A 57277-nucleotide genomic window follows, 5' to 3' on the forward strand; every position below is an offset into this window, starting at 1 on the left:
GGGTGCCTATCTGCTGATGCCCAAGGAGATGATCGATGTCTTCCGCGATCCGCCGCCCCTGATCACCTATCCGGTGGCCGACACGCCGCCCCCTCCGGAACAGGCGCAGCCGGAGACCGACTCCAAACCCTTGCCCCAGCCCAAATCGCATCCGACGATAGTGGAAAAGCCGATCATACCGCCGCCGCCCACGGGCTTCACCATGAAGGGCGAAGATCGCACCGTTACAGGTGGAACTGGCACGGGTACGGGCACGGGCACGCCGCCCGACATACTGCCGCCCCAGCCCGTGCTGACGGAGGCCAGCATCGATCCCCGCGCGCTGGCCATGTTCCAGCCCGATTATCCCGGTGCGATGATCCGGCAGGGGATGGAGGGCAAGGTGGTGGTCCGCGTCACCATCGGCACCGACGGACGCGTCATCGACATAGAGCGGCTGTCGGCGGCGGACGAGGCGTTCTGGATCGCCACCCAGCGTCAGGCGCTGCGCAAATGGCGCTTCCGCCCGGCGACTCGGGATGGGGTGCCGGTCAGTTCGACCAAGGTGCTGACAGTCCATTTCCGGCTGGCAGACGCCTGAAATCCAACAATAAGGGGCCGGAAATCATGGCAGCCGACAACAGCGCTTTTGCATCCGGCCCCGCCTTACCCTATATCGGCGCCATGGCGATCTTCCCCCGTCCGGTGTCTCCCAAGAGCGCGATGAGCGACATGTGGAGCTATTTTCGCGAGAACCGGCCTCATAAATGGCCGCTGCTCGGCGTGTCCGTCGCAATAACCTGGGTCATCATCTGGGCCTTCATCGTCGACGCGAACACCAACACCATGCCGACGCGCAACCAGATCTTCTATGTGCAGAGCTGGGACGCCAATCGGTCGGACGCCGCCATCATCCTCCAGCAGAAGATCGATCTCGCCAAGCGGGAGGCGGCGATCGAGAAGAAGCAGAAGGAGATGCAGGGCGTCGCGGATATTTTCGGCATCGACTGGAAGGCGGACGAAGCCCGCAACACGGCGCGTCGCAAGGAGGCGTTGAAGCAGATCAACGCCCAGCTCGACCAGCGTCTGGCCAAGGCCGAGGGAGCCGAGAAATCCGCACCCGCGCAGGGCGGGGCGGCCCGGCCCTGAGCGCCCGATCCAAAACCGGCCTGCCGCCGGCCGATCCCGCGCAGGACCGGCGCTTCATGGCCGCCGCCATTGCGCTTTCCGAACGCGGGCGCGGCCTGTCCACCCCCAATCCCAATGTCGGTTGCCTGATCGTGCGCGACGGCCATGTCGTGGGCCGGGGCTGGACGCAGAAAGGCGGCCGTCCCCATGCCGAGGCGCAGGCGCTGGAGGAGGCGATGGACCGCGCGCGCGGCGCCACCGCCTATGTGACGCTGGAGCCCTGCTTTCACCTTTCGCCGCGCGGTCCGCGCTGCGCCGACCTGATGGCGCGTGCCGAGGTGCGGCGCGTCGTCATCGCCCTGCGGGATCCCGATCCGCGCACCGACGGGCAGGGTGCCGCCTGGCTGCGCAAGCGCGGCATTGCCGTTGAAATGGGCCTGATGGCGCGGGAAGCCGCCGCCGCGATGCGCGGTTTCGTGCTGCGCCAGACGCTGGGCCGGCCTGCGGTGACGCTGAAGCTGGGCCTCTCTCTCGACGGTCGGATCGCGCTGCCCGACGGGTCCAGCCGCTGGATCACCGGGCCGGAAGCCCGCGCCCATGCCCATATGGAACGGGCGCGGCATGACGCGATATTGGTGGGGGGCGGCACGCTGCGCGCCGATGCGCCGCGGCTGGACGTGCGTCTGCCGGGGCTGGAGGATCGCTCGCCCCGGCGCATATTGCTGAGCCATGGGCGCGCGCCCGATGGCTGGGAAAGCATCACCGAGCCGGAGGAGATCGCCGCCCTGCCGCAGGTCGACCATCTGCTGGTCGAGGGCGGGGCGCAGGCTGCCGCTGCCTTCCTGCGTGCCGATCTGGTCGACCGGCTGCTGCTCTATCGCGCGCCGATCCTGATCGGTGCGGGGCTGGCGGGAATAGGCGATCTGGGGCTTGCCGAGCTGGCGGATGCGCATGGCCGCTGGCGGATCGACGACGAACGGCGGCTGGGCGATGACCGGCTGGAGGTTTACGTGCGGACGCGGAACGCCTAGATCACCGCAAACGCCCTCCCCCGGTCCGGGCGCGGGCGAATGGACAACAAGGCAACGGACTTTTCTCATGTTCACCGGCATCATCACCGACATCGGCACCATCCGCACTCATGAGCAACGCGGCGACCTGCGGTTGGTGATCGGTTGCGCCTATGACATGGACTCGGTCGCCATCGGTGCGTCCATTGCTTGTTCGGGCGCCTGCCTGACCGTCGTGGAAAAGGGCGCCGACTGGTTCGCGGTCGACCTGTCGGCCGAAACCGTCGCTCGCACCGCGCCCGGCCTGTGGGTGCAGGGCGGCCGCCTCAACCTGGAACGCGCGCTCAAGGTCGGGGACGAGCTGGGCGGCCATATCGTCACCGGCCATGTCGACGGCATCGGCACGCTGCTGTCGGCGACGCATGAGGGCGATTCGACCCGACTGGTCATCGCCGCGCCCGCCGCGCTGGCGCCTGCACTGGCGGCGAAGGGTTCGATCACGGTGGACGGCATCTCCCTGACCGTCAACACGGTCGAGGATCAGGCCGATGGATCGGTTCATTTCGGCCTGAACATCATTCCGCATACCGCCGCCGCGACGACGCTCGACAGCCTGCTGCCCGGCCGCGCCTTCAACCTGGAGATCGACGTGCTGGCGCGCTATCTGGACCGGATGCAGAGTCTTCATTCTCGCCCAGTGTGATTATCGCTTGCCATCATCACATCTTGGTGTGATATGACGCCTCATCCCACGGGGAAGGAGTCGTCTGCATGTCATCAGCCCTTATCGATACCGTCCGTTCGCTGGTCACTGATGGCGGCATGTCGCGCTCCGGCCTTGCCCGGGCCGCGGGCCTTCACGCCAATTCCCTGCGCAGGCTGGGCGAGGCCGACTGGAACCCGACGGCCGAGACCCTGGGCAAGCTGGAAAGCTATCTTGCCAAGCGCGAGGGCGGCACCGCGCTCGCTTCGCCCGAAGAGATCATCAATGAGGCCCGCAATGGCCGCATGTTCATCCTGGTCGATGACGAGGATCGGGAAAATGAGGGCGACCTGGTCATCCCCGCGCAGATGGCGACGCCCGACGCGATCAATTTCATGGCGACCCATGGCCGTGGCCTCGTCTGCCTGGCGCTGAGCAAGGACCGGGTCGATCATCTGGGCCTGGGCCTGATGAGCCGCAACAACGGCACCCGCCACGAAACTGCCTTCACCGTTTCGATCGAAGCGCGTGAGGGCGTCACCACCGGCATCAGCGCCGCCGACCGCGCCCGCACCATCTCCGTCGCGATCGACGGGTCGAAGGGGCCTGACGACATCGTGACGCCCGGCCACGTCTTCCCGCTGGTGGCCAAGGATGGCGGCGTGCTGGTGCGCACCGGCCATACCGAGGCGGCAGTGGATGTCGCCCGCCTGGCCGGGCTCAATCCATCCGGCGTCATCTGCGAGGTGATGAAGGATGACGGCACCATGGCGCGCCTGGACGACCTGATCCCCTTTGCCCAGAAGCACAAGATGAAGATCGGCACGATCCGCGACCTCATCGCCTATCGCCGCCGGCACGATCATATGGTGGAACGCCGCGCCGAAACCGTCTTCACCAGCCAGTGGGGCGGCGACTGGAAGGCGATCAGCTTCTACAACAAGGCGACGCAGACCGAGCAGCTCGTGCTGCAAAAGGGCCATGTCGTGCCCGACGAGCCGACGCTCGTCCGCATGCATCAGCTTTCCCTGCTGGACGACGTCTATGGTTCGGCCGGGCCGCGCAACGGTCTGCTCGCCAGGTCGATGGAGATCATCGCCCGACAAGGGGCGGGGATCATCGTCGTGCTCACCGCGACGGTGGCGGGCGATTTCCTGAGCCGCAGCCTGCGCCATCATGCCGGGCAGCCGGGATCGGGCATGGACGAATTGCGCGACTATGGCGTTGGCGCGCAGATCCTGGCCGAACTGGGCGTGCATGACATGATCCTGCTCAGCAACACGCATCATAGCCTGATCGCGCTTGACGGTTATGACCTGGCCGTGGTTGGGCAACATCCGATCGAGCTTTGAGGACCACTGTCATGGCAAAATTCCTGATCGTCGAAGCGCGCTTCTACGAACATCTCAATGACCTGCTGATCGAGGGCGCGGTCGCCGCGCTGGAGGATGAGGGCCATAAATATGAGGTGGTGACGGTGCCCGGCGCGCTGGAAATTCCCGGTGCCGTGGCGCTGGCGGCGGAAACCGGCCGATATGACGGCTTCATCGCCATCGGCGTGGTGATCCGGGGTGAAACCTATCATTTCGAAGTCGTGTCGAACGAAAGCGCGCGCGGCCTGATGGCGCTCAGCATGGATGGCATTCCGATCGGCAACGGCATTTTGACGGTCGAGAATGAAGCGCAGGCGCTGACCCGCGCCAAACGGGACGAGAAGGACAAGGGTGGCGAGGCGGCGAAGGCGGCCATGGCCATGCTCTCCCTTCGGGAAAGATTCGGCGCCTGACGGCTGCGAACAGGGGCGGATGGGAAAGGGGCGGCCCTTGACGAGCGGCCGCTTTTTCCCGGAGGCCTCCGGTTTGCGACCCCTGTGCCCGGGCGCGCTTGTACGCATGGCCGGTCGGGCGTAGTAACGGGCCATGACCCCGACGCATCAAGACATGACGCTCGATGAAGTGCGCGCCGCGCTGGCGCCGATCCTGCCGCGCCATGCCGCCTTTGACGGCTGGCGCAGGGAAGCGGTGACGATGGCGGCGGCGCAGTGCGGCATCGATGCCGGCATAGCGGCCCTGGCCTTTCCGGGCGGTGCGATGGAGATGATCGACGCCTGGTTCGAGAGCATCGATTCGCGGATGCGGGAAGCGTTGCCGCAGGAGAATCTGGCGACCCTTTCCATCCGGATGCGCATAACGACCCTGGTCGAAACGCGCCTGACGCTGCTGGCGCGGGATCGCGAAGCGCTGCGCCGGGCGCAGGCGGTCATGGCCATGCCGCGCAATGCGGCGGCGGCCGCCAGACTGGGTTGGCGGGCAGCGGACGTCATGTGGCGCGCGGCCGGGGACGAATCGACGGACCTCAATCATTATACGAAGCGGCTGACCCTGGCCGGGGTCTATGCCGCGACCCTGCTCGTGTTCGTCGATGATGAAAGCGAAGACTGGGCGGAGACTCGCGCCTTCCTGGCCCGGCGGATCGAGGGCGTGATGCGGTTCGAACGCGCCAAGGCCCAGTGGAAGGGCATAGGTGCCGGTGAAAGGTTGAGCTTTGCCCGCTTCATCGGGCGGTTGCGATACCCTGCCATATAACCCTCGCGTCGCGGCGCGGATTCACGCTGGTCTTTTCCAATCGGTATTGATAGTCACTCGCAGGAATATATGACGAGTGCCTTACCCTTGCGCCTGACCGACCTGCCGCTGCGCCAGCCTGCCTATGTGGACCTGATCGACTGGGACGCCCTTTCCGCGTCCGACGGGCAAAGGCTTCGCGAATTCGGCCTGTGCGAAGGCGCCAGCGTGGAGGCGCTGCATCATGGCGGCCTGATGGGCCGTGGCCCCATTGCCTGCAAGGTCGGCCGCATGACGATCGCCATGCGCCGCAACCATGCCGCGGCGATCACCGTCCGCACCGGGCCGCAGGACGCCGCCGCGGACGAAGAAGCGTGACCGGCCTGCCGCTGGTCGCGCTGGTCGGCAATCCCAATGCCGGCAAGAGCGCGCTGTTCAACGCCCTGACCGGAGCGCGGCAGAAGCTGGGCAATTATCCCGGCGTGACGGTGGAGCGCAAGGCGGGCCGCCTGTCGCTGTCCGACGGCCGGCCGGTCGAACTGGTCGACCTGCCCGGCACCTACAGCCTCAATCCGACCAGCCCCGACGAACAGGTGACGCGCGACGTCATATTGGGCAGGCAGGCGGGCGAACGCCTTCCCGACGCGCTGGTGGTGGTGGTCGATGCCTCCAACCTGGACAATCACCTGCGCTTCGCGCTGGAACTGATCGCGCTCGGTCGTCCGACCATCGTCGCGCTCAACATGGTCGACCTTGCGACCCGCGACGGGCTGGAACTGGACGCGCAGATTCTTTCGCGCGAACTGGGCGTGCCGGTGATCTCCACCGTGGCGGTGCGCAAACGTGGTCTGGATCATCTGCGCGGCGAACTGGAATCCATGCTCGACGGCGGGGTCGGTGACGTTGCTCCTGCGGGCGAACGGCGCGATTTCGAGGTGTTGCGCAGGGAAGCGCGCCGGATCGCCCGCACCGCTATCGTGCGCGAAACCCCCTCCCGCCGCCTGACCGCCGCGGTCGACCGGGTGGCGCTGCATCCCGTGGCGGGGCTGTTCCTGCTGCTCGCCTTGCTCTTCATCATGTTCCAGGCGGTCTATGCCTGGTCAGAGGCGCCGATCGCGATGATCGAGGGCTTTGTCGCCAGTGCTGGGAATGCCGTGACGGCGGCGCTGCCCGATGGGCTGCTGCGGTCCTTCCTGGTCGATGGCGTGCTGAACGGCGTGGGTTCCGTCATCGTGTTCCTGCCGCAGATCCTCATCCTCTTCTTCTTCATCCTGATGCTGGAGGCGACCGGCTACATGGTTCGCGCCGCCTTTCTGATGGACGGGCTGATGGCGCGGGTGGGCCTGTCGGGGCGCGCCTTCATCCCGCTGCTTTCCTCCTTCGCCTGCGCGGTGCCGGGGATCATGGCGACCCGCACCATCGCTGATCCGAAAGACAGGCTGACCACCATATTGATCGCGCCGCTGATGACCTGTTCGGCGCGACTGCCGGTCTATGCCGTGATCATCGGCGCCTTCATTCCGGCCCGGACCGTGGCGCTGGGCATCGGTCTTCAAGGGCTGGTGCTGTTCTGCCTCTACATTTCGGGCATTGTCGGCGCGATGCTGGCCGCTCTGGTCCTGCGCCGCACCGTCACCAAGGGGGCAAGCGGCGGTTTCCTGATGGAGATGCCCAAATATCAATGGCCGCGCCCGCAGGACATCGTGCTTGGCCTGTGGCAGCGCGCGGTGATCTTCCTCAAGCGGGCGGGCACGATCATCTTCACCTCGACCGTGATCCTCTGGATATTGCTGAGCTTTCCCAAGGCGCCGGAGAATGGCGGGGTCAGCCAGGTCAACTATTCCATCGCAGGACGGGTCGCCAACGGGCTTAACGTCGTGCTGCAGCCGATCGGCTTCAACCGCGACATATCGCTGGCGCTGATCCCGGCCATGGCCGCGCGCGAAGTGGCGGTATCCGCGCTCGCCACCGTCTATTCGCTCGACGCCGACGAGGATGAGGCAAAGCTGGAACGCAGCCTGGGCGACCGGCTGAAGGACAGTTGGCCGCTGCCGACCGCGCTCGCCTTCCTTGCCTGGTTCGTCTTCGCGCCCCAGTGCATCTCTACCATCGCGGTGACCAGGCGGGAGACCAATGGCTGGAAATGGCCGCTGTTCATGATCGGCTATCTGTTCGCGCTCGCCTATGTCGCGGCCGGACTTACTTACTGGACCGCCACCGCAGCAGGGCTATAAGGACCAGCTAAACTATCGGAGGAAACATGGCGGGTTCGGTCAACAAGGTCATTCTGGTGGGCAATCTGGGCGCCGACCCGGAGGTGAAGAGCTTTCAGAATGGCGGGAAGGTGTGCAACCTGCGGATCGCGACCTCCGAAAGCTGGAAGGATCGCATGTCGGGCGAGCGCAAGGAGCGCACCGAATGGCACAGCGTCTCCATCTTCTCCGAAGGGCTGGCGGGCGTAGCGGAACGCTTTCTGCGCAAGGGGTCGAAGGTCTATCTGGAGGGCCAGCTGCGCACCCGCAAATGGCAGGACCAGTCCGGCAATGACCGCTACACCACCGAAGTGGTGCTGCAGGGGCCGGGCGCGGTGTTGACCATGCTGGATGGCGCGCCCGGAGGCGGTGGTCAGGGCGGCGGCGGACGCTCGCAGGGCGGCGGTGACTGGGGCGCCAGTTCGGGCAGCTTTGGCGGCGGCAATGATTATGATGATTTCGGCGGCGGCGGCGGCGGCGGCGGCGGCGGTGGCTTTGCTGGCGGTTCGGGCCGATCTTCAGGCGGCGGACGCGGCAGTGCGGGCGGGCCGAATTTCGACAATGACCTGGACGATGAAGTGCCGTTCTGAGGGATATTCAGCGGTAAATGACAGGAAGCGTTTTGCGATCCCTCACTCAACGGGATCGCAGACGCCTTACATCAGGATGCAGTGAAGCGGACGCATCGGCATCCTGCCAATGCTCAGGCTGCCAGGCGCAGGCAGTTCCTTCCACTATGCTTGGCGTTGTACAGCGCCTTGTCGGCGGCTTCGAGCACGGCCTGACTGTCGCTCTGTCCACTCAGGGCGACCAGCCCCGCGCTGAACGTCACCGGGATCAGGTCGCCCGAATCGATCTGAACGGGATGGGCCGTGACCATTTCACGCAGCCGTTCGCAGATCATGCTCGCCCGGACGACATCCGTGCCGCCGAGCAGGATGGCGAATTCCTCGCCGCCAAGGCGACCGATACTGTCGCCGCCGCGCAACCCCGGGCGCAGCCGATCGACAAAGCCCGCCAGCACGCGGTCGCCCGCGCCATGACCGTGGCAGTCGTTGACCGCCTTGAAATGGTCGATGTCGATCAGCAGCAGGCAGGCCCGTCCGCCATGACGGGCACGCAGCATTTCCTCTTCCAGCTTTTCCAGGAAAGCCCGCCGGCTGTCCGCGCCGGTCAGCGAATCCAACGCCGCCACCTGCTGCAGCGCGCGTTGCCGCGCCTTGTGCCGGGACATGTCGCGAATCGTGCAGACAAGGCCGGTGGGCATGCCGCGCTCGTCAACGACGGCGCGCGCCACCATCTCGCACCATTCGCTGCCCTGCGCCGATATGAAGGGGCGGAATTCGACCGTCTGCACTTCGCCGGGCTGGTGGAGCGCCCGGTCCAGCGTCGCGGTCACCTGTTCGCGGTCCACCGGGTCGACCAGATTGGCGGCGTCCTGCCCGATCAGCAGTTCGGGCGCGCAGCCGATCTGTTCTGCCGCCGAGGGGGAGGCATATTCGATCACGCCATCAACGCGGATGTTGAGCACGACATCGCCGCTGTTTTCCGCGATCGCGCGATAGCGCGCCTCGCTCTCCTGCAACATCTGGAACAGGCGCCGGCGGCTGTTGAGTTCCGCCGCGATCGGCATGGAAAGCAGGAAGCTGAAGGCCAGGAAGAGCTGGAAATACTGCATCCTTTCGCCCAGCGTGCCGGGGATCATGTGCAGCGGTCCATGGCCCGTCATGGTCGCCATGCCGCCGATCATCGCCAGGATGATGACCGACGCCGCAGCGCCCAGATTGCCCAGGCGGAAGACGATGGCGACCATCGGCAGCAGCAGCGCGAACAGCATGGGAAAGCGGGCCACGTAGAAGACGAAGCCGGTCGCCAGGGCGAAGAGCAGGAGCAATCCGAGCGCTTCACACTTCGCCCAGCGCCTGGTCTGGCCGAACCAGCGCCGCAATTCGCCCTTCATCAGCATGATCAGGATCGGCGTGCAGGTCAGCCCGCCCAGCACATGCCCGGTATACCATTGCAGCAGCGACGCACCGAACGGCACTGTCGTCAGTGCCGATGCCACGGAGGCGGCGGCCAGGCCCGCGACCAGATTGGCCGGGCCGCAGAGCGCGAGAATGAAGACGAACAGCGGCTGCATCGATCCCGCGAATTTCCCGCCTGGCGCAAAGCGGCGGCAGATCAGCGCGACGATAAGCGCTTCCAGCAGGTTGATGCCGGCCATCGGTATGGCGGCGGCGGTCCCCATGCCCCACAGGGCGGTCGACAGCGCACTTGCCATGCCGCAGGCGATCAGGGCCCGCGGCCAGACGCTGGCCCGCGATGTCAGCAGATAGGCCATCAGCAGCGCGTTGGCGCCCCAGATGAAGGCGAGGCCCCCTTCAAAGCGCGAACTGGCAAGCGCGATCGACGCCATGAAGAAATAAGCGCCTGCCAGGACGACAGGCTCAATGCGGGACGAAGTATGGCGAAGTGACGTCTGCATGTTCGGTCCCGCATTAGACGCTTATCGTTAAAATATACTCACGATCATGATTTTACAGTGGAGAAAAATCATGTGGACGCCAGCAAGGCGTGCCAGCGGCGTAGCCTTTCGTCCCTGGTATCGTCCGGCAGGGCAGGGGTGAACCGTCGCCGCGCCGCCCCCATCCCGCCGGCCGCGGCGGCAAGGGAAGGAAACAGGCCCGCGCCTACCGCCGCGAGCATCGCCGCGCCCCGGGCCGTCGTCTCCACATCGGCCGGGCGATCCACGGGCACGCCCAGAATGTCGGCCAGGTCCTGCGCGATCCAGTCATTGGCGCTCATTCCCCCGTCGATGCACAGGCCTTGCCAGGGCATGCCGTCGGAGCCGAACGCTCCGGCCAGGTCGTGAAGCTGGTGCGAGAGGGATTCGAGCGCCGCGCGCACGATATGCCCCCGCCGGGTCCCCAGCGTCAGCCCGCGGATCATGCCCGTGGCGTCCGGGCGCCAATGGGGGGCGCCCAGCCCCGCCAGCGCGGGCAGCATCGCGATGCCGCCGCTGTCCGGCACGGAACGGGCCAGGGTTTCGCTTTCCTCCGCCGTCGCGATCAGGCGCAGTTCGTCGCGCAGCCACTGGATCAGGCTGCCGGCGACGAACACCGACCCTTCCAGCGCATAATTCGTCTCTCCCGGCAGACGGCAGAGCAGGGTGCCGAGCAGACGATGCCGCGATACGGGCACGGTGCTGCCCATGGGAGCGAGGACGAAGGCGCCCGTGCCCAATGTCGCCTTGGCGCTGCCCGGCGTCAGGCAGCCCTGGCCAATGGTCGCCGCCTGCTGATCCCCCATCAATCCCCGGATCGCGATCGGCTGGCCGAACCATTCGGCCCGGGTTTCGGCAAAGGCGCCCACATTGTCGACGATCTGTGGCAGGGCGTGCGGCGGCACGCCGAACAGGTCGCATAGCCCCTGGTCCCAATCCGTACCGTCCAGCGCCATCAACTGGGTGCGGCTGGCATTGCTGGCGTCGCTGACATGCAGCCCGCCGGTCAGCTTCCACATCAGCCAGCTTTCTATGGTGCCGAAGGCGAGGGCGCTTCCCGCTTCCGCGACGGCGGGGGCATGGTCCAGCAGCCAGCGCATCTTCGTTGCGGAGAAATAGGGATCGAGCACCAGCCCTGTCCGCCGCTGGATCGCTTCCTCCTCGCCCGCGTCGCGCAGGACGGCGCAATGCCCGGCCGTGCGCCGGTCCTGCCAGACGATTGCGGGAGCCAGAGGCTGGCCGGTCCGCCGGTCCCACGCGACGACGGTTTCGCGCTGGTTGGTGATGCCGATGGCGGCGATGCGATCCGCGCCGCCCGCCCGCATCACCATGTCGCGCGCGCAGGCGAGCGTCTTGTCCCAGATTTCCGCCGCATCATGTTCGACCCAGCCGGGTTGCGGATAATATTGGCTGAGGTCCGCCTGCGCCATGCCCAGCCGTCGTCCGTCCGGCGCGAAGAGCATCGCGCGCGTCGATGTCGTGCCCTCGTCCAGCACCAGTATCAGACGCTCGTTCATCCCCTCTCCCCCAGCCAGTCCCGCACATGCGCCTTCTGTCCCGCATCGAGGCGCAGTCCCAACTTCGTGCGGCGCCACAATATGTCGTCGGCCGTGACCGCCCATTCCCGCGCGACCAGATAGCGCAGCTCCGCCTCGGTCAGGCCATGGCCGAAATGCGTGCCCAGAGCCTCCATGTCCCGCGCACCGTCCAGCCACTCCCATGCACGGGTGCCATAGGCGCAGGCGATCCGCTGCGTCGACGCATAGTCGAGAAAGGGATAGTCGCAGCCCAGATCGGCGATCAGCCGGTCGCGCTCCTGCATCGGGAAGTCGCCGCCCGGCAGCGCCGCCTTCGCCGTCCAGTCGCCCGCGGGCAGGCTGGGGAAAAAGGGTCTGAGCATCGCCACCGCCTCGGCCGCGAGGTGGCGATAGGTGGTGATCTTGCCGCCGAACAGGCTGAGCAGCGGCGCTTCCCCCCGTGGCGCGTCAAGCTCCAGCCGATAGCCGCGCGTCGCGGCTTCCGGTTTTCCCGAACCATCGTCGACCAGCGGCCGGACGCCGGCATAGGACCACAGCACGTCCTGCGGCGTGATGATCCTTCGGAAATAGCGGTTCGCGCCGTCGCAGAGATAGGCGATCTCGTCGGGCGCAGGTTGGACATCGTCGATCGGCCCCTGATGATCGCGGTCGGTCGTGCCGATCAGGGTGAAGTCGCGCTCATAGGGCAAGGCAAAGAAGATGCGTCCATCGGGCAGCTGGAAGAAATAGGCAAAGCCATGGTCGAACAGGCGCGGCACGACGATATGCGATCCGCGCACCAGCCGCATGTGGCGCGCCGTTTCGCCATGGGCGCGATGGAGAAGGTCGAGCACGAGCGGCCCGGCGGCATTGACCACGGCGCGGGCGCGGAATCGCGGCATCGATCCGTCGTTCGCCTGCGCATGGATCGTCCAGCCGCCTTTGTCCCGTTCCAGCCGCTGCACGTCCGTCCGGGTGCGCACCTCCGCACCCCTTTCAGCCGCATCGCGGGCGTTGAGGATGACGAGGCGGGCATCGTCGACCCAGCCGTCGGAATAGAGGAAGGCCTTGCCGAAGCCGGGTTGCAGCGGCCGTCCGGCCGGATGGCGGCGCAGGTCGATGCCCTGCGTCGGCGGCAGGGCGTGCCGGCCGCCGATATGGTCGTACAGGAAGAGGCCCAGTCGCAGCATCCAGCGCGGCCGCAGCCCCGGCACCCAGGGCAGCACGAAGCGCAGCGGATGGATGATGTGCGGGGCGATCGCCCAGAGCCTCTCGCGTTCCGCCAGCGATTCGCGCACCAGGCCGAATTCCCGATGCTCCAGATAACGCAGCCCGCCATGGATCAGCTTGGTGGAGGCGGACGATGTGCCCTGCGCCAGGTCGCCGCGCTCCAGCAGCAGCACCCGCGCACCGCGCCCGGCCGCGTCACGAGCCACGCCGCAGCCATTGATGCCGCCCCCGATCACGGCAATGTCATAGGGGGTCGGGTCTGTCTCCCTCGTCACCCCGTCATCCTAGAGCATCGGGCGGAAAAGTGGGAACCGGTTTTCCGCTGGCGATGATGCGACGAGAAAACCGTGTTGGCGGCTGGCATCAGATTTGACGCAGCGCGCTCCAGCGCTTGCGGAACGGAACTGCTAGTCGGCATCGGGGTCGCGGAAGTTGAGGCGGCGGGTCACAGTGTAGTCGAGCACGCCGACCAGGAAATAGCTGATCCACTGTTTGACCAGCGTGGGCAGGCTGCGCTGGGAGCGGTAGGTTTCGAGAGTGACCTGGCGGCTTTCTCCCGCCCTACGGTCGATCAGCGCCCGCATCGCCTTGGCAAAGCCGGCATGCTCGATCCGCAGCATGATTTCCAGGTTGAGGAACAGGCTGCGCATGTCGAAATTGGCCGAGCCGATATAGACCGCATCGTCCACCACGATCAGCTTCATGTGCAGCTTGCACGGTTGATATTCCCAGATCTCCACGCCGCGCCGGAGGAGGGGGCCATAGAGCAGCCGCGCCGCCGCGACGGTCGCGCCATTGTCGGACCTGGAGGGCAGGATGAGGCGAGATCCCTTGCGCCGCGCGGCCCTGGCAATGCGCTTGAGCATGCCGCGGCCCGGCGAGAAATAGGCCTCCACCATGTCGAGCCGCCCTGCCTGCTCCAGATCATGCTTCACAAGCTGCGCCCAGGGACTGAGCCGCCGGGTGGGGCCGCCGATCACCCAGCGCATCGGCTCGTCCGCTACGGGATGGATGGGGCTGTGCCAGTTGCGCACCATGCGGCGCAGCGTGCGGAACCGCTGCCTTCGCGTCGAGACCCAGCGCCAGAGCTGGCCGTACCAGCTGGTCATCGCCTGCACCTGCGGCCCTTCCACCAACAGGCCCAGATCGTGCCAGCAATCCTCCGCCGGAATCCCGAAATAGCCGTCCTCGACGTTGAAGCCGCCCATCAGCAGCCGTCGGTCGTCGGCAATCGCCAGCTTCTGGTGATTGCGGATCAGGTAGCGCATCGATCGGCGCACGCCGAAGCGGCCGAAATGCGCTCCCGCAGCCACCAGCGGATCGAAGAAGGCGAGCGGCGTCGATCCCGATCCGAAAGCGTCGATCATCAGCGTGACCGCCACCCCGCGCCGCTGTGCCGCGATCAGCCGGTCCAGGATCAGCCGTCCGCTGTCGTCGGCCGCGAAGATGTAATAATAGAGCTTCACGCTTTCCCGCGCGCCGTCGATCAGGTCGACCAGCGCCTGCCGCAGCGCCGGCCCCGTCTCGATCACGCGCAGGTGGTTGGCGTGCAGCGACAGGTCGATCTGTTCCCTGCCCTGTTCCCCGCCATGACCCGGCTCTGCCTGCCCGATGCTCGCCATGCTCCGTTCATGCCCGCATTCGGGGCGGCTGGCCATGACTTTATGGGCTTTTCATTGACTCTTGGAACAGGCGCTGTTAGGCGCGCATTTCACTATTTTACCTTTGGTTCAGGAGCGCCCGTTTGGCCCGCGTTACCGTCGAAGATTGCGTCGACAAGGTTACCAACCGTTTTGACCTCGTCCTGCTTGCCGCGCAGCGCGCCCGCGAGATTTCCGGCGGCGCGGAGCTGACGCTGGACCGTGATCGCGATAAAAATCCCGTCGTGGCACTGCGTGAAATCGCGGAAGAGACGGTCCTTCCGGTCGATCTGCACGATTCGCTCGTCGCGTCGCTGCAGAAGGTGCAGATTGACGATGACGACACGCCCGATGAAATCGGCTCGATCGCCCAGTCGGCGGAGGCGCTGCGCCTGACCGCCGCGGCCCCGCCGCGCAACCAGAATATCGGCGGCGATTACGACGGCTGATCCGGTCACCAGCTTGGAGAGGGAATGAGGCCCGGCCTGCGCAAGCAGGACCGGGCCTCACCGTTTCAGGGAGCGGGTCGGCCTGGCTCAGGTCGCAGGAACGGCATCACGCCTTCCCGGCGCGCTGCATGCGGGCGAATGCCTGTCTTCTTCCCATTCTCGTCCAGATTGAATCTCCGCACTCGCAAGCGTCTTGGGAAAGCCGCGAAAAATCTTGGCCGTTACGGCATGGCGCGGTTATAGCCTGCCAGGCAGGCGGAAGAGCGCGCCGAAGATGCGCCGCGAGTGAGGAGATGCCGTTTTGAGCGCGAAGGAGCGTTTTCCCAATCTGGTGACCCTGTTCTTCGCCCGCGCGAAGGCGATGGGTGACGCGCCTTTCCTCTGGCGCAAGACAGCCGGGCAATGGCAGTCGCTGAGCTGGACCGAGGTCGCCCTTGAAGTCGCCTCGTTGGCCAGCGCCTTGCAGGCGCAGGGGCTGAAGCCCGGCGATCCGGTGATGCTGGTCAGCGAGAACCGGCCGGAATTCTGCATCGCCGACCTTGCCATCATGGCGGCCGGATGCGTCACCGTGCCGACCTACACCACGAACACCACGCGCGATCACCAGCATATCCTGACCGACAGCGGCGCTCGCGCGGTCATCGTCTCCACTGCGAAGCTGGCGCAGACCCTGATGCCCGCCGTGCTTCGATCGCAGGCGAACATCGTCATCGGCATGGAGCCGTTGCGCGGCATGCAGGGGCAGGTCACCTGCCATTTGTGGAGCGACCTGATCGCCCATTATCCCACCGACATCGAAGCCTGCGCCGCCAGCCAGGCGGCGAAGCGCGAGGATCTGGCCTGCATCATCTATACCAGCGGCACCGGCGGCGCGCCGCGCGGGGTGATGCAGCATCATGGTGCGATCCTCTGCAACATCGAGGGCGCGGACAGCTTGCTGGAGGAGGATTTCGGGCGGGGCGAAGAGGTGTTCCTGTCCTTCCTCCCCCTTTCCCACGCCTATGAGCATAGCGGGGGCCAGTTCCTGCCGATCATGGCGGCCGGGCAGATCTATTATGCGGAAGGGCTGGAAAAGCTGGCCAGCAATATCGAGGAGGCAAGGCCGACGATCATGGTCGTCGTCCCCCGCCTGTTCGAGGTGCTGCGCACCCGCATCATCAAGTCGATCGAGAAGCAGGGCAAATTTCCCACCTATCTGCTGGGACAGGCGCTGCGCATCGCGGCGAAGGAACAGCAGGGGAGGACATCCCTGATCGACCTGCCGATGAAGGCGCTGCTGGCGCGGACGCTGAAGCCCAAGGTGGCGGCGCGCTTCGGCGGGCGGATGAAGGCGCTGGTGTCAGGCGGCGCTCCTCTCAATCCCGATGTCGGCCTGTTCTTCGATGCCATGGGACTGACGCTGCTCCAGGGCTATGGCCAGACCGAGGCCGGGCCGGTGATCAGTTGCAACCGGCCGCGCGCGGGGATCGCCATGGATACGGTGGGGCCGCCGCTCGACGGCGTGGAGGTGCGGATTGCGGAGGATGGCGAAATCCTCGTCCGCGGCGAGCTGGTGATGCACGGCTATTGGCGCAATCCGGCGGAAACGGAAAAGGCGTTGCAGGATGGGTGGCTGCACACCGGCGATATCGGGGAGATCGATGCCAGGGGGCGCATACGCATCACCGACCGCAAGAAGGACCTGATCGTCAACGACAAGGGCGACAATGTCTCGCCCCAGAAAGTCGAAGGCATGCTGACGCTCCAGCCGGAGATCGGGCAGGCGATGGTCCATGGCGACCGTCGTCCGCATCTGGTGGGGCTGCTGGTGCCAGACGCCGAATGGACGCGCGAATGGGTGCAGGCGCGGGGGCGCAAGGTCGAGGGGATCGAGGCGGATGGCGATTATCTGGCTGCGCTGCGCGCCGCCGTCGATCGGGTGAACGACGATCTGTCCGTGATCGAGCGGGTGCGGCGCTTCATCCTGGCCGACGAGCCCTTCACCATCGACAATAGCGAGATGACCCCGTCGATGAAGATCCGTCGGCATGTCATCCGCGCCCGCTATCAGGATCGGCTGGACGCGCTGTACAAGGGGTAGGTTGTTCCTGCCCGTGCGGGAAGGCCGCGCCGGGAGGCGATCCTATTTGCTCGGCGAGCGATAGGGCGTGAAGTCGCCAAGCGCGCAGCTTCCCGTCACCATTCCCGTGGTCAGGTCGGCGCTGGTGACCATGTCGCCCCGGCAATATTGCGATCCCCAGGTCTTGATGATCATCGTATCGCCACGCGTCAGCCCGGTACAACTGCCGATCAGGTCGTTGCGATAGACCAGTCGCCCGCTGACCCGATAGAGCAGCACATTGCCGCTGATGGCGGTCAGGTTGGTCTGGGGTTCGTGATTGACGCAACTCGTCTTTTCGCCGGCCACCTTGCCGGCGAGGGCTTGTTCCAGCTCACTCGTCTGTTTTTCGGTCAGCTTGGGCGGCTGATAGCTGCCCGAGCATCCCGCCAGCAACAGCGGGACAAGCCACGGGACGGACCGCGATATCCATGGACGCACGACACCTCTCCTCATTCGTCCCCGCTTCCAAGACGCTCAACCGGCGTGGAAACCGTCACGCCGCATCCTTCGCCGCCCGTCGCTCCGCCAGTTGCGCGACATCGCGGGCGCGCATGAAGATGTTGGTCGCGCGCTCCTGCCCGATGCTGGTCGGCACGGTAGCCTCCCCCCGCAAACGCGCTGCGTCGACCTGCGCCATGCGGGTGTGCAAGGCGGCGTTGTCAGGCTCGACCGTCAACGCGAAGCGGCCGTTCGACTGCGTATATTCATGCGCGCAATAGACGATGGTATCGTCGGGCAACTCGGCCAGGCGCTGCATATTGGCGAACATCTGCGCCGCCGTCCCCTCGAACAGTCGGCCACACCCCATGGCGAACAGCGTGTCGCCCACGAAGATCATATGGTCGTCCGCCAGATGATAGGCGACATGGCCCGCGGTATGGGCGGGCACGGCCAGCACGGCCGCCCGGTGGGCGCCGATGCACACGCTGTCGCCCTCCCTGACCATGCGGTCCAGCGTGCCGATCTTCTCGGCCTCCGCCGCGGGGCCGGTGATGGTGCAGCCGGTCGCCGCCCTGATCGCCGCATTGCCGCCGACATGGTCGCCATGCCAGTGGGTGTTCCAGATCTGGCTGATCGTCCAGCCCCTTTGCTGCGCTGCCTCCAGCACTGGCCCGGCGACGGCAGGATCGACGACGACGGTTTCCTTGCTGGCATCATCGTGCAGCAGCCAGACATAATTGTCGTTCAGGACGGGGATGCGGACGACTTCCAGCATGGTTTTACCAGACTCCGACATTGGGCATGGAAACCCAGGGCTCGGCCGGTTCCAGACGCCCGTCCTGCAGCAGTTCGACGGAAATATCGTCCGGCGTCCGCACAAAGGCCATATATCCGTCACGGGGCGGGCGGTTGATCGTCACGCCCGCATCCAACAGCCGCTGGCAGGTCTCATAGATATTCTCGACCCGATAGGCGAGGTGCCCGAAATTGCGGCCGCCGCCATAGACCTCCGGCGGGGTGCCGTCCTCGGCAGGCCAGTTGTAGGTAAGCTCGACCTGCGCCTCCTCATCCCCCGGCGCGGCGAGGAAGACCAGGGTGAACCGACCCTCCGCGCTGTCGAAGCGTTTCTGTTCTTCCAGGCCGAGCAGGCGGAAGAAGTCCACGGTGCGGTCAATGTCGGTCACGCGGATCATCGTGTGCAGATATTTGGGCAAGTCTTCACTCCATTAGTCGCCATAAAGCAACGGTTCATCTCTGACGCCTTAGATGACCAGAAGATAAGCCCTGGCGGGCCTGGACGGAAGAGGGGAGGCGGCATGGCTTTAACCTATCATGACAAGCTTTTCGTGGTATGCGCGGGGGTGCTGGCCCTTGGCATGGTCGGCGGCGGTTACCTCCTGGGCGACGGGCTCAAGCGGGCCAAGGCGGCGGATCGTTCCGTGACGGTCCGCGGGCTGGCGGAAAAGGATGTGACGGCCGATCTTGCCACCTGGTCGATCAGCTACTCGGCCACCGGTTTCGACTTGCCCTCCGTCCGGGCGGAGATCGACAATAATACGCGGGAACTGCGCGCCTATTTCGCCAGCCTCGGCTTCAGGTCGGATGCGCTGACGGCGACCGGCGCGGGCGTCAATCAATATATCAATAATGGCGTGAACACGATCACCATCACCCAGCGGATGTTGCTGCGCACGACCGACATCAGCCGTGCCCAGCGCGCCGTGGCGCAGCAATTCGACCTGGTCCGGCGCGGCGTCACGCTGCAGGAGGGATCGGGCATGCGCTACAGCTTCACCAAACTCAACGACGTGAAGCCGCAGATGGTCGCCGCCGCCACCCGGGATGCCCGCGCCGCCGCCGAACAGTTCGCCCGGGACAGCGGCGCCAATGTGGGTGGCATCAAGAGCGCGACCCAGGGCTATTTTTCGATCGAGGCGCGCGATGGCGAGGCCGACGGGTCCAGCGATACGCCGTACAAGAAGGTCCGGGTCGTCACGACGGTCGACTTCTACCTCGATTAGGACCGGTCGGCATCCAGAAGAGGATGCGCCCGGAGCACCTTCAGTTGGCGGGCTTCGGCGTCAGGCGGGAAAGATTGTCGGCGGCGGCCTTTCCTGCGGGAGCATCCGCGGCCAGCTTCACGGCGCGTTGCCAGGCGGAGCGGGCAACATCCTCATGATCGGTGAGGATGGCGATATTGCCCTCCTCCAGCGCGACAGAGGCATCATCCGGGGAAAGCTGCACCGCGCGCGCAATCTGCGCCTGGGCCAGTTTCATCTCTCCCGATCGTCGCGCCAGGGTGGCCGAAAGCAGCCAGGCCAGCGGATCCTGCGGCACCTGCTCCAGCGCGATGTCCAGGGAGTCTCGCGCGGCCTGGGCATCGTTCAGCGCCACCAGTGCGCGGGCGCGGTCGAGATGCACCTCTCCCTTCTCCACCCCATCGGGCAGGCCGCGCGCCAATGCCGCGTCGAAATCGTCGCGCGCCTTGGCAGCATCGCCGGCCGCCAGCGCGGCATTGCCCGCCTGCGCCCATAAACGGCCGCTCTGCACCATTTCGCCGTTGCGTTCGGCTTCATCCGCCCCCTGTTCGAAGGCGACGATCGCCGGCGCCCAGCGTTCGGCGCGGGCATAGGCAAAGCCCATGCAGTTGCGCGCATAGAAGCTGCCGCCTTCGATACGCCATTGTTGCGCGAAGTCGACGCCCTTGTCGGGCGCCTCCACCGCCTGATCCAGACAGGCCTGGAATTTCGCGGCATATTTGTCCGGCACGGGAATGCGGCCGTCGCTTGCCGTCGTCGCTGCCCGTGCAGGCGCAGCGGGGACGGAAGCCGCGGCCTCCGCCTTTTCCTTCCTCTTGCGGTTCATCACCGCCTCGATCTCCGGATCATAGGCCTGCGGCGCGAGCAGAAGCAGCGGGAGGAGAAAGGGCATCAGAGGCTGTCCAACAGGCTGGCGACGGTCCGGATCAGCAGGGCGATGTCGGCGTCGCGGGAAAGGCGATGGTCGCCATCCTTAATCAGCAGCATCTGCACATCGGATGAACGCAGCCGCTCCGCGATGCGCAGCGCCGTCTGCCACGGTACATCTGGATCGGCCTGGCCCTGCAACAGGCGAACCGGGCAATCGATCGCGATTTCCTCCTCCAGCAGGCGGAGCGACTGGCCGGATTCCCAGAAGGCCAGGGTGGTGACATAGGGATCATCGCCATAGGGGGTCGGTTCCAGGAGTCGGCCCTCCGTTGCCAGCAAGGCCTTGTCCGCCTGGGTAAAGCCCCATTCGGTGAAATCCGGCGCCGCCGCGATGCCGACCAGCCCCGCCACTCGCCCCGGTCGCGCCAGCGCGATCAACAGCGCCAGCCAGCCGCCCATGGACGACCCGACCAGCACCAGCGGCCCGTCTGTCAGCGAATCGATCAGCAGCAGCGCATCGTCGCGCCAACTCGCCAGCGTCCCATCCTCGAACCGCCCGTCGCTCACCCCATTGCCGGCATAGTCGAGACGGAGCATCGCCCGGCCCTGATCCCGCGCCCAATGGTCCAGCGCGACCGCTTTGCCGCCTTCCATGTCGGACATGTAGCCGGGCAGGAAGATGATCGTCGGCCCCGCGCCCGGCCGATGGCGATAGGCGAGCCGCAATCCGTCCCCGCGCGCGAAAAAGGCGGGTGGAGCGGTTTCGGGGCGTTCCATGCTATTTCTCCAGTTCAGCGGCAGGGGCCTGAAAAAGGCTCGTAAAAGGTCTTGGCGGGGAAACCAGAAAAAATAAGAATAATCCACCCGGCGTGATTGACAGCCCTCCGACCAGAGGCTAGTTGCGCGCTCCTACCCCGTGCCCAGATGGCGGAATTGGTAGACGCACCAGCTTCAGGTGCTGGCGATCGCAAGGTCGTGGAGGTTCGAGTCCTCTTCTGGGCACCATTTGTTCTCCTGGCGACGTCCGGGAACGTCCGAAAAACGGCTGATTTCAGCCGTTTTTTGTGCTAAGACCGTCCGGTCAAATCCGGGCTGATCCGGCACCAATCGGGAACAAATATGGTATCCTGCATGGTATCGAAGGCCCCTTATGGACGGGCCGATACCATGGGAAAACTCTTCGCTACCACCGTCACGAGCGCCAGGCCGAGGGAGCGCGAATACAAGCTCACCGACGGTGCCGGCCTCTATCTCCTCGTCAAGCCGAACGGCCGCAAGCTCTGGCGGCTGAACTATGCCTATCTCGGCAAGCAGCGCACGCTTTCCTTTGGCGCGTGGCCCGACGTCGGCCTCGCCGACGCGCGCGAGCGGCGCGACGAGGCGCGCAAGCTGATCGCCGCCGGCCTCGATCCCTCGCACGAAGCGAAGCTCGCCGAGGCGCGCGCGATGCTGTCCGAGGAAAACAGCTTCAAGCTGGTCGCCGAAGAATGGGTCGCCAAGCAGGAACGCGAGGGCATGTCGGAGGTCACGCTCAGCAAGATCCGCTGGCTGCTCGGCAAGGCCTATCCCAGGATCGGCAGCCGTCCGGTAGCCAAGATCACGCCGCAGGAAGCGCTGGCCGTGCTCCGCTCGATCGAGGCCACCGGTCGCTACGAAAGCGCGCGCCGGATGCGCAGCGTCCTCGGTCGCGTGTTCCGCTACGCCATCGCCACCACGCGCGCCGAAATGGATCCATCCCGCGATTTGCGCGGCGCGCTGACGGTTCCCAAGGCCAAGCATCTCGCCGCCATCACCACGCCCAAGGGCGCGGGCGAACTGATGCGCGCCATCGAGGGGTACACCGGCCACGCCATCACCCTGTTCGGGCTCCGGCTCTCGGCCCATCTGTTCGTGCGACCGGGCGAACTGCGCCAGGCCGAGTGGAGCGAATTCGACTTCGACCGCTCGGTCTGGAACATCCCCGAGCAGAAGATGAAGATGCGTCGACCGCACCGCGTGCCGCTGTCCACGCAGGTCATCGCGCTCTTCGAACAGCTCTGGGAGTTGACGGGCACGGGACGATACTGTTTCCCCTCCTTCCGCTCGCCGCTTCGCCCGATGTCCGAGAACACGGTCAACGCGGCCCTTCGAGCGCTCGGTTTCAGCCAGGCGGAAATGACGGCGCATGGCTTTCGGGCGATGGCGGCGACACTGCTCAACGAAACGGGCAAGTTCAATCCTGACGCCATCGAGCGCCAGCTCGCCCATATGGAAACCAACGCCATAAGGCGTGCCTATACCCGCGGCGAATATTGGGACGAGCGCGTGCGGATGATGCAGTACTGGTCGGATCAGCTCGACGAGATGCGCGACGGCGCAAGGGTTCTGAAGCCCAACTTCCGGCGCGCCTGAGGCTCCCAACCTAGCGCTCACGATAGGTCGTCTCCGTCACGTCGGAGATCGACCGTAAGACAGCGGACGAACCCTGTGCGAGCGGATCATGGGCCTGCACATGCGCTTGCGCCCATTCCAGCCATTCGGCGGCAGGCGTGCCGCCGATTTCCAATGAAGAATCCGGGATCGCGGCGCGCAGCGCCATGAGGAAATCCCGCGCCAGTTCAGCTTCGCGCCATCTGCCGGCCTGTTCGAGAAAGCACCGGAAGCGGTCGCGGTCGAGCTTGAGCTCCTGCGCCAGGACTTGGCGGCACCGTTCCTCGGTCTCCCTTAGTCGCTGCCGCTCCTCGGCCTCTTGGCGCGCTGCCGCCATCATCGGGAATGCCGCAAGCAGGGTAGCGAGTATGTCGCCCACCCTGTCCTCGATCATGCCCTTGCGGCCGTCCTGCCAGACGCGGGGCAAATCGCCGGGCAACCAGCGCTTGATCTCGAAGACCAGCACATCCGTCTCGACCAGTTCTCGCCGGTATTGCTTGCCGGAGCCATGCCACGGTCTCTCTTCGGCAGTGAGGCGCTGGCGCACTTCCTTGAGCCGGGGCCTCAGTTGAAATGCGATCTCGTCCTGTCCGCACCGCGCAACGGGACCATGCCGGTCTGTCTCGGCGACGACGATCTTCTCTGCTTCCAAGGCTTTGAACAGGGTGTCCAATATCCTGAGGCGACGCCGTTCGAGCGGCGTGAAAGGCGCGGCCCGGACCGGCCGGTTGGGCCAGATATCATAGACCAGCCTTCCCCGGGCGATCGCCTCCCTTCGATTTGCAAGCCAGCCGGCAACGATGGAGTGCGGATCCGAAAGCCGATCGGCCACGCGCACCGCTTTGCGAATGTGGCGGGCCGCCGCAAGAGGGTCGTGCGCAGTTGACGACGCACTACCATCCGGGTGCGGGGTAATTTCTATCTTCTCGTCCATGCCGGCTTTTGCGGGCGGCAAGGCCGGCACGGCGATCTCCTTTCCGGCCGCGACCTTGTTCCAGTGCCCAGGCCGAGGACGCGGGATATCGAGACGGTCGCACAGTTTGGCGAGACTTTGATCCGATATGCTGAAGCGTCCTGCGAGGTGGCGGAGAGGTTCGGCCCAGACCAGGGCGTGAAGTTCGGTACGGGACAGCAATGCACGGTCCAACAGCGTGGTGGGCATATCCATCGGACAGTCTTTCACTCCAAAGCCACATGCATGAGGACGCCGGAAGCTGCCGATCCGCCGCCCAAAACCGGTTTGCGATCATTCCATGACGCTCGGATTGAGAAATACCCGACAAGAAAAATGCATCGGCAATGACGCCGCTCGATTGGAAGGATATTATGTCTGTTCAGAGCCTTAAATCGCCTTGTTCCGCAGAGCCGGGCTTGCGTCTTGGACGACCTGCGATAAGCTGAAGGCGCGCCATCGATGCATGGCGCCGAGGCGTGAGAACCTCGTGCGAGATGAAATGGATCCGCCATCGTGCGGCCGGGTGGCCGACGCGCATGTCCAAGCCGTTCGCGGCCAAAGGCGTTGGCGCATGTGCTCGTGCATGTTCTCAACACCCGGCTTTCGCCGGCATCGCCTCGCCAGACGCGAGGAGATGCGATCGATGCGATCCACAGCCGGGATCGGCGCACTGCGCCACAAGCCATGCGGCCTGCACTAGGAGCGGCCCGTTTGCCGATCGACGAAGGCGAGCCGCTGCCGCCGACGCATGATCGCGTGACATCGATGGCGCCGACCATCGACGAATTGTACCGAACTGAGAGGCCACGGCTCCTGCGCTTCCTCGATCGTCGCGCTCCTGACGATCGCGCCGAGGAGATCGTCCAGCAGGTCTTCACCCGGCTCGTTGCCCGCGCGCAAACCGATGCCGTCGCGATCCATTCGCCCGGAGCCTATCTGCGCGAGGCCGCGCACAATCTCCTGCGCGATCACGCCCGCACCGTTGCCCGTAATCACCAGTCCCAGCATGTGCCGATAGACGATGTCGAAATTGGAAGCGGGGATCCTGTCGCTGCGTTGGAGGCGCGCGACCGTCTTGCCCGTATCGAACAGGCCGTCCTGCGCCTCAAGCCGCTGACCCGGCAAATATTTCTCGCTTGCCGCCTTGATGGCTATAGTTACGCCGAAATCGCGGAACAGACGGGATTGAGCGTGCGAGGCGTGGAAAAGCAGATGAGCCGGGCGATCAAGCAACTTGGGCGACACCTCAGCGACCATGGCTGACGAAGTTCGTTCCATTCCGCGCGCTATCCAGGATGCCGCCGGGGATTGGCTGGCACGTCGGCAGGAACCTGCGAGTCCGGACGTCGAGCGAGCCTTTGCCGTCTGGCTGGATGCCGATCCGCGCCATCGGATCGCCTATGCGCAGGCGGAGCGTCACTGGCAGGATAGCTCGTTGCTGGCCGACAGCGACATCGGCCGCACGCGAAAGCTGGTTCGCGCACCCTTCCTGATGCGGCACAGCACCCATGTTGCGGCTGCCAGCCTTGGCGTCGTCGTCCTGCTCGGGATCGGCGGTATCGGCTTGCTGCGCAATGGATCCCCTCTCGAACTGGTTTCTCCGGCGCAAGCCGCGACCTACGAAACCGCGCTGGGCGAAATCAGGACCATATCGCTGGCGGACGGATCGCAGCTCACGCTCGACACCGCCACGCGCGTGCGTGTCACCCTTTCCGCGAGCGAGCGGAAGGTCTCGCTGGAACGAGGCCGCGCGCGCTTTCGCGTTGCGCCGGACGGCAAGCGACCGTTCACCGTTACGATTCCCGGCGGCACTGTCGTTGCACGCAGCACGCTGTTCGACGTCAGCGTGGAAAGCGGAAGTCCCGTGGTGGCGGTGATTGAGGGGCGGGTCGATCTCACCAGCACAAGTGACGCAGCCTCCCATCCAGCCCGAACGCTTGCCGCTGGACAGACCGCAGACCTGGGCAATGCCGACATGCCCCGTCCTACGTTGCCGGCCGAGACCCAATGGGTGTCCGGCATGCTGGCGCTGGACAGCGGCCCGCTTGGCGAGGCCGTCGCAGCCATCAACCGCTACAACCGCATCCAGATACGCCTTGCCGAGCCTGAGCTGGCCCGCCTGTCGGTTACCGGCGCCTTCCAGGTGCGCAATCCGGACGCCTTCGCCCGGGCCGTGGCAGCGACATTCGGGCTCGGTATCGACCGAACCGATCCGGGCGTGATCCTTCTTCGCAGCGCTCCGTAGGATGTTTTGACCCTTCACTGAAAAAAACCTGTCGTGGGTTTTCAGAACCCGGCGTCTCCCCGCCAACCAGCCACGACGTGGCCAGGGGGAGACACAGGATAATGGTTCGATTTGACGCAAGATATCTGTTCAACAGCATCGCTGCCGTGGCGCTGGTGGCGGGCCCTTCGGTCGCGCGAGGCCAGGACGTAAAGCGCCATGCCTTTGAAGTGCCGGCGCAAGATCTGGGCGCGTCGCTCCAGGCGCTGGCACTTCAATCCGGCATCACCGTGCTGGTCGACAGCAAGATCTTGGCGGGCAAGCAGGCCCCGCCGCTTCACGGTTCCTACACCGTCGAGGAAGCGCTGCGCATCCTGCTCGACCGATCCGGGCTGGCATACACGCCTGTCGATGGCGGCTTTGCCGTACGGCAGGTCCGCACAAGCCGTGACGACAGTTCGACAAATGACCGGCAGGATATCGTCGTCACGGGAAGCCGGCTGCGCGGTGCCGCGATTGCTTCGCCGGTGGTCCGGATCGGTCAGGAAGAGATTCGCGATTCCGGCCAGGCTGGGTTGGGCGACGTTGTCCGCCGTATCCCGCAAAGCTTCGGAGGCGGGCAGAACCCCGGCATCGGCATGAATGTCCCCGACGCCAGCGGCGTCGACGTTGGCGGCGGATCATCCATCAATCTGCGCGGCCTTGGGAGCGATGCGACGCTCACGCTGCTCAATGGTCGCCGTCTCGCCTATACGGCAGTTCGGCAGAGCGTCGATGTATCGGGGATCCCGGTGTCGGCGGTCGATCGCATCGAGGTCGTACCGGACGGCGCCTCGGCGATCTACGGCTCGGACGCGGTGGCCGGCGTCGCCAACGTCATCCTGCGCCGTGACTATGATGGCCTCGAAACCAGCGCGCGTCTGGCCGGAACCACGGACGGAGGTGACTTCCAGCAGCAATATGGCGCGCTGGCCGGGCGCAAATGGGCATCGGGCGGGCTGTTCGCCGCCTATGAATATGGCAGCAACAGCGCGATCCGCGCGAGCCAGCGGTCCTATGCCGCGACACGCTCGCCGGGGCTCGATCTGTACCCGGCGCTGCGCCATCACAGCGTCCTTGCCAGCGGACATCAGGACCTGGGCGGCGGCCTGACCTTCTCGATCGACGGACTCTACAATATCCGTTGGAGCGACCTGACATTTCCGACGGTTGCAGGTGGCGATCTCGACGAAGGCAAGGCGACCTTCTCCTCGGTCGACAAGTCCTTCGGCGTCGCGCCGACCCTTACGCTCGATCTGTCCGGCGGCTGGCAGATTGCGCTTGGCGGCACCTACGGCAAGGAACGGGTCGACTATCATCAGGTCGAATGCGCTCTCGCGGCCTGCAACGACTCCGGCCCCAGCTTCTATCGCAACACGGCCAAATCAGTCGAGATCAATGCCAATGGCGATCTCTTCCGCCTGCCCGGTGGCATCGCCAAGATCGCCGTTGGCGGCGGCTATCGTGACATCGGCTTCCAGCGGTTCGTCGGGGCCGGAAGTGCGGTCAACACCGTCGCCTCCCAGGACAATCTGTTCGCTTTCGGGGAACTGAGCCTTCCCCTGATCGGCCCGGATCAGAATCTGCCGCTCGTGACCAAGGTCGATGCCAGTGCCGCCTTGCGCTATGAGCGTTACCCCGGCATCGGCGAAGTCGCCACGCCCAAGCTCGGTCTGTCATGGGCGATGACGCCCGATATCAGCGTCAAGGGAAGCTGGGGCAAATCCTTCCGCGCGCCAACGCTCTATCAGCAGTACCAGCCGCGCGCGGCCTACCTGTTTCCTCCCGCAGCGCTGGGTGCCACGGGGACGTCGGCAAGCGCGGGGGCCATTCTCATCCTCGGTGGCAATCCCGATCTCAAGCCGGAAAAGGCGACGACCTGGTCGACCACGCTTGCGCTGCATCCGCGCGCACTGCCGGGCGCGAGCCTCGAGGTCAGCTATTTCAGCGTACGCTATCGCGACAGGATCGTATCGCCGATCACCTTGCTGGCCCAAGCCTTGAGCAATCCCATCTACCGCGACCAGATCATCTTCAACCCGAGCGAGACCGCGCAGGCCGCAGCCATCGCCAGTGCGGGCACCTTCCTCAACATTACCGGCGTGCCCTATGATCCGGCGAACGTCGTCGCGATTGTCGACAATGCCAATCTCAATGCCGGCCGCCAGCGCGCGCGGGGCGTCGATATGCTGGCGAGCTACAATGCCGCGATTGCGCCGGACCAGCGACTGCGCCTGTCGCTCGACATCGCCTATCTCGAAAGCGACCAGCAACTCAGCGCTGGTCAGCCCACCTATGACCTTGCCGGCACCATCTTCAATCCGCCCCATTGGCGCGGACAGGCTGCGGTCGCTTGGACTGGCGGCAATCTTACTCTGGCGGCCAACGGCAATTACACCGGCGGTGTCAGCGATACGCGCTCGACGCCAGCCGTGCATATCAAGGCGATGACCACGCTCGATCTCACCGCACGCTACCGGGTCGATCCCGAGGCACCGCTCGGCGGCCTCGAGTTCAGCCTGTCGGTCCAGAACCTGTTCAACGACAAGCCCGATCCGATCGCCACCTCGATACCCTACGACACGCCTTACGATTCGACCAATTATTCACCTGTCGGCCGGATGATCGCCTTCGGGATCACCCGGCAATGGTGAGCGTAGACGTCCGGGGCCGCCTCGGCATAGCGGCCTTGTGCCTGCTGTTTCCCGCCGCGGCGTGGGCGAACTGCGAAGATGTGCTGCCGGCGCATGAAGCATCGAGTACCGCGAACCGCAACCTGACGGCAGCGGACCTCATCCAGCTGCGCGAGATCGGCGATCCCGATTCCGCGGTCTTCAATGGCCCGAGCCCGTTCGCGGTGTCGCCGGACGGCAGTCGTATCGCTTATATCATCAACCGCGCCGATCTCGCGACGAACAGCTATTGCCGCGCACTGGTCGTCAGTGGACTGACGGGCGTCGGCCCACCCGATATTGTCGATCGGGGCGGCGAACTCATCAAGATCATGGACGTGCAGCGCGGCTTCTACCTGCCGAGCGGCGCCACGCGTACCATCGTTCCGTCCTGGTCCCCTGATGGGGGAAGGCTAGCCTATCTGCGGCGCGACAATGGCGTGACGCAGGCGTGGGTGGCACAGGCGGACGGCGGCGGGGCGCGCGCGGTCACGCGCTCGGACGTCGATGTCGAAGCCGTGGCTTGGAGCAAGGACGGATCACGGTTGCTCTACGGCGCGCGAAAAGGCGCGGCGGCCGTGCAGAAGGAGCTTGATCGCGAGGGCCAGTCAGGGTGGCTGTACGACCGCAGGGTCTCGCCAGAGATTTCCGCGCGGCCACTCACCCCAGCTACCGAAGCGCTGGACGTCAGCACCGTCGATTTGCGTACCGGCGCGGTCGTGCCAGCAGATGCTGCGGAGCAAGCGGCAGTCGAACGCGCCGCACCTGCCGACATGCCGGTGGATCCGCAAGCCATCCGTGCTGACGGTCGCAAAGCGCACCTCAAGCGTCCGGACACTTCGCCGCTGACGCCCGCGAGGCTTTTTGTCACGAACGGCGACAGCAGTCGGCACTGCGATGCCGAGGCCTGTGCCGGCGGTATCGTCTCCCTTTGGTGGCAAGGCGCATCAGTGCTTATTCTGCGCCGGGAAGGCTGGGCCAAGGAAGCGATGGCGCTCTATCGCTGGCGACCCGGCGCTGCCCGTCCGACCGCCCTATTGCGCACAACCGACGTGCTGCACGGCTGCGTAATGGCTGCTACCGAACTGGTCTGTACCCGCGAAGACAGCAGGGCCCCGCGCAGGATCATCGCCATCGACATCGCGAACGGCAGGATGCGCACCATTTTCGATCCCAATCCCGAATTTTCCGGCATTCGCCTGGGTTCCGTCACTCGGCTCAGATGGCGCAACGATCTTGGTCTGGAAGCATGGGGCGACCTGGTTCTGCCGCCGGGGCACAAGCCCGGACAGAAACTGCCGATGGTCGTCGTGCAATATCATAGCGACGGCTTCCTGCGCGGTGGCACCGGCGACGATTATCCGATCTTCCTGCTCGCCCAGCGCGGGATCGCCGTGCTCAGTACCGAGCGGCCCAATTTCTTCGCCGCGGCCTTTCCCCAGCTCAAGACCTGGTACGAGATCAATGCCGCCAACCAGAAGGATTGGGGTGAACGCCGCAGCCTGCTGTCATCGGTCCTTACCGGCGTGCACGTGGCCGTGGATCAGGGCGACATCGATCCCGCGCGCGTGGGCATCACGGGCCTGAGTGACGGCGCGTCGACCGTTGCCTTCGCCTTGATCAATTCGAAGGCATTTGCAGCCGCGGCGCTCAGTACCTGCTGCATGGAGCCCAATACCACGGCCACCTATGGTGGCATCGCCTGGGCAGAGTGGCTGCGCGGCATGGGCTATCCGCCCGCAACCCGGGACAATCCTGGCTTCTGGCGCGACATGTCGCTGGCGCGAAACGCTACCTGGATCGATACGCCGCTGCTCATGCAACTCGCCGACAATGAGTTCCGGCTGGCGCTCGAAGCCTTTGGCGCCCTGCACGAGCAGAACAAGCCAGTGGAGATGTATGTCTATCCCGACGAATTCCACGTGAAATGGCAGCCGATCCACCGGCGCGCCGTCTACGACCGCAATCTGGACTGGTTCTCCTTCTGGCTACAGGGCCGGGAGGATTCGGATGCCGCCAAGATTGAGCAATATCGTCGTTGGAACGGGATGCGACAGGGAACTCCCCCTGCCTCATTGACGGTTCCAGTCCGCTGATGTGCTGCTCCCGACTAGCAGATTTCGGTTGCAAAAGTCGAATAGCGACGGCCTCTCGGGGGGATGAGAATGCCAACTGTCGATCCCAACCGGTCAATCCGCGAACGATCGCGAGCGACCTTGGGGCAAAAAGGCGCTGCTTGGTCGAGTTGAAGCTCCCGATTACACGATCAAGAGGTAGGCAGAACCCAAGACAGCAGAAGCGAGGAGAACCGGGATCATACCAATTTTTAACCTGAAAACAGCCAGCGCGGCGGCCATTGCCAGGAGAAGCGCGGGCACATTCAGCGATGACAGTACAGGCACGTCGAAGCCGCCGCCAACGCCGCCCACAGTCCGGACCCGCGTGAAGAGCGTGTGGATGGCAAACCAGATGGCGAGGTTCATGATCACGCCGACCACTGCCGCCGTTATCGCCGTCAACGCCGATGAGAGGGCCCGGTTGCCGCGCAGGCGCTCGACAAAAGGTGCGCCGGCAAAAATCCACAGGAAGCAGGGCACGAACGTTACCCAGGTGGTGAGGATCGCGCCCAGCGTTGCAGCGAGCAGCGGAGGGAGTCCTGATGCTTCGCGAAAGGCAGCCAGAAAACCAACAAATTGCGTGACCATGATGAGTGGCCCCGGCGTTGTTTCGGCAAGACCCAGGCCATTGAGCATTTCACCAGGCTTCAGCCAGCCATAGGTGCCGACCGCTTCCTGTGCGACATAAGCGAGCACCGCATAAGCGCCGCCGAAGGTCACGACCGCCATTTGGCTGAAGAATGTGGCAATTTGAGTGAAAACATTGTCTGGCCCGGCAAGGACGAGCAACGCTATCACCGGAGCGAGCCAAAGAACGAGAAAAGCGCCCGAGATTTTGAGTGACCAGGAGAGATTGGGACGGGCATGGTCCGGAAGACCTTCGCCCAGCGCAGTTTCGGCGTCGTGAACGATCTTGCCGCCAGCAGGGCCATGACCGCCGCCGCCCTTGAACGCAGAAAGGCCGGCGCGCCCGCCAACATACCCACCGATGCCCGCAAGAAGGACGATCAGCGGAAACGGCGCGTCGAGGAAAAAGATGGCGACGAACGCCGCTGCCGCTATTCCTCGCATCACGTTGTTCCGGAGCGCTCGCGATCCCACGCGCACGACAGCCTGGATGACGACGGCGAGAACAGCAGCCTTGAGGCCGAAGAACAAACCCTCTATCAGCGGGGTCTGCCCGAGCAGCACATAGATGCAGCTGAGGCCAAGAATGGCGAGAAAGCCGGGCAGGACGAACAGGCATCCGGCTACCAGCCCGCCCTTGGTCTTGTGCAGCAGCCACCCGAGATAGGCGGCAAGCTGCTGCGCTTCGGGCCCAGGCAGCAACATGCAGTAGTTCAGTGCATGCAGAAATCGTTCCTCCCCGATCCACTTCTTCTCTTCGACCAGGATGCGGTGCATGACCGCGATCTGGCCGGCAGGCCCGCCAAAGCTCAGGGCGGCAATGCGCGCCCACACGCCTGCCGCTTCGGCGAACGGAATGCCGTGATCGCCTGTGCCCTGGACCGGCGCGTCAGCAGGAGCAAAGGGAGCAGCAGTCATTGTTCGGTTCCCCTCGCGCTGAAGAATGCATGGAACTGGTTGAGCGTTTCGCCCGCCTGGGCGATGCGCTGAAGGTCGTCGTCGGTGGAAGCGCACACCCCGGAAAGGATCGCTCCCAGTCCCGCTGTTTCCGGTCGGTTGAACTTGCCGTCCGCGATATCGAGGTCATGGATGATTTCGCCGATGGCTGCGAGGGCAGGATCATCGGAAAGACCCGCTCGCAGCATGATCGTCTCGAAGCTGCATCGATCTTCCTCATGGGTGAACTCCGCTTCAGCCATGTCGAAGCGCAGTTCGTCCGGGCCGGGCAGATAGGTGCGGGCATCAACGAATTTGAAGGTGGCCACCGGGTCGACGAACCGGCGAATAAGCCAGGCACAAGCAATCCGATCGACATGAACCCCGCTGCGCGTCACCCAGACCTTCGATTTCAGGTCCGGCGGGTGTTCGGCCGGAGGCTCGGTGCGGCTGATATCAGGATGCTCGTAGCGTTGGCGGACAAGCTCAGCGAGCGCAACCTCGGCATCCTGGCGGCGTTGGGCCCTGAAATAGTCGAGTGCCAAGACCTCGTTCATTCGTTTCTGAAGCCGCGCAATTTCGCTTCCGCTGGCGGGGCCGGTTTCCAGAAGGCGTCGGGCGCTTTGCGTAATTTCGTCATAATCCGCGTCCCGTGCGCCATCGAAAAGCGCCTGAATGTCCGCATCGTTCATGCCGGCGAGCAGTCTGGCTTCGATCAGGATCGCTTCGCCCCCACCGGCGACGATCTCATTCAGCAGTTCCTGAAGAGTTGCTTCGTGCTCCAGTGTCTTCGGCAGCACGTGGACGGCGTTCTTGATTGCCACCGCGCCGATTGCTTGCAGACGACGCCAGATTTTCACGCGCAGATAGGGCGGTTTCGTCGGAAGCTGGTGGAGTAGAGCAATCCACTCGACAGGGGCTGTTGCGCGTTTCATGATATTACTATATCTCATTTTCTATATATATAGAATAGGTATATCATATGTGGCGTGAAAAGCTTGTCATGCGGACGCGATGGGTTTTGGCCGCAGGCGGGGCGTTTGCAGCCAACGCCAGCCCTGCCCAGGCTCAAGAGGCGATAGAGGGGTTTTCGATTTCGGGAGCGATGCGCCTGCGTTATGAGGCGATCGACGGCCAAGCCCGTGCAGGCTTCAACAAGAGCGACGATATGGTGAACCTCCGCACCAATGTGCTGGCTCGGTTTCGCAAGTCCGACATCGAGGTGGCTGTCGAGCTTTATGACAGCCGGGTTTGGGGTGATCGCGTCGGGACGCCTGTATCGACGAATGAGGTCAATGCGTTCGAACCGGTACAGGCCTATATTGCAGGCACGTTGACAGACCCGCTTGGCGACCGGTCGAAGATCTCGATCACGGCGGGACGGATAATGCTCAATCTGGGTTCTCGCCGACTTGTGGCAGCCGACGATTATCGTAACACCACCAACGGCTATACGGGATTGAAAGTTGATCTTTCCGCGAAGGGTGGATGGAAAGGGACTTTCATCTACACATTGCCGCAAATTCGCTTGCCCGACGCTCTCCACGATGTGCGTTCGGCGAAGGTGAAGCTCGATAAAGAGAGCTTCGATCTTGTGCTATGGGGCGGTCAGCTAAGCCGCGCGAAAATGATCGGTCCGGCGACGATCGAACTTACCTACTTCCATCTAGGTGAGCGTGATGCTCCAGGCCGCCCCACTCGCGATCGTTCATTAAATACATTCGGTGGCCGAGTGATGCTCGATCCCAAGCCAGGACAGTTCGATTACGAGATAGAAGGTTTCTACCAGACAGGCTCGGCAAGTATCTCGGCGTCGCCTACGGCCGCGCATCAAAGCGTCGCTGCCAATTTCATTCACGTCGATGCGGGCTATACCTTCGCGGGTGCCTGGACGCCTCGTTTTTCAATTGAATATGACCGGGCAAGTGGTGACAAACCGGGTGGGAAGTTCGGCCGTTTCGACACGCTCTTTGGCATGCGGCGTGCCGATCTTGCTCCGGCGGGCCTCTATAACGCGCTTGCGCGCACCAACATCGAAACTGTCGGGGTAAGGTTCGAAGCCAAACCCAGTCGACGCCTCGACTGGTTCGCGGTCTACAGGCCCATGTGGCTTGCATCGCGCCAGGATAGTTTCTCATCCACCGGCGTTCGCGATGCTACAGGGAGGGCCGGTGATTTTTCTGGCCACCAGTTGGAGGGCCGCATCCGTTACTGGCTCGTACCGCAGCGCCTGCAGTTCGAATTTGATGGCCTGGTGCTGTCCAAGGGGCGGTTCTTGCGGGATGCACCGAATGCCACCGCAGGACGATGGACGCGGTACGCCTCATTCAATCTGAGCGCGATCTTTTGAGAGTTGCACCCGCAGTGCGACGAGTTTCCTGCTCCGGCAAATTCGGGGACCGCCCGCCCCCAAGGGGCCTTCAATATTGATATACGACCTTGAAGAAGATGGTCCGGGGCGCGTTTTGCGCGCCCTGAACAAGCTGCGTTCCCGCAAAGGGGCCGGCTCTGAGTGGCGTGCTGACCGGTGAAAGGGTCGAGAAGTAGAAGGCGTTCCCAATGTTGCGGGCCGTCAGCGTGAAATCCCAGCGCCGGTTCGCGGTGGTGAAGCCGATGAACCCGTTCACGAAATGCTTGTTGCCGATTCGATATTGCGGGCTGTTGAGCAGGTCGGAGAAATAGGATGTCTGCCAGTTCACGCTGCTGCCCAGCTTGATCGTGCCGACGCCGCCGATCGGGATGCCATAATCCGCCGAAGCGAAATATTGCCATTCCGGCTGGCCCGAAAACGCCTTTCCCGTGTAGTTGTAGGCCGGAACCGTTCCCAGGGTCGGCGCAGAATAGTCGTCAAACCGCGTCTTGAGGTACGTTACGTTGAGCGCCAGCGACAGATTGTCGACCGGCTGTAGGGATGTCTCCAGCTCGAAGCCCTGGGTATACGCCGCCGGCGCGTTGCCGCGGGTGCTCACATAGGTGCCAGAAATAGGGCTGAAGGCTGACACGGCCGTCTGGAGATTTTTGTAGTCGTTGTAGAAGCCCGTCAGGTTGACGCGCAGGTGGCGGTTGAACCACTCGCTTTTAACGCCGCCTTCATAGGTGCTGACCGTTTCCGGTGCGTATGGCAGAGCGGTGGCGAGGTTGAGGGCGCGATTGTTGAACCCTCCCGCGTCGAAGCCCTTGGCAAAGCTTGCGAACAGGAAGATGGCGGGCGTGACCTGATAGGAGAGGCCGAGCTTCGGAGTGAAGGCGTTCCACGTCTTGTGGTTGAGCACGTTGGCGTTGGTGAAGTTGATCTGGGATGCGGCGATGTTGACGCCGAGAGCCGGGATCGCACCCCCGGTCCGCACCTGCGGATAGAGCGTCGGATCGATCGGATTGCCGTCGAGGTCGTCATTCACGCCCTGAAAGTCGAAGGCCCGGCGAATGGTGATGTAGCGTCCGCCGGCTGTCAGCGTCAGCCGGTCGGTCAGACGATAATTGGCTTGCAGATAGGCCGAATAGTTGCGGGTGATCGTCCTGCCGATTTGGTCGAATGGCGCGGCCGGTAGCGCGGTGTCCGACGCTGGAAGGCCGGTGACATAGCCGATGCGGTTACTCCGGAAATTTTCGAACAGATAATAGAGTCCGCCAGTAAAATCGAGGCGATTCCAGTCACCCTGCACCTGCAACTCTTGGGTGAAGCTTTTCTGCTTGTACACGATATAGTTGTCCGAGATGTCGACCCGGCGCGGCTGGGCGCTGTTGTAGGGAAGGCGGTTCTGGCCGTCATTATTGTAGTTGACCGGGTTCTGGTCGAACGCGCGCAACGCGGTGATCGAGTGGATCGAGAGATGCGGCGAGAGGTCGAAGTCGATCCGGCCCGTAAGCCCCCCGGAGTGCGACCGGTTGATGCCGTAGCGCCCGGCATAGCTCACATTGTCCCCGAACGCCGAAAACTGCGTCGGGCTGAACAGCGTCCCGCCGGTGATGGCGCCCAAGCCGGACAAGGCGGGATTTGTGGCGTTATAGGTGGTCGGGACATATTGCGCGGCCTGCGAATGATCGACCGTGCCGTCTGCGGTGAGGATGAACTTCAGCGTGCTGGACGGCGTGAAGACCAGCTTCACGGGGCCGCCATCTGTATTCTGGTTGTTCACGCGACGCTGGAGTGATGGGTTCCAAGTATAGCCTTCATGCTCGTCATGCGCGAATGCGATGCTTGCAGCCAGCAGGCCCGGCATCAGCGGGCCGGCGACATAGGCGTGGGCATTGAAGGCCTTGTAATTGCCGTAGCCGGCGTCAAACCGCAGATTGAGTCTGTCGCCCGGCGTACGCGTGACGTAACGAACAGCGCCGCCCGCCGAATTCGCGCCGAACAGAGTGCCTTGCGGCCCTCGCAGCACTTCTATCCGTTCGATGTCGGTCAGGTCCGACATGCCGTTGATCGCGCGCGGCAGATAGACATCGTCAATATAGATGCCGACCGTTGGGTCGAAGATCGGATCACTGTTGCCGATGCCGCGAATGAAGAAGGTATTGGTCAGCGGCGTGATTCCGGTTGGCGGCGTGTAGAGGCCCGGTATTTGCCCGGCGAGATCCCGGGTCGTCAGGACATTCTGGTTGCTGCGAAAGGTCTCGTCGATCACGCTGACCGCGACGGGCGTGGACTGGAGCCTGGTTTCCTTTCGGGTGGCTGTGACGACGATATCGCCAAGGCCGTTGCCGGCGTCCGGCGCTTTCACAGGGTTTGTCGGTTCCGTTGCCAACGCTGGCTCGATCGACAGGAGAGCGAACGAAACGACAGGCGGGGCGGCGGCTGCGCGCAGCCACTCCCGATTGATCGACGGCATATGATATCCTTCTTGGCTGAGGCTCGGGCGTCGCGGCGCTCAAGGCGCCTGACGCCGATCGACACATGGGCAAGAGCTGCCGGTTGAGGATTACACCTCCATATCGCCTCATCGGGACAATGCCCCCCCCAGGGCTTACGCCCTTGGCGGTAAAACTACTAATTTAGTAGAGAATGTATAATGAACTTTGCTGAGCCTGAAAGAAAGCCGGCTCAACCAATGAGTGTTGCTGATCGGAGCGGATTGGCCGCTCATGGGTAGGGGAACGGGGTGGCAGGCGATGGGCGGGGTGCCATCAACCGGCGCTCGACCGGGGCGGTCAGGGGCAGGGGTCGGGAATCTCCCGATGCACCGCTTCGATGGCCGCGACGGCTTCGGGCGACAGGACGATGCTGGTGCTTGCGATATTCACTTCGAGCTGTTCCATGGATGTTGCGCCAATGATGTTGGCCGTCACGAAATCACGACTGTTCACATAGGCGAGCGCCATCTGCGCCGGATCTAGGCCGTGCGCATGAGCGATGGCGACATAGCGGGCGCTGGCCGTCCCCTGCCCCGGAAGGTCATAGCGGCCGAACTGCTTTGCGACATCCCGGCGTGAGCCAGGCGGAATGACGCCGCCTAGATATTTACCGGTGAGGTTGCCGCCGGCCAAGGGGGAATAGGCGAGAAGACCGACCCCTTCCCGCAATGCGAATTCGCTAAGCCCGCCCTCGAACGTGCGATTGAGGAGATTATAGGCGTTCTGGATCGAGGCGATGCGGGGCACCCCCTGATCGCGCGCGAGCCGCAGATATTCGGACACGCCCCAAGGCGTCTCGTTGGAGACACCGACATGCCGCACTTTGCCGGCCCTGACCAGGCCGGCGAGCGCGTCGAGCGTCTCCTCGATCGGCACTATCTCCGGCATGTCGTCGATCTGCGCGAGGCCGCGCGCGCCGAAGGACGGCACAGGGCGGTCGGGCCAATGGACCTGATAGAGATCGACATAGTCGGTCCGCAGGCGCTTGAGGCTGTCGTCGATCGCCTGCTCGATATTGCGCCGGTCCAGCCGGTTGTTGCCGCCGCGAAATTCCCGTACGGGATCGCGCGAGGGGCCTGCGACCTTCGTCGCAACGATGATGTCGTCGCGCTTGCCGCGCCTAGCGAGCCAGCTCCCGATAAATTCCTCGGTTTTCCCCTGCGTCTCTCGGCTGACAGGCGTGACCGGGTAACCTTCGGCCGTGTCGATGAAATTGATTCCTTGTCCGATCGCATAGTCGAGCTGGGCGTGCGCCTCCGCCTCGCTATTCTGCGATCCCCAGGTCATGGTGCCGAGGCAGATGAGGCTGACCTTGATATCCGTCCGTCCCAATGTCCGATACTTCATGAAGATGTCTCCTGTCGCCGACGCCGCCTTAGCCGAAAGAGGCCGCTGGCAAATGGTCCGAAACGCGGGTTGAGAATTTTTCACGTTTGTATGAGCGGCGTTAACCGAGGGCGGCCGGATCGAGGAAACGAGCGCAGACAGCGCGTTACCCAGCCGGATATATACGGCATGACGCATTCATCGTTGAGCAGCGCTCAATGCTTTCGCATTCGCAATAGGACGCCGCGCGATGCGCATTGGATGCATCGGGCTGTCCTTCCCTATGCGGTCCCCGATTTATCGAGGGGAAGAACATGCATCGTCGTCCAGCCCATATCATCCTGGCCCTGTTGGGCAGCGCTGCCGCGCTGTCGCTGCCCGCGACCAGTTTCGCCCAGAGCCCCGAGCCGGAGGGCGAAGCCGGCGAGGCGGCGGTGCAGGACATCGTCGTCACCGCCCGTTACCGGAAGGAAGACGCCCAGAAAGTGCCGATCGCCATCAGCGCGATCAGCGGAGATAGGATCGCGGCGCAGGGCGCGTTCAACCTCAAGCAGTCGATCCAGCAACTGCCAAGCCTAAACATCCAGGGCTTCAGCGGCCGCAACCAGACGATCACGATCCGCGGCATCGGCACCAATTCGGGCGGCACCAACGACGGGCTGGAACAGGGCGTCGGCCTCTATGTCGACGGCGTTTATCGGCCGCGCACCGGATCGGTCATCACCGACCTCATCGATGTAGAGAGCATCCAGTTGCTGCGCGGCCCGCAGGGCACGCTGTTGGGCAAGAACACCGTCGCCGGCGCGATCGACGTGAAGACCCGCGCGCCAAGCTTCACCAATGAAGCGAGGGCAGAAGCCAGTTACGGCAATTACGACTATGCTCGCGGATATCTTAGCCTCAACGCAGCGCTCAGCGACACGCTGGCGGTGCGCCTGTCCTATCTGCGGACCTCGCGCAGCGGCCTCATTCGCAACATCGTCTACAATGAAGATTGGGACAATCTGGACAATCATTCGGCGCGCTTCGACCTGCTCTACAAGCCGGCGGACAATGTCCGGCTGCGCTTCATCGCCGATTATTCGATCCAGAAGGGCGATGTGGGCTTCCAAAGCATCGCCCGCGTCCTGCCCACCACCCTGAACAACGGCATGCAGGTGCGCGGCTTCTACCGCCGCGCCGCCGATGTGGGCTATGCGCCGGGCAGCGTGAACGCTTTCGACAGGCAGGTCGATCTCGACAGCAGCCAATATGACAAGATGCCGAGCTACGGCTTCCAAGCGCAGCTCGACGTCGATCTGCCAGGCGTGACGCTCACGTCGATCAGCGCCTATCGCAACTGGAAGTGGATCCCCAATTATGACGGGGACCAGATCGGTGCGGAGATCTCGACGCTGGGCGTCGTAGATACCGACCAGCAGCAGGTGAGCCAGGAATTCCGCCTGGCATCCACCGGCGAACGCACGATCGATTTCAGCGCCGGCCTCTATTTCTTCTGGCAGGAGGCGGACGACAAGCAGCGGACGGTCTATGGCCGCGACGCAGTCGGCTGGCTCCGCACAGCCAACACCCCCACCGCGACTGTCTCTCCGCTGCCCTCGGCGATCCTCGACGGGCTGGAGGCGTTCGCCCATGTCGTGCCCGCGACCCATAGCTATGCCGCCTATGGGCAGGCGACATGGAACGTCTCGCCGCGCTTCCGCGTGACGGGCGGGCTGCGCTACACCTATGAGCACAAGACCGGCCTGTACGACGCCGAGGCAAGGGGTGATGTGACGCCGATCAGCGCGCTGCCCGCAGCGGTCCAAGCGACAGCCATCGCTTTGCGCGCCGCATACGCGCCTGTAGCGAGCTATTATGTCAAGAATAACAGCAACAATCTGTCGGGCACGCTGATCGCGGCCTATGATGTGTCGGACGATGTCCACGCCTATTACAGCTATTCGCGCGGCTATAAGTCGCCCGGCATCAACCTCGTCCGCCAGACTTTGGGCGTCGATGTCTTCGTGAAGCCCGAAAAGGTCGATGCTTTCGAACTGGGTGTCAAATCCCGGCTTGCGGAAGGCGCGGTCGAGCTGAACGGGGCGCTGTTCTGGACAAAAGACCAGAATTATCAGGCCAACTACGCCAATACGCAGGTCAGCCCGGCGGCCTATTATATCGCCAATGTCGGCACGCTGCGGTCGCGCGGTGTTGAGCTCGACGCCCGCTTCGCACCGGTCGAGGGGCTGAGCGCGACCTTCGCCGCGACCTATAATGATGCCAAATATACGCGGTATACGAACGCGGTTCCCGACTATCTGAACAGCTACCGGACCTCGATCGACCTGTCGGGCCGGCAGGCGTCGGGCGCGCCCAAATGGTCGCTCGGCGGTACGGTTGAATATGTCCATCCGGCGGGCGGCGAGAAGGAGTTTTATGTCGGCGCAGACGGCAGCTACCGCTCCAGCTATTTCGCGTCGGTCAATCTCGATCCCTTCTCGCGCGTGCCGGGCTCCGCCCTGTTCGGCGCCCATGCGGGGCTGCGTCGCTCCGACGGCAGGTGGGACGTGTCGGTCTGGGTCCGCAACCTGTTCGACAAGGATTATTACAACACGATCAGCGTCAACGCGACCTATGGCGTGGCGATGGCGGCGATCGGCGAGCCGCGCCTCTATGGGCTGACGCTGCGCGGCAAGATCTGAGGCGGATCGAATATAGTAACGCGGGGCGGTTCGCCCTCGAACCGCCGCGCTTCGATCAGGCAGGTCTGGGCGACGCAGCCCTGCGACAGGCCGGAAGCGCCGCGATCGAGCGTCAGCACATTGGGATTGCCATGGCGTTCGAGGTTCGGGCCGGGATCGAACCAAGCCCCGGTCGCAAGTCGCGCCACCCCCGGCATGATCGCATCACTCAGGATCGCACCCGCCAGGCACCGGCCGCGATCATTGAACAGTTCGACCAGATCACCATCGGCGATGCCGCGCGCCGCCGCATCGCCGCGATTGAGATAGACCGGCTCGCGTCCTGCCACCTTGCCCGCACGGCTATAGGGGCTTGCGTCGAGCTGGCTGTGCAGCCGTCGTTCCGGCTGGTCGGAGAGGAGGTGGAGCGGATAGACTTTGGCCTTCTCATGGCCGAGCCACTCGAACGGCTCGCGCCAGACCGGATGACCGGGGCAGTCGGCAAGATCGAAACGCGCGATCCGCTCGGAAAAAATCTCTATCCTGTCTGATGGCGTCGGCAGCGGGTACGCTCGCAGATCGCGGCGGAAATCTGCGTGCATGACATACGGCGCATCATGTGCGGACAGGTCGATCAGGCCGTTTTCCCAAAACTGGTCGAACTCGGGAAGGTTGATCCCGGTGGTGGCGATCTTCTCCGCGCTTTCGCGATAGAGGCGCCGAAGCCAGCCCATTGTGTCGAGCCGTTCGGTAAAGGCTTGCTCCGTCCCGAGCCGGCGGCTTAGCGCAGCGAAGATGGCGTGATCGTCGCGCGCCTCGCCCTGTGGTGGGACGGCCTGGCGCATGGCGACGAACAGTCCTTCGCGCGTGGCGAAACCGATGTCGTCGCGCTCCAGCGAGAGGGTGGCGGGCAGGACGATGTCGGCCTGCCGCGCAACCGGGGTCCAATATTGTTCCTGCACGATGATCGTGTCGGGCCGCGCCCAGCCCTGTCTCAGCCGATTGAGGTCCTGATGGTGGTGGAACGGGTTACCCCCCGCCCAGTGGACAAGCCTTATGTCGGGATAGCGATGGACCCCGCCATTATAGGTGAAGCGCTCTCCGGCACGCAGCAGCATGTCGGCGATGCGCGCGCAGGGGATGAAGGCCGAAACGCCGTTGCGCCCCTGCGGCAGGAATGGGCCGGGCAGGCGCGGATGCGGGCTGCCCATCACGTTCATCGCGCCATAGCCAAGGCCGTAGCCGCACCCCGGCAGACCGATCTGCCCGACCATCGCGGCGAGCGTCACCAGCGCCCAGAAGGGCTGCTCGCCATGCGCGGCGCGCTGCAACGCCCAGGCGCAGTTGAGCATCGTGCGGTGGCGCAGCAGGTCATGGCCAAGCGCGGCAATCCGGGCGGCGGGAACGCCGGTGATCGCGGCGGCCCATCCGGGCGTCTTGGGCGCCCCGTCCGCTTCCCCCAGCAGATAGGCGCGGAATATGTCGAAGCCGACCGTATGACTGTCGAGGAAGCCGCGGTCGAACAGCGGATCGTGCAGCACCACCCAGGCCAGCGCCAGCATCATCGCCGTGTCCGTATTGGGACGGATGGCGATCCATTCGCTCGCATCATTATCGCCCAGATTGTCGCCGACCGGGCCGATATTGACGATCTGCGCGCCGGCTTCGCGCAGACGTTTCAGACCGGAACGGGCGCGATGCCGGCCGGCGCCGCTGGAGGAGACGCGGGTGTTCTTGAGCGGCACGCCGCCGAAGCTGACGAACAGGGTACAATGCGCCTCCAGCACGTCTCAGCTCGTGTGCGAGGCGTTGCTCTCGTCCATGCTGGTCGCGATGTGCGGCATCAGCACCCGCCCGGCACCCAGGCTGTAGCTGTCGACGCTGCGCACATAGCCGCCCAGCATATTGTAAAAGCGGTGGAGCTGGCTTTGCGCATGATGGAAGCGGCCGGCGCTCGACCAGCCATAGGAGCCGCCGAAGATCGCGTCGTTGCCATGGTTGCGGCGCACCCGCTCGATCTCGGAGGCGGCGATGTCGAGCGCCTCATCCCAAGGGAGGTCGATGAAAGGCTCCTCGCCTCGTCCTTCGCGGTTCCGTCCCACCAGCCAGCCCTTGCGGATCGCCGGACGGGCGACGCGCAACCCGGTGACGCTGTCGTCGAGCTGATCGAGACCGATCGGATTGGGATCGGGGTCCATTCCCAGCGGCGACAGGTGGGGGGCACCGCCGCCCGGATTGGCCTCGACCTCATAGACGCCCCAATGGGCGGCCGAGTAGCGGCTCATGAAAAGCTGGTGTTGAACAGTGGCCGCACGTCCAGCTTGCGATCGATCACCTTGGCGCGGAAATAGCGGTCGGCGGTCGCCTGCTGCTGGGCGATCAGCGCATCGTCGACCTTGGCGGGGAAGCGGTCCGCACGGCGCTGCATAATGCGCAGTATGTCGAGCGCAAGGCCCGTATCCTTGTGCATCAGCGCGACGTAGGCGTCGCGGTTGCGCGCCGCCCACCTCCAGCCGGCATAGAGCCGGTCATGATAATCCTGAAGCAAGGCGCGCTTGTCGGCGATCGCGCCTTCGCGCCCGAACATCAGACCATAGCCGGGCACAAGATGTTGCTTGCCGGGCAGGATGCGCGCGCCGTCCTGCTCAGCCATGGCGGCGTTGGGGTCCCAGATCGCCCAGGCGTCGACCGCACCGCTCTGCAACGCCGCGCGCCCGTCCGAGGGCGAGAGAAAGGCGAAGTTGACCGTGTCGTAGGGCTGGTCATAGGCTTCCAGCACGGCGAGCACATGATTGTGGCTGATCGACCCGCGCGGGGTCGCGACCTTGTGCCCGGCGAGATCCGCAAGCGACCGGATCGGCGAGTCCCGCCGCACCAGCACTACCGGCCCCATGCCGCGCGTCGCCTGCGCGCCGATCGCCTTGATCTTCGCGTCGGTGCCGGCGGCGAAGATGAACGCCGAATCCCCGCCGATGCCACTGTCGATCGCGCCGGCGTTCAGCGCCTCCAGCAGCGGCGCCGCATTGGGAAATTGCGACCAGATAATCTCATATGGCACATCGTCCAGCCGCTTCGCCCCCTGCAACACCACGCGCGATCCGCCGCGCTGGTCGCCGACGAACAGCTTGCCCTTGCGGGCCGCGCCATCGCCCGCGCAGGCGGTGAGAAGCGAGCCGGCCAGAAGGCCGAGAGTGTGGCGACGGGACAGCATCATGGGCATGGACCACCATTTTTCCGAAGATGCGACGTCTATCAGGCGCGGCGTCGCCTGAGGCATGACGATCCCCAATAAGGCTGGAAAACTATCTCAATCGGCGGTGTCCGTTCCGCCCGCGGCCAGGGTGCGGTAGCGTCGTGCGGCAGTCTCCCCACCCTCCTGCAACAGGGGGCCGAGCAGCAGGTATCGGTCCAGATGCCCGGCCTCGTCCGGCCGGTCCCAGCCATGGTCGCGGCGGATGCGGCCGAGGTGCCCCGATGCCCGGATCGCTTGCGGATCGACGCTTTCGGCGACGTGCGCGTCAGGCCCGACATAGAGGGCGTCGGCCTCGCAATAAAGTTCACACATATAGCAGGTCTGGCACTGGTCGAGACGAGCGATCACCGGCGTGCCGTCGCCCACATCCAGCACATGCGTGGGGCAGACGGCCACGCAGCGGTGGCAGCCGTTGCACAGATCCTCGAAAATATGGGCGATCATTCCGCCGCCTCCGCATAGGCGCGGCGTTCGGGGCGGGTCCACACCCGGTCGAGTCCACCGGTGAGCAGCCGCACGCCGCACGCCGGATCTAGCGCGGGGGCATCGACGCGGACGTGGATGCCACGGCTCTCGTTGCGGGCGAGCGCCGCCGCCGTGCACCAGCGCGCCGTGGCGGTCAGCGCCGCCGTCTCGCGCAGCGCGACGAGCCGCGACCCCTGCGCCCAGCCATGATCGCCGATCATGCGCCAGTGGGTATCGAGCAAAGCAAGCGTATCGCCGAGCTGCGTACGGCTCCGCCACAGGGAATGTTGGTAGCTGTTCATATGATGATCGACATCTGCTTCGATCGCCTTGCGGTCGATGCTTCGCTCGTCGGACGCAGGCGCTATCCCTGCCGATCCCACTGCCCGCGCCGCGCCTACCATTTTGTCGCGCAACGCCAGGCTCCGCCGTGCCGCCGCGGCGCCGGCGATCTGACCCGATGTCAGCGCCCAGGCGCTGTTGACCGCCCCACCGCCGCTGACCGCCCCCGTCGCCAGTTCACGCGTCGCGGCGTCGCCGGCGGCATAAAGCCCAGCGACATTGGTCCCACAATTCTCATCCAGGATGCGCAGCCCGCCATTGCCCCGGATCGTGCCTTCGCCGAACAGCTTGATCGGCCAGCGATCGCGGAACAGGTCCACGCCCTTGCGAACGAAGGGCGGCGGGGTGAAGGGCTGGATATCCTTCAGGATCGGCGGCAATTCCGCAGGCGCGTCGATCAGGTCGGCATATACCGGCCCTTTCAGCAGCGCCGCGCCCAGCGCCTGATAATGTGCATGGCCGCGCGGCGGCGTGACGATCTCGGCGCCTTCCGCATCATAATAGCGGGCAGCACTATAGGGCAGCGTTCGCGTCGATGCCCAGGCGGGCGATACCGTATATTGGATGGAGAATTCCATGCCGGAAAGCTCCGCGCCCGCCTCCGCCGCCATCAGATAGCCGTCGCCGGTATTGCCATGGCTGCCGATGAGGCCGGAGCGGAAGGCGCAGCCGCCCGTCGCCATCACGACGGCGCGTGCGTGTATCTCCCAGTCCGTGCCTGCCAGTCGCGCATGCCCCCGCGCCCCAACTACGGCCCCTTCCGCGTCGGTCAGCAACTGCAGCGCGGGATGATGGTCCAGAATCCGCGCGCCCGCCGCCACCGCATAGGCACGCAGCGCGCGCATATACTCCGGTCCGCGCACGCCGCTATAATAGGTGCCGCCCCTCCCGTCCGACCCGAATCGGTAATAGGGCGACAGGTCGGGCAGGATTCGCCAGGTGGTGTCGATCACCCGCTCCATCCACGCCGGATCGCCCAGCCCAAGTCCGGCGGCGAGTTTCTGCTCGATCGCCTCGCGTCGGCGCGCCGGATCGGGCGGTATCCACCAGTGGTTGGGCCCGGCCGTCGCGGTCACGCCGCTGGTGCCGACATAGCCCTTGTCGACCAGGATGGTGGCCGCGCCCGCCTTTGCGGCGGCGATGGCGGCCCAGGCTGCTGCCATCCCGCCGCCGATGATGAGCACGTCGCACCGCTGTGTCAGGATGTCGCTCACTCCGCGGCGATGGCGACCGGCACCTGGGCGTGCCGATGCTCAGGGACAGGCAGACCCAGATGGCCGCGCAACGTGTCATGGGCGTATTCGGTGCGGAACAGGCCCCGCGTCTGGAGGATAGGCACCACCTTCTCGCGGAACAGTGCGAAGTCGCCTGGCCTCGTCACCCGCAGGATGAAGCCGTCTGCCGCGCGCCCGGTGAACCAGCGCTCGATCTCGTTGGCGATCGTTTCGGGTGATCCCACGAAGTCTGACTTCCACTGGCCGAAGCGATAGGCCGCTTGGCGCAGCGTCAGCTTCTCCTCTGCCGCCACGCGGATGATCCGCTCGGCCTGCCCCTTGTAGCTGTTGAGCGTCACGCCGGTCAGGTCCGGGAACGGCGCATCGAGATCGTAGCCCGAGAAATCATGATAGTTGAACGCCCGTCCGACCTGCGTCAGCAGCTTGTCGATGCTGAGGCTGCCCTGCTGCGCCGTCGCAAGCGCCTGCGCTTCTTCATCCGTCTCGGCGATGGTGGGGACGAGACCCGGCATCACCTTGATGAGGTCCGGGTTTCGCCCGATCGCCGCCGCCCGCGCCTTGAGGTCGGCATAATAAGCGCGCCCGTTCTCGAAATCCTGGGACGCAGCGAAGGTGCCCTCAGCAATGGCCGCGCCCAGCGCGCGTCCTTCGCCGCTGTCGCCGGCCTGGAAGATCACCGGCTGCCCCTGCGGCGAACGGCTGAGCGCCAACGGCCCGGCGACCGAGAAATGCCCGCCCTTGTGGTCAAGGCGGTGCTGCTTGCTCTTGTCGAAAAAGACACCCGCCGCCCGGTCGCGCGGGAAGGCGTCCTCCTCATAACTGTCCCACAGGCCCTGCACCACCTCGACGAACTCACGCGCGCGGGCATAACGCACGCCATGCTCGAAATGCACGTCGCGCCCGTAATTGTGCGCCGCGCCCTCGAGGCCGGTGGTGACGACGTTCCACCCCGCGCGGCCCCTGCTGATGTGGTCGAGCGAGCCGAACTGCCGCGCGACATTATAGGGCTCCCAATAGGATGTAGTGAGCGTCCCCACGAGGCCGATGCTCGACGTGCTCGCCGCCACCGCCGACAGCAAAGTCAGCGGCTCCAGCCGGTTCAGGAAATGCGGCGCGGTGTCCGGGGTGATGTAGGGCGAGTCGATGATGAAGACCAAATCGAACTTCGCCGCCTCCGCCAGCCGCGCATTCTCGATATACCAGCTAATGTCGATGCTGGCGTTGCCGGGTAGCTCCGGGTCGAGCCAGCTATGATGGTCGGCGCCCACGCCTTCCAATATCGCGCCCAGATGCAATTGCCGTTCGGTCCCGTGACCCATGCTTGTTCCTCCTGCCGATTTGGCGCGAAGGCTAGGCCGCTGACGCGAGGGAAGATAATGAGTGCTGCTCAATCACCGCTGAATTTGTTCAATGGAATTGCTGGCTTGGGCCCGTGATTCTCTGAAACTTCTTGATCGTCCGCGAGCGATGCCAATAGGTCGACGCAAAGGGACGTAAAAGCGTTGCTCGGCCCGTTGGTCATCAGGGCCCAAAATTATTCATGGGAAATGCCGGGCTTGGCTGACTTACCCATCGGTGCGTCGCTACCGTCAGGGGAGTCGCACTGGCAGGAAAGGAATGCACCATGGCAACAGCGCCAGCCGAAACCATCGCCGATCGGCACGCTCGCCGACCTCAAGGGCAAGCGGCTGGCGACGATAAAGGGGTCCGCCGGGCAGGATTTGGCCCTCAAACCGCTGGAAAAGGCGGGGCTCGAGCCGACAGACGTGCAATGGATCCATCTCGCCAATGGCGAAGCGAAGTCGGTTCTCGCCAGCGGAGCGATCGACGCCTAGTCGACCCGGGGCAGCTATATTGGCATAGCCGTACTGGAAAATGGCGATCATGTTCTGGCTGATGGCAGCGGCGTTCCGACCAGCCTCGCCTTCCTTGCAGCCAGCGACACCGCGATCGCGGAAACGGCGCTGGTGGCCGATTTCACCGCGCGCCTCGCCCGCGCCTGGGGGCATGCGCATCCTGACCACTACGCCTGGACCTTTTCGGCAAAGACCGGCACCCCGTTCAAGGCCGCCCGCTTCTCCGCCGGTTCTGTGCTCGGACGGTCGTGCCAATCGACGCTCGGCCGATCGATGGGCCGCGCGCCATTTTCCAACGCTATCGTGCGGCCGGTGTCCGGTCGCTGCCCAATATCAAAGGCCGCCATCTAACGGCCCTTTATCGGCCTGCCACCACTTCAACCCCGCTGCTACTGGCGTAACGCGCGAATTTCGCGGGCTTTAGGCAATTTTCTGCAATATCTCTTCCGCTTCGGGTCTTTGCAGCCAGTCGGGGCTGACCTGCAACGACCTCACGGCCCGGTTTGCACCCAGGTGCAGGACCGCTGGCTGGGGCAGTTCCCAAGTGCCCGTCCCCGTAACCTCGCCAATCCAGCCGGCGGGTGGCGGCGAAGATCTGTCATCAGGCTCAAACGCGATACCGATATGTCGGGCGAGGCTATTATCCGCATCCGTGGCCACTAGGAAGGGCAGCTGATGCCGATCCTTGATTTCCCGCAGCCGGTCGGGCTGCTGCGGGCTGAGGGCGACCAGCAGGATATCACGCTGACGCAGTTCGGGGTAGAGCGCCTCGGCATAATAAGGGAGCGCGATGTTGCACGCCGGGCAACCGGCGAAGCGGAAGAAGATGAAGAGCGCCGATCCGCCTTTCGTCAGGCCGCTCAGCGTCAGTTCCCCGCCGTCCACTTCCGCGAAGACGAAGTCGGGCAGCAGGTCGCCGGGCTGGGCGATGGCGGCGGGATCGAAACGCTCGATCAACAGACGGCGCTGGCGAGCATTGGCTTCAAGCTGCGCGGCGGACCAGTTGCGTTCGCGCTCGGCCTGAAGGGCGGCATAGCGGGTCTTGAGGGGCTGAGTAAGGATAGTCGCCATCATCGTCTCCTTGCATTGACGTGATGATGGCCGCCGACGCGCTGCGCCGCCAATGAGAGTTGATGGCGCTGCGGCGATGATTTGTCATAGGTTCAGGCCGCGTCCCGCCGCGCGGGAGCGCGCTGGTGGCGGCTCGGCAGGATGGGGAGGCCGAGATTGGCGCGCAGCGTGTCGCCTTCATAGTCGGTGCGGAACAGGCCACGCGATTGGAGGATCGGCACCACCTCCTCGGTGAAACGGGTGAGCTGTTCAGGGTGGCCGAGATGGACGTTGAGTCCGTCGAGCGCGCGCTCCTCAAACCAGCGCTGGATTTCGTTCGCTACCGTTTCGGGTGAACCGACGAAGGGACTGCCGCGACTGGCGCGCGCTTTCTCTACCGCCTGCCGCAGCGTCCAGCCCTGCGCCATCGCTTCGTCGGTGATGCGCTTGGCCTGGGTGTAGAAGCTGCTCCTGGCATGATCGAGCGCTGCGACCGGGAAGGGCGCCTCGGGATCATAGCGGCGGAAATCATGCCAGCCGAACGGGCGACCGAATTCGGCCAGCGCCTGGTCGAAGCTCTGGTCTTGCTCGCGGTAGCGGCGCTGAATCTCCTGCGCCTCTGCGTCGGTATCGCCGACATAGATGAAGAAGCCCGGGAGGATCACAATCTCGTCCGGATTACGGCCAAGGCGGGCGGCGCGGCCCTTGAGGTCGGCGTAGAAAGCCTGGCCCTGTTCGATCGTGGCGGCATGGGTGAAGATGGCGTCGGCTATGTTCGCGCCCAGATCGCGGCCCTGATCGCTGTCGCCTGCCTGGAAGATGACCGGTTCCCCTTGTGGCGAGCGCTGGATGTTGAGCGGCCCCGCGACCTGGAAGAACTCGCCGTGATGGTCAAGGCGGTGGAGCCGGGCGGGATCGAGGAACTGACCGGTCGTGCGGTCGCGGACCAGTGCGCCTTCCTCCCAGCTCGACCAGAGGCCGCGTGCGACATCCAGGAACTCGACCGCGCGGCGGTAACGGGTGTCATAGTCGAAATGTTCGGGCAGGCTGAAGTTGCTCGCCGTTCCCGCGTCCCCGCTGGTGACGACATTCCAGCCGGCCCGCCCCTTGCTGATGAGGTCGAGCGAGGCGAGGCGACGGGCGAGACCGAAGGGGTCGTTGTAGGAGGTGGTGAAGGTGCCGACGAGGCCGATCTGTTTCGTCGCCACCGCCAGCGCCGACAGGAGGGTGAGCGGTTCCAGCCGGTTGAGATAATGGGGTGGCGAGTGGGGCGTGATGAACTGGCTGTCGACGATGAAGACGAGGTCGAACTTCGCTGCCTCGGCCTGGCGCACTATGTCGATGGTCCAGGCGATATTGACGCTGGCGTCCTCCGGAATGTCGGGATCGAGCCAGCGGTTGCTGTCGCCGGGACCGCCGACGCCGGTGGGGACAAGGCCGAGTTTGAGTTGTCTTTTGGTCATGGCGTGATCCCTCAGGCGTCGAAGCCGGGCGACCGGCGCTGCGCTTTGCGAAGCGCGGCTTCCCAGACGAGATCGTAATGGGACTTGGCGCCCTCCACGGGCAGGCGCTCCCGGCTCATCTGGCGGCGCACTTCCTCCTGCGCGGCTTCGGGGGCGATAAGGATGTTGTCGCGGCCGACAGCGAGGGTGCGGACCTGCGCCTTGCAGGCCTCCTCCAGATGATAGATGCCGCTGAACGCTTCGCCCGGCGATGATCCCAGTGCCAGCGTGCCATGGTTGCGGAGCAGCATGACCTTGGTATCGCCAAGGTCCGCGACCAGCCGTTCGCGCTCGTCAAGGTTGAGCGCGACGCCTTCATAGTCATGGTAAGACAGGCGGGGAATCAACGCGAGCGCGCGCTGGTTCAAGGGCAGCAATCCGTCGGCGTGGGCGGAGACCGCCATGCCATCGGCGCTATGGAAATGCGCGATATAATGGGCGTCCTCGCGCGCGCCATGGATCGCCGAGTGGATCACATAGCCGGCATAGTTGATGCCATAGTCGCTGTTCCCGATGACGTTGCCGTCGAGATCGACCTTGACCAGGCTGGATGCCGTGATCTCGTCGAACATCAGGCCGAAGGGGTTGATGAGGAAATGATGGTCGGGCCCCGGCACGCGGGCGGAGATGTGGGTGTAGATGAAATCGTCCCAGCCGTAGAGAGCCGAGAGACGATAGAAGGCGGCGAGATCGACGCGGACCTTCCATTCGGCTTCGCTGATGCCGCTGTGGCGGAATCGGTCGTCCTTCAACACTGTAGCCATGGCGATGCTCCTTTGGGCGCGATAGTAAGAGGACGGCAGGCGGCCGCCCAATGAGGATTTATGAAGGGTCGCGAAGCGCCGCTCATGCTGGGAAGATGCCTGGGTCGACGATCGCGGCGACATCGACATGGGCGGGCAGTTCGCCGTCGGCATGGAAGCGATCGACCACGCGCTGGAGCGGCGTGATGACGGCGTCGTCGGGGGCAACGAGTATCCCGCGCTGCCGGTTGGCCATGATGTCGGCGACCCTTGGGTCCACCTTCGTCTGCTCGACCAAGATAGCGGCATAAGCGGCCGGATGGTCCGCCGACCAGAGCGCAGCCTTCTGAAGACGGCCAAGAACGTCACGCAGCGCGGCGCGCTTGGCCGGATCGTCCAGCGCCGCCTGCGACGCGGCGATCAGGGCGAAGGGACTATTGATTCCCTCGCCGTCGCGTATCAGCCGCGCGCCGGCCAGTTCCGCCGCGATCTGATAGGTGCCGAAGGTCGCCCATATGTCGATCCTTCCCGCGTTGAAGGCAGCGGCTGCGTCATTGGGCAGCATGAAGCCGATATCCACCGCCTTGCGGTCGACATGTGCCTCCTTGAGCGCTTCGAGCAGGAGATAGTGGGAAATGCTGCCCCGCGCGCTGGAGACGATGACGCGGCGGCCGGCGAGATCGGTAACGCGACGGACGGGGGAACCTTGGGGCACGATGATGCCGATGTCGCGGGTCGAGAAACCTGTTCCGGCGACGATCTTGAGCGGCGCCTTGGCCGCTGCCGCCAGCACCACCGGCAGGTCGCCCGCCGGCACGGTATCGACCGCCCCTGCGTTGAGCGCTTCGAGCAGGGGCGCGGCGCCGGCGAAATTGGCCCATTCTATGTCATAGGGCAGGTTGCCGAGCGCGTGCGCCGCTTCTGCCTTCGACTGGAGCAGATGGACCTGATCGCCCAGCACCAGCCTGGTACGGCCGCCCTTCGCGCCTTCACCGCAACCGGCGAGGGCGAGAGCGGCTGCACCGGCGAGGAAGGTGCGCCGATCAGAAGGCAAGAGCGATCCTTCCATAATAATAGCCGCCTGCGGGATTGAAGGGCGACGGGCCATAATAGCCCTGCCCTGTCTGGGGATTGCCCGGCCCGTTGGTTTCGGGCCGCACGTCGAAGAGATTGGTCGCGCCGACCGAGAGAGTCGCGAAGTCGGTGACTTTCGCACTGAGGCTGGCGTCGGTGATGATCTTCGCGCCAAAATAGCGATCGTCGCCCGCTGCCGTGCGCTGCGTATATTTGCCGTAGCGGGTGGCGGTGACGCTGAGACCGAAAATGCCCTTCTGCCAGTTGACGGTGCTGACCAGCTTGGTGCGGGGCTGAAGCACTTCCAGCTCGCCGATCTTGTCGCCGCCGAAGAAGACCGAGCCCGCGCCGAGCAGCGACGCGCCGCTGGCGGCGAACAGTTGCGACGGGGTGGCGACGACATCGGTGACCTTCGTCTTGGAATAGTTGAAGGCCAGCGTCACGCCGATCTTGCCGAGGTCGCCGAGAGTGCGGCTATAGTCGGCGACGAGGTCGAAGCCCTTGGTCTCGGTGTCGGCGGCGTTGATGAAATATTCCGCCTGTTCGATGTCCGACAGGCCGTTGGCGGCGAGGATCGCCGAGATGCCGGGGCCGAACAGGCGGCCGGTCCGCTCCACCCGGTTCTTGATGCGGATATAATAGCCATCGAGCGTGATCGACAGCGACGGCGCGGGGGTGAAGACGAGGCCGAGGCCCGCGTTCCACGTCTTTTCCGCCTTGAGCGGCTTGGCGCCCAGCAGCTGGCCCACGGTGGAATCCGCCGTCACCAGCTTGGCGACGGTGGGGCGCAATTCGGTCTGGCCGGTCGCGGCGTTGAAGAAGGAGGAGGTCCGCCCGTCGGTCTGGGCGTAGCCGATCTGGGTCAGCGAGGGCGCGCGGAAGCCGGTGCCGACCGTGCCGCGGATCGCCAGCGTCGGCGTGACCTCATAGCGGCTGTTGAGCTTGAGGCCCACCGGGCTGCCCGATCCGTCGTCATAATGTTCCGCCCGGATCGCCGCGCCGATATACCAGGCGTCGGTGGGATAGAGGCCAAGGTCGATATAGCCGGCATAGACTTTGCGGCTGATGTCGGCCTCGTCATCGGGCGACAGCACAATCCCGCCCTGCACCACCGGGGAGGCAATGCGGCCGACATTCCAGTCATATTGCTGGTCGCCGGGTTTGAAGGTGTAGGTCGCGGGCTGGTAAGCGAGCGGGTCGCCGGCGAAGGTGCGGAAGCGGTCGAGCCGATATTCGCCGCCGATCGAGATTTCGAGCGGCTTGGCGAAGCCGATATCGATGCTGCGGTGCAGATCGACATTGTGGGTCCATTGGCGGAACTCGAAATTGGCGAGGTTCGGCCACTCCGTGGGGCCCGTCGGCCCGAGTGACGGGCGGACCGAGAGCTTCGAGAATTGATGGCTGTAGTTGCGGCCGAAGGAGGAGGAGACGTCATAGTCCCAGCCGACAAGCGTGCCCTTCAGCCCCGCGACGACCTGAAAGTCGTTCTCCTCGATATTGTTGAGGGGGTAATAGCCGTCCGGGAAGAGGGCGGTGAAATTGGCGGTGCTGTTGGGGCGGCGAAAATTGTTGCCGATCTGGGCGTCGCGCTCGCCATAGGTGCCGAAGCTGTAGAGGCTGACATTCTCCGTGACCGGCAACTCGGCATTGTAGCTCAGGTTGAACGCCTCGATCTGCGGGTCGCCATTATGCGCGCCGTCGCGGTTCCACTGGGCGTTGCGGGCGTTGGCGTCGGCGACGTTCGCCTCTACCTGGGCGCGGGTGAGGCCGCTCGATGCCACCACCTGGTCGATCGTGCGGCCGGCGGGCAGGCCGTAGATGTTGATGTCGGTCGCGGGCAGGTTCCACCAGGCGCCGCCGCGCTTGCGGATGTCGCCTGACAGGGTCAGGAAGCCGCCATCGGGTCCGATCTTCGTGCCGTAACGGATGGTGCCCTTCCAGCTGTCGGGCTTGCCATTGGCGTCGTAGAGCGTGCCGTAGGTGAAGTCGCCGGAGAGCCCCTCCTTTTGCGCAAGCTGGATGTTGATGACGCCCGCGATCGCGTCGGTGCCATATTGGGCGGCGGCGCTGTCCTTCAGCACCTCGATCCGGTCGATCGCGCTGGTCGGGATGAGGTCGATGTCGACCGGGTTCGCGCCGGATGTATCAGCGGTCGAATTGTTGAGGAAAGCGCCGTTATGCCGCCTTTTGCCGTTCACCAGCACGAGCGTATAGGCAGGCGCCAGGCCGCGATTAGTGACGGGGCGACCGATCGAAAAGACCCCGGCATGGGTCGCGCCGAAGTTGAGCGACGGGAGCAGCTTGGACAGCGCCTCCCCGAACTCGGCCGATCCGGTCGCTTGCAGCTTTTCCGCGCCCACTACGTCGATTGGAGCGGGGCTTTCCGCGACGGTGCGGGGCGCGCCGCGAACGCCGGTGACGATGATCGTGCCTGCGTCAGCAGCGGCGTCCTCGGCGGGCTGCTCCGGCGCGACGACGCCCTGCGCGCCGGCTGGCGAGACAGTGAAAGAAACAGCCGAAAGCGCTGTCGAGACAAGGAGAAGACAGCATTTGTTCATTGTAATGGGTCCCCCACGAGATGTTGAGGGCGGTCTATTCTCTACGAATTTAATTGATAAATGAGTTCGATCATCCACCGATGACTTCAGCTAAACTGAAGATTGTTTTGTTCGCGAAAAACTTATTCTTTGCGGCCGTCGAAGCTGCCGTCGAAAGCCAGCCGCACATCGCGCGGGCTATTGATAAGACCGGCTTTCTGAAAACGGGCGGTGATCGCCTGTTCATGCGCGACGATGCCGTCGTCGATCGGGCGCGCCACGCGGTTGCTCCGTTCGAAGCTGGCGCGCGCGATATCGAGCGGCAGCCCGGTTTCTTTCGAGAGCACCTGCGCGAACTGGTCAGGATGCAGCCGCGCCCAGGCAACGGCCTTGGCTTCCCTTTTCAGGAAATCCGCGAGCAGCGCGCGCTTGGGTTCGATCGAGTCTTCGTTGGCGATGTCGATATAGAGCGGCAGGCCATAATCTTTGGCGTCCACCACGGCGCGCGCGCCTTCCTTGATCGCGACATTGGTATAGGGCGTCCAGGTCGCCCAGGCGTCGATCGCGCCGCTGTCGAATGCGGCCTTTGCGTCGCCTGGAGGCAGGAAGGTGACGCGCACCTTGTCCGCCGGGATGTTGGCCCGCTCGAGCGCCTGAAGCAGAAGATGGTGGCCAATCGAGCCGCGCGTCGTGGCGACCGATTCGCCGGCCAAGTCCTGTGCGCCCCGAACCGGGGAGCCCGCCTTCACTAGGATAGCGAGCGCTTCGCGCGCCTGATTGGCCGGGGCCTGCACCGCGATCGCCTTGACCGGGCTGCCGCTTTGATAGGCAAAGATGAAGGGCGCGTCCGCCGCCAGGCCCAGATCCGCCGCGCCGCCGCCGACCGCTTCGAGTAGAGGCTGGGCTGCGGGAAATTCCGACCATTCGACCGTGTAGGGCGCGCCTTCAAGGGCGTCCGAGGCGAGCATCATCGCCTTCACCTGCCCCTTCTGGTTGGCGACGCGCAGGACATTGTCGTCATTTCGCGAAAAGGTCGCGGCGGCGAGCCCGAGGCCCGCCACCGCGACGAGGGCCGTCGACAGGAGGACGACAGTCTTCTTTTTCGGCATGGATCAGCCCGCCAGCGCGAGACCGGCCACTTCGCGCTCCGCCACCTTGGCGCGGACCAGCGGCAGCAGCTCGCGGCCGTAGAGGATGGAGTCTCCCAGCGGATCGAAGCCCCGGATCAGGAAATGGTCGATGCCGATGTCGTAATAGTCCAGCATAGCGTCGGCGACCTGCTCGGGCGCGCCGACCAGACCCGTGCTGTTGCCCGCCGCGCCGGTCAGCGCCGCGACTCCGGTCCACAGGCGCTTGTCCTGCCGGTTGCTGCTTGCGGTATCGAGCAGGCGCAGCGAACCGGCATTGGGCGGGCGATGGCCGGTCAGCGGAAGGCCTGCGGCGACGCGGTTCTCGCGCACCTGCTCCTCGATCTCGGCAGCACGCTTCCACGCCGCTTCCTCGGTGTCGGCGATCACCGGGCGGAGCGAGAGCGAGAAGCCGGGGCTGCGGCCGTAGCGGGCGGCGGACTTGCGGACAGCACGAACGGTGTCCTGCACGGCGGCAAGGGTTTCGCCCCAGAGCGCATAGACATCGGCATGCCGGCCGGCGACCTCGATCGCCTCGTCCGACGATCCGCCGAAGAAGACTGGGAGATTGTCAGGCTTGATCGCGCTATATGCCTGGCGGATGTCGTAATATTTGCCTTGATGGTCGAAGGGTTTGGCGGCGGTCCATTCCTGCCGCAGGATGGTTAGATATTCGTCGGTGCGGGCGTAGCGTTCCGCCTTGACCGTCTTCGTGTCGCCGTCGCGCGCCATTTCATCGTCCGCGCCGCCGGTGATGATGTGGACGGCGACACGCCCGCCCGACAGTTGGTCCAGCGTCGCCAACTGGCGCGCCGCCACGGTGGGCTGGGTGAAGCCGGGGCGATGCG

Annotated in this window: 49 protein-coding genes and 1 tRNA gene (2 of these 50 running past the window's edge); 23 read left to right on the forward strand and 27 right to left on the reverse strand. The window is 64.7% G+C overall.

What is annotated here, in order from left to right:
* From MRBLSP13_RS03765 to ssb, 10 genes are all read left to right on the forward strand, one after another.
* On the forward strand, positions 1-580 hold the 3' portion of the coding sequence (locus MRBLSP13_RS03765; RefSeq protein ID WP_363737504.1) for an energy transducer TonB. It extends 113 nt beyond the left edge of the window; 580 of the gene's 693 nt are visible here — the last part of the coding sequence; the start codon falls outside the window, past its left edge; the stop codon is at positions 578-580.
* Between the two features lie 26 nt (positions 581-606).
* Positions 607-1128 carry a hypothetical protein gene (locus MRBLSP13_RS03770; RefSeq protein WP_363737506.1) on the forward strand — a complete coding sequence of 174 codons (522 nt, stop codon included), beginning with the start codon at positions 607-609 and terminating at the stop codon, positions 1126-1128.
* A gap of 20 nt (positions 1129-1148) precedes the next feature.
* Positions 1149-2138: a bifunctional diaminohydroxyphosphoribosylaminopyrimidine deaminase/5-amino-6-(5-phosphoribosylamino)uracil reductase RibD gene (ribD, locus tag MRBLSP13_RS03775; RefSeq protein WP_363738206.1), complete on the forward strand. Its 990-nt coding sequence runs from the start codon at positions 1149-1151 to the stop codon at positions 2136-2138.
* A gap of 67 nt (positions 2139-2205) precedes the next feature.
* Positions 2206-2820: a riboflavin synthase gene (locus MRBLSP13_RS03780; RefSeq protein WP_363737507.1), complete on the forward strand. Its 615-nt coding sequence runs from the start codon at positions 2206-2208 to the stop codon at positions 2818-2820.
* A 68-nt stretch (positions 2821-2888) separates the two neighbouring features.
* On the forward strand, positions 2889-4172 hold the full coding sequence (gene ribB, locus MRBLSP13_RS03785; protein WP_363737509.1) for a 3,4-dihydroxy-2-butanone-4-phosphate synthase: 1284 nt from the start codon (positions 2889-2891) through the stop codon (positions 4170-4172).
* An 11-nt stretch (positions 4173-4183) separates the two neighbouring features.
* Positions 4184-4606 (forward strand): 6,7-dimethyl-8-ribityllumazine synthase, encoded by a 423-nt coding sequence (ribH, locus tag MRBLSP13_RS03790; RefSeq protein ID WP_363737511.1) that lies wholly within the window; start codon positions 4184-4186, stop codon positions 4604-4606.
* A gap of 133 nt (positions 4607-4739) precedes the next feature.
* Complete coding sequence (locus MRBLSP13_RS03795; RefSeq protein WP_363737513.1) at positions 4740-5405, forward strand: COQ9 family protein; 666 nt, start codon at positions 4740-4742, stop codon at positions 5403-5405.
* A gap of 87 nt (positions 5406-5492) precedes the next feature.
* Entirely contained in the window at positions 5493-5762 is a 270-nt protein-coding gene (locus MRBLSP13_RS03800) for a FeoA family protein (RefSeq protein WP_363738207.1), read from the forward strand.
* Entirely contained in the window at positions 5759-7618 is a 1860-nt protein-coding gene (gene feoB, locus MRBLSP13_RS03805) for a ferrous iron transporter B (protein WP_363752782.1), read from the forward strand. Before MRBLSP13_RS03800 ends, feoB begins: the two co-directional genes overlap by 4 nt.
* A gap of 26 nt (positions 7619-7644) precedes the next feature.
* Entirely contained in the window at positions 7645-8226 is a 582-nt protein-coding gene (gene ssb, locus MRBLSP13_RS03810) for a single-stranded DNA-binding protein (protein ID WP_363752784.1), read from the forward strand.
* A 113-nt stretch (positions 8227-8339) separates the two neighbouring features.
* Here ssb and MRBLSP13_RS03815 read toward each other — a convergent pair whose 3' ends face one another.
* The 4 genes from MRBLSP13_RS03815 to MRBLSP13_RS03830 form a co-directional block, all read right to left on the reverse strand.
* Positions 8340-10121 (reverse strand): sensor domain-containing diguanylate cyclase, encoded by a 1782-nt coding sequence (locus tag MRBLSP13_RS03815; RefSeq protein WP_363737517.1) that lies wholly within the window; start codon positions 10119-10121, stop codon positions 8340-8342.
* 68 nt (positions 10122-10189) lie between these two features.
* Complete coding sequence (locus MRBLSP13_RS03820; protein ID WP_363752786.1) at positions 10190-11656, reverse strand: FGGY family carbohydrate kinase; 1467 nt, start codon at positions 11654-11656, stop codon at positions 10190-10192.
* Entirely contained in the window at positions 11653-13161 is a 1509-nt protein-coding gene (locus MRBLSP13_RS03825) for a glycerol-3-phosphate dehydrogenase (protein ID WP_363752788.1), read from the reverse strand. The genes MRBLSP13_RS03820 and MRBLSP13_RS03825 overlap by 4 nt, the downstream gene beginning before the upstream one ends.
* 132 nt (positions 13162-13293) lie before the next feature.
* A complete protein-coding gene (locus tag MRBLSP13_RS03830) occupies positions 13294-14544 on the reverse strand; it encodes a phospholipase D-like domain-containing protein (RefSeq protein ID WP_363752790.1) in 1251 nt (416 codons plus the stop codon).
* An 86-nt stretch (positions 14545-14630) separates the two neighbouring features.
* Between MRBLSP13_RS03830 and rpoZ the strand changes: the two genes are divergently transcribed.
* Positions 14631-14975: a DNA-directed RNA polymerase subunit omega gene (gene rpoZ / locus MRBLSP13_RS03835; protein WP_007688625.1), complete on the forward strand. Its 345-nt coding sequence runs from the start codon at positions 14631-14633 to the stop codon at positions 14973-14975.
* A 301-nt stretch (positions 14976-15276) separates the two neighbouring features.
* The gene (locus tag MRBLSP13_RS03840) at positions 15277-17055 is read left to right on the forward strand and encodes an AMP-dependent synthetase/ligase (protein ID WP_363752792.1); all 1779 of its coding nucleotides are present in this window, start codon (positions 15277-15279) and stop codon (positions 17053-17055) included.
* Between the two features lie 42 nt (positions 17056-17097).
* On the opposite strand, the gene MRBLSP13_RS03845 is transcribed toward MRBLSP13_RS03840, so the two are convergent.
* The 3 genes from MRBLSP13_RS03845 to MRBLSP13_RS03855 are packed head-to-tail and all read right to left on the reverse strand — an operon-like array spanning position 17098 to position 18731.
* Positions 17098-17514, reverse strand: a complete 417-nt coding sequence (locus MRBLSP13_RS03845; RefSeq protein WP_363752794.1) for a hypothetical protein — start codon at positions 17512-17514, stop codon at positions 17098-17100.
* A gap of 55 nt (positions 17515-17569) precedes the next feature.
* Entirely contained in the window at positions 17570-18292 is a 723-nt protein-coding gene (gloB, locus tag MRBLSP13_RS03850; RefSeq protein WP_363737527.1) for a hydroxyacylglutathione hydrolase, read from the reverse strand.
* A gap of 4 nt (positions 18293-18296) precedes the next feature.
* Entirely contained in the window at positions 18297-18731 is a 435-nt protein-coding gene (locus MRBLSP13_RS03855; protein WP_363737529.1) for a VOC family protein, read from the reverse strand.
* A gap of 102 nt (positions 18732-18833) precedes the next feature.
* Here MRBLSP13_RS03855 and MRBLSP13_RS03860 point away from each other — a divergent pair, with 102 nt between their 5' ends.
* Entirely contained in the window at positions 18834-19538 is a 705-nt protein-coding gene (locus MRBLSP13_RS03860) for an SIMPL domain-containing protein (protein ID WP_363752796.1), read from the forward strand.
* A 40-nt stretch (positions 19539-19578) separates the two neighbouring features.
* On the opposite strand, the gene MRBLSP13_RS03865 is transcribed toward MRBLSP13_RS03860, so the two are convergent.
* Both MRBLSP13_RS03865 and MRBLSP13_RS03870 read right to left on the reverse strand, forming a co-directional pair.
* Positions 19579-20448 carry a tetratricopeptide repeat protein gene (locus MRBLSP13_RS03865; RefSeq protein ID WP_363752798.1) on the reverse strand — a complete coding sequence of 290 codons (870 nt, stop codon included), beginning with the start codon at positions 20446-20448 and terminating at the stop codon, positions 19579-19581.
* Positions 20448-21203 carry an alpha/beta fold hydrolase gene (locus MRBLSP13_RS03870; RefSeq protein WP_363752800.1) on the reverse strand — a complete coding sequence of 252 codons (756 nt, stop codon included), beginning with the start codon at positions 21201-21203 and terminating at the stop codon, positions 20448-20450. The genes MRBLSP13_RS03865 and MRBLSP13_RS03870 overlap by 1 nt, the downstream gene beginning before the upstream one ends.
* A gap of 141 nt (positions 21204-21344) precedes the next feature.
* Here MRBLSP13_RS03870 and MRBLSP13_RS03875 point away from each other — a divergent pair.
* Together MRBLSP13_RS03875 and MRBLSP13_RS03880 are read left to right on the forward strand one after the other, a co-directional pair.
* Positions 21345-21431, forward strand: a tRNA-Leu gene (locus tag MRBLSP13_RS03875).
* A 162-nt stretch (positions 21432-21593) separates the two neighbouring features.
* A complete protein-coding gene (locus tag MRBLSP13_RS03880) occupies positions 21594-22817 on the forward strand; it encodes a tyrosine-type recombinase/integrase (protein ID WP_363752802.1) in 1224 nt (407 codons plus the stop codon).
* A 10-nt stretch (positions 22818-22827) separates the two neighbouring features.
* Here MRBLSP13_RS03880 and MRBLSP13_RS03885 read toward each other — a convergent pair whose 3' ends face one another.
* Positions 22828-23997 (reverse strand): hypothetical protein, encoded by a 1170-nt coding sequence (locus MRBLSP13_RS03885; RefSeq protein WP_363752804.1) that lies wholly within the window; start codon positions 23995-23997, stop codon positions 22828-22830.
* Between the two features lie 558 nt (positions 23998-24555).
* On the opposite strand from MRBLSP13_RS03885, the gene MRBLSP13_RS03890 reads away from it, so the two are divergent.
* The 4 genes from MRBLSP13_RS03890 (at position 24556) to MRBLSP13_RS03905 (ending at position 30821) form a co-directional block, all read left to right on the forward strand.
* Positions 24556-25053, forward strand: a complete 498-nt coding sequence (locus MRBLSP13_RS03890) for an RNA polymerase sigma factor (protein ID WP_363752880.1) — start codon at positions 24556-24558, stop codon at positions 25051-25053.
* On the forward strand, positions 25046-26035 hold the full coding sequence (locus MRBLSP13_RS03895; protein WP_363752806.1) for a FecR family protein: 990 nt from the start codon (positions 25046-25048) through the stop codon (positions 26033-26035). The genes MRBLSP13_RS03890 and MRBLSP13_RS03895 overlap by 8 nt, the downstream gene beginning before the upstream one ends.
* A 101-nt stretch (positions 26036-26136) precedes the next feature.
* Complete coding sequence (locus tag MRBLSP13_RS03900) at positions 26137-28707, forward strand: TonB-dependent receptor (protein WP_363752809.1); 2571 nt, start codon at positions 26137-26139, stop codon at positions 28705-28707.
* Entirely contained in the window at positions 28701-30821 is a 2121-nt protein-coding gene (locus MRBLSP13_RS03905) for an Atxe2 family lasso peptide isopeptidase (protein ID WP_363752812.1), read from the forward strand. The genes MRBLSP13_RS03900 and MRBLSP13_RS03905 overlap by 7 nt, the downstream gene beginning before the upstream one ends.
* A 162-nt stretch (positions 30822-30983) precedes the next feature.
* Here the strand turns inward: MRBLSP13_RS03905 and chrA are convergent, their stop codons facing one another.
* A complete protein-coding gene (gene chrA, locus MRBLSP13_RS03910) occupies positions 30984-32387 on the reverse strand; it encodes a chromate efflux transporter (RefSeq protein WP_363752815.1) in 1404 nt (467 codons plus the stop codon).
* On the reverse strand, positions 32384-33340 hold the full coding sequence (locus MRBLSP13_RS03915; RefSeq protein ID WP_363737547.1) for a chromate resistance protein ChrB domain-containing protein: 957 nt from the start codon (positions 33338-33340) through the stop codon (positions 32384-32386). Before MRBLSP13_RS03915 ends, chrA begins: the two co-directional genes overlap by 4 nt.
* A gap of 47 nt (positions 33341-33387) precedes the next feature.
* On the opposite strand from MRBLSP13_RS03915, the gene MRBLSP13_RS03920 reads away from it, so the two are divergent.
* Entirely contained in the window at positions 33388-34755 is a 1368-nt protein-coding gene (locus MRBLSP13_RS03920; RefSeq protein ID WP_363752818.1) for an alginate export family protein, read from the forward strand.
* Between the two features lie 70 nt (positions 34756-34825).
* On the opposite strand, the gene MRBLSP13_RS03925 is transcribed toward MRBLSP13_RS03920, so the two are convergent.
* Both MRBLSP13_RS03925 and MRBLSP13_RS03930 read right to left on the reverse strand, forming a co-directional pair.
* On the reverse strand, positions 34826-37234 hold the full coding sequence (locus tag MRBLSP13_RS03925; protein WP_363752821.1) for a TonB-dependent receptor: 2409 nt from the start codon (positions 37232-37234) through the stop codon (positions 34826-34828).
* A gap of 319 nt (positions 37235-37553) precedes the next feature.
* Entirely contained in the window at positions 37554-38603 is a 1050-nt protein-coding gene (locus MRBLSP13_RS03930; RefSeq protein ID WP_363752824.1) for an NADP(H)-dependent aldo-keto reductase, read from the reverse strand.
* 293 nt (positions 38604-38896) lie between these two features.
* Here MRBLSP13_RS03930 and MRBLSP13_RS03935 point away from each other — a divergent pair, with 293 nt between their 5' ends.
* Complete coding sequence (locus tag MRBLSP13_RS03935; protein ID WP_363752826.1) at positions 38897-41266, forward strand: TonB-dependent receptor; 2370 nt, start codon at positions 38897-38899, stop codon at positions 41264-41266.
* On the opposite strand, the gene MRBLSP13_RS03940 is transcribed toward MRBLSP13_RS03935, so the two are convergent.
* From MRBLSP13_RS03940 to MRBLSP13_RS03965, 6 genes are read right to left on the reverse strand one after another with little or no spacing between them, the layout of a single operon-like run.
* On the reverse strand, positions 41236-43032 hold the full coding sequence (locus MRBLSP13_RS03940; RefSeq protein ID WP_363752829.1) for a molybdopterin-dependent oxidoreductase: 1797 nt from the start codon (positions 43030-43032) through the stop codon (positions 41236-41238). The genes MRBLSP13_RS03935 and MRBLSP13_RS03940 overlap by 31 nt on opposite strands.
* A 3-nt stretch (positions 43033-43035) precedes the next feature.
* Complete coding sequence (locus MRBLSP13_RS03945; RefSeq protein WP_363752832.1) at positions 43036-43530, reverse strand: molybdopterin-dependent oxidoreductase; 495 nt, start codon at positions 43528-43530, stop codon at positions 43036-43038.
* Positions 43527-44522, reverse strand: a complete 996-nt coding sequence (locus MRBLSP13_RS03950; RefSeq protein ID WP_363737557.1) for an ABC transporter substrate-binding protein — start codon at positions 44520-44522, stop codon at positions 43527-43529. Before MRBLSP13_RS03950 ends, MRBLSP13_RS03945 begins: the two co-directional genes overlap by 4 nt.
* A 30-nt stretch (positions 44523-44552) precedes the next feature.
* Positions 44553-44942, reverse strand: coding sequence for a ferredoxin family protein (locus tag MRBLSP13_RS03955; RefSeq protein WP_363752835.1), 390 nt, complete (start codon positions 44940-44942; stop codon positions 44553-44555).
* Positions 44939-46519 (reverse strand): FAD-dependent oxidoreductase, encoded by a 1581-nt coding sequence (locus MRBLSP13_RS03960; protein ID WP_133652500.1) that lies wholly within the window; start codon positions 46517-46519, stop codon positions 44939-44941. The genes MRBLSP13_RS03955 and MRBLSP13_RS03960 overlap by 4 nt, the downstream gene beginning before the upstream one ends.
* Positions 46516-47859 carry an LLM class flavin-dependent oxidoreductase gene (locus tag MRBLSP13_RS03965; RefSeq protein WP_363752838.1) on the reverse strand — a complete coding sequence of 448 codons (1344 nt, stop codon included), beginning with the start codon at positions 47857-47859 and terminating at the stop codon, positions 46516-46518. The genes MRBLSP13_RS03960 and MRBLSP13_RS03965 overlap by 4 nt, the downstream gene beginning before the upstream one ends.
* 237 nt (positions 47860-48096) lie before the next feature.
* On the opposite strand from MRBLSP13_RS03965, the gene MRBLSP13_RS03970 reads away from it, so the two are divergent.
* Together MRBLSP13_RS03970 and MRBLSP13_RS03975 are read left to right on the forward strand one after the other, a co-directional pair.
* Positions 48097-48375, forward strand: coding sequence for an ABC transporter substrate-binding protein (locus MRBLSP13_RS03970; protein WP_363737563.1), 279 nt, complete (start codon positions 48097-48099; stop codon positions 48373-48375).
* 132 nt (positions 48376-48507) lie between these two features.
* Positions 48508-48747 (forward strand): hypothetical protein, encoded by a 240-nt coding sequence (locus tag MRBLSP13_RS03975; RefSeq protein ID WP_363737565.1) that lies wholly within the window; start codon positions 48508-48510, stop codon positions 48745-48747.
* Positions 48748-48816: 69 nt separating this feature from the next.
* Here the strand turns inward: MRBLSP13_RS03975 and MRBLSP13_RS03980 are convergent, their stop codons facing one another.
* The 7 genes from MRBLSP13_RS03980 to MRBLSP13_RS04010 all read right to left on the reverse strand — a co-directional run.
* Complete coding sequence (locus MRBLSP13_RS03980; protein WP_414714691.1) at positions 48817-49470, reverse strand: peroxiredoxin-like family protein; 654 nt, start codon at positions 49468-49470, stop codon at positions 48817-48819.
* A gap of 89 nt (positions 49471-49559) precedes the next feature.
* Positions 49560-50909, reverse strand: coding sequence for an LLM class flavin-dependent oxidoreductase (locus tag MRBLSP13_RS03985; protein ID WP_363737566.1), 1350 nt, complete (start codon positions 50907-50909; stop codon positions 49560-49562).
* A gap of 11 nt (positions 50910-50920) precedes the next feature.
* A complete protein-coding gene (locus tag MRBLSP13_RS03990; protein WP_133652505.1) occupies positions 50921-51712 on the reverse strand; it encodes a class II aldolase/adducin family protein in 792 nt (263 codons plus the stop codon).
* A gap of 82 nt (positions 51713-51794) precedes the next feature.
* Positions 51795-52745, reverse strand: coding sequence for an ABC transporter substrate-binding protein (locus tag MRBLSP13_RS03995; RefSeq protein WP_363752841.1), 951 nt, complete (start codon positions 52743-52745; stop codon positions 51795-51797).
* Entirely contained in the window at positions 52735-55323 is a 2589-nt protein-coding gene (locus tag MRBLSP13_RS04000; RefSeq protein WP_363752844.1) for a TonB-dependent receptor plug domain-containing protein, read from the reverse strand. Before MRBLSP13_RS04000 ends, MRBLSP13_RS03995 begins: the two co-directional genes overlap by 11 nt.
* Before the next feature lie 122 nt (positions 55324-55445).
* Positions 55446-56411, reverse strand: coding sequence for an ABC transporter substrate-binding protein (locus MRBLSP13_RS04005; protein WP_363752845.1), 966 nt, complete (start codon positions 56409-56411; stop codon positions 55446-55448).
* A 3-nt stretch (positions 56412-56414) separates the two neighbouring features.
* Positions 56415-57277: the 3' portion of an LLM class flavin-dependent oxidoreductase gene (locus tag MRBLSP13_RS04010; RefSeq protein ID WP_363752847.1), read on the reverse strand. 226 nt of this gene lie beyond the right edge of the window; only the last 863 of its 1089 coding nucleotides appear in the window; its start codon lies beyond the right edge, outside the window — the gene reads right to left on this strand; its stop codon occupies positions 56415-56417.

Source organism: Sphingobium sp. LSP13-1-1.1, from assembly GCF_040676415.1.
Taxonomy (GTDB): domain Bacteria; phylum Pseudomonadota; class Alphaproteobacteria; order Sphingomonadales; family Sphingomonadaceae; genus Sphingobium.

What these genes read in the sequence shown, in the direction of transcription:
- MRBLSP13_RS03945 (WP_363752832.1), bottom strand. Translation starts at nt 43,530, where the DNA reads ATGAGCCGCTACTCGGCCGCCCATTGGGGCGTCTATGAGGTCGAGGCC.
- MRBLSP13_RS03950 (WP_363737557.1), bottom strand. Translation starts at nt 44,522, where the DNA reads ATGCCTCAGGCGACGCCGCGCCTGATAGACGTCGCATCTTCGGAAAAA.
- MRBLSP13_RS03915 (WP_363737547.1), bottom strand. Translation starts at nt 33,340, where the DNA reads ATGAAACGCGCAACAGCCCCTGTCGAGTGGATTGCTCTACTCCACCAG.
- MRBLSP13_RS03920 (WP_363752818.1), top strand. Translation starts at nt 33,388, where the DNA reads ATGTGGCGTGAAAAGCTTGTCATGCGGACGCGATGGGTTTTGGCCGCA.
- MRBLSP13_RS03935 (WP_363752826.1), top strand. Translation starts at nt 38,897, where the DNA reads ATGCATCGTCGTCCAGCCCATATCATCCTGGCCCTGTTGGGCAGCGCT.
- MRBLSP13_RS03880 (WP_363752802.1), top strand. Translation starts at nt 21,594, where the DNA reads ATGGGAAAACTCTTCGCTACCACCGTCACGAGCGCCAGGCCGAGGGAG.
- ribH (WP_363737511.1), top strand. Translation starts at nt 4,184, where the DNA reads ATGGCAAAATTCCTGATCGTCGAAGCGCGCTTCTACGAACATCTCAAT.
- ssb (WP_363752784.1), top strand. Translation starts at nt 7,645, where the DNA reads ATGGCGGGTTCGGTCAACAAGGTCATTCTGGTGGGCAATCTGGGCGCC.
- MRBLSP13_RS03930 (WP_363752824.1), bottom strand. Translation starts at nt 38,603, where the DNA reads ATGAAGTATCGGACATTGGGACGGACGGATATCAAGGTCAGCCTCATC.
- MRBLSP13_RS04005 (WP_363752845.1), bottom strand. Translation starts at nt 56,411, where the DNA reads ATGCCGAAAAAGAAGACTGTCGTCCTCCTGTCGACGGCCCTCGTCGCG.
- MRBLSP13_RS03900 (WP_363752809.1), top strand. Translation starts at nt 26,137, where the DNA reads ATGGTTCGATTTGACGCAAGATATCTGTTCAACAGCATCGCTGCCGTG.
- MRBLSP13_RS03955 (WP_363752835.1), bottom strand. Translation starts at nt 44,942, where the DNA reads ATGATCGCCCATATTTTCGAGGATCTGTGCAACGGCTGCCACCGCTGC.
- chrA (WP_363752815.1), bottom strand. Translation starts at nt 32,387, where the DNA reads ATGACTGCTGCTCCCTTTGCTCCTGCTGACGCGCCGGTCCAGGGCACA.
- MRBLSP13_RS03895 (WP_363752806.1), top strand. Translation starts at nt 25,046, where the DNA reads ATGGCTGACGAAGTTCGTTCCATTCCGCGCGCTATCCAGGATGCCGCC.
- MRBLSP13_RS03985 (WP_363737566.1), bottom strand. Translation starts at nt 50,909, where the DNA reads ATGACCAAAAGACAACTCAAACTCGGCCTTGTCCCCACCGGCGTCGGC.
- gloB (WP_363737527.1), bottom strand. Translation starts at nt 18,292, where the DNA reads ATGCTGGAAGTCGTCCGCATCCCCGTCCTGAACGACAATTATGTCTGG.
- MRBLSP13_RS03870 (WP_363752800.1), bottom strand. Translation starts at nt 21,203, where the DNA reads ATGGAACGCCCCGAAACCGCTCCACCCGCCTTTTTCGCGCGCGGGGAC.
- MRBLSP13_RS03905 (WP_363752812.1), top strand. Translation starts at nt 28,701, where the DNA reads ATGGTGAGCGTAGACGTCCGGGGCCGCCTCGGCATAGCGGCCTTGTGC.
- ribB (WP_363737509.1), top strand. Translation starts at nt 2,889, where the DNA reads ATGTCATCAGCCCTTATCGATACCGTCCGTTCGCTGGTCACTGATGGC.
- MRBLSP13_RS03830 (WP_363752790.1), bottom strand. Translation starts at nt 14,544, where the DNA reads ATGGCCAGCCGCCCCGAATGCGGGCATGAACGGAGCATGGCGAGCATC.
- MRBLSP13_RS03795 (WP_363737513.1), top strand. Translation starts at nt 4,740, where the DNA reads ATGACCCCGACGCATCAAGACATGACGCTCGATGAAGTGCGCGCCGCG.
- MRBLSP13_RS03780 (WP_363737507.1), top strand. Translation starts at nt 2,206, where the DNA reads ATGTTCACCGGCATCATCACCGACATCGGCACCATCCGCACTCATGAG.
- MRBLSP13_RS03890 (WP_363752880.1), top strand. Translation starts at nt 24,556, where the DNA reads ATGGCGCCGACCATCGACGAATTGTACCGAACTGAGAGGCCACGGCTC.
- MRBLSP13_RS03820 (WP_363752786.1), bottom strand. Translation starts at nt 11,656, where the DNA reads ATGAACGAGCGTCTGATACTGGTGCTGGACGAGGGCACGACATCGACG.
- MRBLSP13_RS03980 (WP_414714691.1), bottom strand. Translation starts at nt 49,470, where the DNA reads ATGATGGCGACTATCCTTACTCAGCCCCTCAAGACCCGCTATGCCGCC.
- MRBLSP13_RS03770 (WP_363737506.1), top strand. Translation starts at nt 607, where the DNA reads ATGGCAGCCGACAACAGCGCTTTTGCATCCGGCCCCGCCTTACCCTAT.
- MRBLSP13_RS03885 (WP_363752804.1), bottom strand. Translation starts at nt 23,997, where the DNA reads ATGCCCACCACGCTGTTGGACCGTGCATTGCTGTCCCGTACCGAACTT.
- MRBLSP13_RS03865 (WP_363752798.1), bottom strand. Translation starts at nt 20,448, where the DNA reads ATGCCCTTTCTCCTCCCGCTGCTTCTGCTCGCGCCGCAGGCCTATGAT.
- MRBLSP13_RS03815 (WP_363737517.1), bottom strand. Translation starts at nt 10,121, where the DNA reads ATGCAGACGTCACTTCGCCATACTTCGTCCCGCATTGAGCCTGTCGTC.
- MRBLSP13_RS04000 (WP_363752844.1), bottom strand. Translation starts at nt 55,323, where the DNA reads ATGAACAAATGCTGTCTTCTCCTTGTCTCGACAGCGCTTTCGGCTGTT.
- MRBLSP13_RS03860 (WP_363752796.1), top strand. Translation starts at nt 18,834, where the DNA reads ATGGCTTTAACCTATCATGACAAGCTTTTCGTGGTATGCGCGGGGGTG.
- MRBLSP13_RS03990 (WP_133652505.1), bottom strand. Translation starts at nt 51,712, where the DNA reads ATGGCTACAGTGTTGAAGGACGACCGATTCCGCCACAGCGGCATCAGC.
- MRBLSP13_RS03965 (WP_363752838.1), bottom strand. Translation starts at nt 47,859, where the DNA reads ATGGGTCACGGGACCGAACGGCAATTGCATCTGGGCGCGATATTGGAA.
- MRBLSP13_RS03925 (WP_363752821.1), bottom strand. Translation starts at nt 37,234, where the DNA reads ATGCCGTCGATCAATCGGGAGTGGCTGCGCGCAGCCGCCGCCCCGCCT.